Genomic DNA, 57671 nt, shown 5'->3' with positions numbered 1-57671 from the left:
CTGGCCTTAACGGATTCGAGACTCCGTTGTCGCTAGAGACGCTGGAAAAATGAATTTCGGAGCACAACAATGGACGGAAAACTGATCGTCGCCTACGCGAGCGGTGAAATTACACAACGCACCCTGACCAAATGGCCGTCACTGAAAGAGCTTCAGGAAGCCGTTGGTGGTTACATAGAAAAGCTGCCGCTACCAACCAATCGCCATTTCGAGGAATGCGTCGACGAACATGGAAATCCGCAGAAATGCGTCGCGTATTGCAATGAGGAAGGAAGGCTTGTTGGGTTGCCGAGAAACACCTCCCTCATCGGGAAATCGATCTCCTATCCGGTCGTCGGAAACATCGCGATCGTGACAGGCGACAGCGAGTTCATGAGCCAACGGCACTAGTCTCGGGTGAGGGAGAGAGGAACGCGGATTCGCGTTCCCCTCGTTCTCCAAAAAGCATGTCGTCCGGCCTCGCCAATGAATTCAGGTCGCCGGGTCGAGGCATGCGGAGTTTGAAAGGAGCGGCGAGGATTTAACTGGATCTTCCGACAACGAGTGGACGGTCTGACGACAGTTATGCCGTCATACACACTCAGCCTGCCAATGAGATAAGGCAGATTCAATCATTGCTTGGCGGTCGACTAGGTAACTTGGAAGGTAAAGTCATGCTCGAGGCGTTCAGGTTTGGTTCCTGGGCGGAAGGAATTAGTCTGGCGTTTTGTGATTTCGGACGAGCGGCCACTGTGTAAGGCCCGAACTGTACGACGTTTCATTGCTTCGGAGAGTCCAGATTGCAAGCCTTCCAGCAACGCGTCTTTGGCCAGCCGAGTCCCGCCGATCCGAATCACAATTGTTGAGCTTTCTCGCAGCAGCGGCTCGGTGCCGTTCCAAACTTCTGAGAGAAAGCTCCAATAGTCTGTCGGCACAGTATGTCGATCATCCCGATTCAGGCGATGGACGGGCCGTTCCGAGCCACCGAGAAACCAGAGCCGAAGCCATTGGTCTTCGGAATAGTCTGTTGTATCCAGATAGGGTGGGGAGGTGACCACAAGCGCAACCTTGCCGTTATGCTCAACAAACCTTTCAGCTGCCTTTCGGGAGTCTGTGAGCACAACCTTACCGTGGGCCCTGGGGGGCAGTTTTGAATATCGAAAACTAGCTGCTTGACGAAGGATTTTGAAGGCGTCTCGCTCTGGTGGTTCCAAACCGCGCTCTCGCCACCATCGCACGGAGTAATCTGGCTTGGTACTGATTGTCCGGGGCATGCGATTGCTGAGGCACATCGCCGAGCGATGAGACTCGCCATGAAGAACCCCCAAGATAACGGCGGCTATGAATCGATCCGTCGGATCATCTTGCCAAGTCAGCCGCTCGCGTAAAAATGCGATTTGGGCAAACGTCTTGACATGAAAACACGTGGCAAAAAAATCAGAGGGCGGTGTCGCCCGCTCGTCAATCGCCTCGAATAATTCCTCCAACGCGTTCAACCTAGCAAGTACTGCCTGGAGTTCGGGCACCTGGGCTTTGGCTCCCGCAACGCAAGCAGCCACGGGATTAATATCCGAGCCAATAGCCGCGCGGCCATTGAGCAGGCTCTCAAGCACAGTGGTTCCGCGCCCACAGAAGGGATCGAAGACCAAATCCTTCGGTCGTGTGTAGGCTAAGAGTTGCTCGGCAACGAACCTCTCTGGGAACATCGCGAAATAGGGGCAAATCGCATGGAGCGGATGTCTCATGCCGCGACCCTCTTTTCAGCGAGAGATCCCATTACCTCATCAACCCAAGCTGCGACTTCGCTCACTCGATCAGCCCCATCTATGCCTGCCCTAGGGCCCCCAGGGGCGCTTAACGCTCGGGCGGATGAGTTAGCGATACGACCTCGGTCGAATATGATGCCAAACGCGCTTTCTCTGACGACGAAGCGGCGAAGAATGCCATTCTTAAAGGGTAGCTTTTTGCCAGTAGCATCCTTGGGTGGCTCGTCGAGATCGAACCAGAGCGGGAAGGGGATACATATCGCTGGCACAAAGTGTTCGAATACCCCGTCTACGAACCACTGCTTTATTGCCTTCACATCGTTCGCGACTGGCTTGTCCTTCCAGTCTAGCCCAGAGGCCACTTGCACGAACATCAAGAAAGTTGCGGCATTGCCATCGTCGAACGGCCGCCATGCGATGATATCGACGCCGCCATCCTTGAGCTTGGCGTCAAATCCATACGGAATGTCTGATCGGACACAGTAGGAACCATAGCGAAGCCAGGCTGCCTGCAAGGCAGGAAGAAAGCCGTCGCCAGTTGCTCTTGGGAAGCCGAACGACACTACTTGAGCGTCGGTATATCCGCCAACAGCTATACACGAACATATCTGAAATATGTTTCCAATTCTTTGCACAAAGCCACGTTCTGCTTTCGGAACACTTATGAGGTCTTCGCGTATCCCGGAGTCGAGAAGGCAAAAAGTGTAAAAAAGCTCGCCTGTTTTGGCCTCATTCCAAGTCGGCTTCCGGAGTAGAATTTGCGATTCACCGAGCTTGCCGTTGACCATCAGTTGGAATGGGTAGGCCGAACCAATAGTCTCCACCCGAAGTGAGATTTCCTCGACAATGCGTTCCTCAAGATCATCGGCAGCACGGTCGGTCACTTCGGGCTCGCCACTGTCGTCGGCATCGACATCGAGTTCCTTCGCCGATGTGCGGTCGTCCGAAAGGCGACGCAACTGAGATCTAAGCGTTGAAATGGACACCTGCCCGGCGGCACTAGTTAAAGCGAGTAGCTCTAGCCAATCAGCGAATCGCGCACGCCGCGAATTTAGGTCAGGTGGATTGATGTGCACCTTACAGATCCTCGTCTTGGCCGAGGCTCTTCTTCACCATCGCATCGCGCAAATTCCGAACGGTCGTCGCCAGATTCCGGCCCATTGCAAGGAGCGTATCGTCACCTTCAAAGTGCGCTGAAAGCCCAAGCGCGTTCTCGCACTCTCTGGATGCCGCGATAAGCGCCTCTTTGAAGCGCACTGATGGCGGCTCAACTTGCTCGAATGCCTGATCGAGTCGACGGGTGGTAGTCAAGACGGCCAAAGCAGTCTTGTTCTCCATAACGCGCACAAGCTGATTTAAGTTTGGATTCTGGCTTGCGATAAGGGTCGACTCCTTCTTTGACTCCTGACCATAGAGCCACGACATAAGCTGACCGAGCTGTTCGCTGTTTTCGGTTGGAACAGGGGTTTGCGAGTCATCGTCATCGTCTATTCCCAGATAAGTCCGCACGGCGGGTCTGGATACTGCTGTATAGAGATGCGAGAACGCAAACCGCTTCTTGGTCCGATCATTTAGATCGAAGCCTTGCGCTTGCGCTTGCTCCAGAACGCGATAGCCGGCGACTAGACGGCGAACCGTGTTGTGATTGTCGCCCAGCATCTTGCTGACAACCTCCACGTCCTCGCCTTCTTTCAACCAATCGGCTGCGTATTTCGCCTTGGCATACGCGTCCCATTTGAACGGGCCATTGATATGCTTAAAAGCAATAAACCGCCGCGCGGCTGCACGGTTCGGGACGTATCGAACGCGGACAGCCACAGGCAACGGCTGCGGATCCGCTATAACGGGGAGGCGATAATTCATCGCTTCCCGGAGCTTTTCGTCGGCAATAAGACGCAGAGCGGCGAGGCGGCGGTTTCCTTCATAGACAATGTTGGTCTTGTCTTCGACAATTAGCGGTTCGTAATCGATCCACCCCGAAGACAGAATCGACTGTACGAGTTCCTCGACATCATACTCGTCAACAAGGTAACGAACGACTTCGTCGTCAGTTTCGAATGCCTCAGTCGGGACACGGGGATTTAGGAGATCGAGATGCAGATCCGCAAAGGGGACCATGACATCGCTAGCTGCCGGGTTCTCGATACTTTTCGCCACTATCGGCCCCCTTTGCTGGAGACACGCATAACAGGCTCATCAGCGACGGCCTTCTTGAGTGTCTGACTAATCCATTCCTGAAGAGTTGTGTCACGCTCGGCGACGATCAGCCTGAGCGCCCGATGAAGGTCTGCGTCAAGCCGAATGTGGACCATGCGTGCCTTTTCATCACTCACGTGGCCCGATGGATCTTTAGCGCCGATCGTCGCCCCCCTTGTAACACAGTGACTCGTGTAACATGCGCTCCGTTGGCTCGCCAGTGCCATTGGCATGCAATAGCTTCCTATGCCGGCTGATCTGCATTGCCCAACGTTTGCAGGGCCATTCGCAATTCGCCAAGGAGTGTAGCGAGCCGACCCCGGTCCCTCTCATGCATATGCCGGAAGGGCCATGGATCAGCGGCAATTATATCGATCACGCTCGTGACATCGGCGCAGATGCGCGGAAGGCCCGCAAGTTCGATCGACCAGCCTTTCGGTGTGAAATGCACGAAATCATTCCGTAGCGTGTTAAGCTTGCCAAACGAGCGGTGGTGATGAGGTAACAGCGCTAAGAGCGCGCCCGCGCCGCCCTCGACTCGTTTGACATCGTTATGCAGGCGTTCGAAGAGATCAGGCGCACTAGCAAGACGCTCCTCCGGGAAGGCATCCTCCTGTCTCTTTGGTTGGAATATCGGTCCCCACTCGTCCTCGCGGACAAGAACCCTTTCGACTTCGCCTCGCCTGTCCCTTTCGTGCCAATCAAGAATCTTGCGAACGCATCGATCGCTTTGTGCCCCGAGTTGAGCCGTTCCAGAGAGGTGGCAGACCATCGCTCCTTGAAGCGCGCTATGGAGGGAGTGGATGGCCCATTTCCAAAGCCCAGGTTCGTCGCTGGCACGCCGGACACAATGCAGACATTCCGACAGGGACGTGAGCACGTCAGTGTTCTCGTCAACCCTCAGCCACATGCGGATCTCCCCTCCAGTCTCTGGCCCTGTCGTCATCCTCCTCGTACCACAAACGTAGCGCCGGGCGCGCGCCCCATCGACCGCAAATAGGGTCGCTCCGACTGCGTTCGCAAGCCTGGAGAGGCTTTCGAGCACGATCGGCCATCGCTCCGGGATAATGGCTGCCTCGTATATGCGAGAAGTTCGAGAATAGCCCCCGGTTTTACTGTTTCTGAACACCCGTGTTGCTAAATGGACGATAAGACTTGGAAGGAGAAATTGAACAATGGAAACGGGAACACGGACCGACCGACTCGCCGCGAATCTGAAGCAACTTGCCGATCGGGCTGCGAACCTGCAGATGGCTTGGTTCTTTCCCCATCCGGACTCTACTCCCGGCGAGCAGCAGATGTCCGTCGTTGAGCACGGCCAGGAACTCGTCCGGCTCGCTGCCGCCGCCGAAGCGGTAGGTAAGCCGGATGTCGCCAAACAGGCCAGACAATACGCAGAGCAGATGTCGAACTTGAAAGAACGGTGGCAGAGCCGGATTGCGAAGGGATAGTCATCCTCCGAAATGAGCGGGCGAAACCACGATCATCGCTCGGGCTGGCCCGTTCGCTTTCCCTCTACGCTAAGGCAGGCAAACAACCGGAGACAGCAATGGGGAAACTTGCAGCGCCGATCAGAGACTTGCCCGGCACCATCAAGCGCCTCCAGGAGAGGGTCTCTTCCCTTTCCAAGGTGGCCTTGCTCTTCCCCGATCCAGCTTGGACTTTGGAAGAGTTGGAGACGGCCGGGGCGGAGGTCGGTCGTAAGCTGATGGAAGTGATGGCCGCTGCCGAGGGTGCCCGTAGGATGGACATTGCGAAGGAGGCCAGGGATTCCGCCGACCTGATGCAAGCCGTGATCAATCGTTTGGAAGTGCGGCTAGCAGCTCTTCGGCCCTTGTGAATGGGCCACAACACTGGTACACAAGAGGTCTTCAGCGGCGACTGAATCCCTTGGTTTTCAAGGCTTCCAGGTGCAATTTTGAGGAGTTCAATCCTCTCTCGCAGCACCAGTTCCTTCGCCTGTAGCGTCAATAACTTAGCTTTTTCCGTAGCTTCCCACAAGACGGCTGCTACAATGGAGAGCACGATTGGCAACGCGGCGTAGGTGGGTGATGACGGGTCCATGGCCCCATCCGAAAACGGGTATTCTCTATTTTCGCAAGGCAACACCTCCCGATCTCTTCAGGGACAGAGCCCGATTAGCGGAGTTGGGCATCAAGCTTACGGGAGAAATCCACCGCTCTCTTGGCACCAAAGACCGAAAGCTAGCTGAGCGGACCTTTAAGGAAGTCTCGCTTGAGATAGAGGCGATGTGGTCTAGATGTCGCGAGCTGTTAAACGGCGGGCCATTGGAGATAAGCCACAAGAACGCGGTGGCGCTAGCGGGGGCGGATGCCGTCACATTCCTCCAGGAAAACGAAGGTAACCCGGATAAGGTTGCCGCGCCGACCGTTTGGGTGAACAGCATCTTCCGAACGATGCGGAAAGCGCTCGGCTTACAGGGCAGCCAGAGCTTGCGCCTTCATGAACTAGAGGCCGCCCTTGCACCTCTGAAGTTCATTGACCTTAAAAAGCGCGTAGCAGAGTTGTTGCCAAACGAACCACCGGGCCCCTCGAAGGCCGCTCTGCAAACGTTGGAGTATGCGCTCCGGGCGTTTCCCAGCGCAAAAAGTCAGTTCCGCGCGAAGGCCGCGTTGAAGTCAAAGGGCCTCGTCGTCTCGGCTGCCAGCAAGGCGAAGCTAATGGGGCAGTTCGCTAAGTTTCACGGGTTGGCATGGGAAAAACTTGAAGCCTACCTAGTCCCCTGGAACAAAAGTAAGCTTCATTTTGTTTGGCTTCTGTCACAAGAGCAGGAGTTTGATTCATGGCTGGCAGGCAGGCGGACCTTGTCGTTCTAAGCGACGCGGATAGAGGTTTCCTCGAATCTCAGGTGCGCCGGCATAAGGCGCCGCGCTCCTTGTCGGATCGATGCCGGATGGTCTTGCTGTGCGCGCAGGGTTTGCAAAGCAAAGACGTTGCCGAACGCCTGGGTGTTCACGAGCACACGGTTGGCAAGTGGCGCCGTCGGTTCGTACAGGATGGTATTGAAGGGCTGACAGATGAATATCGTACCGGTCGACCGCGAACTGTCTCCGATGCCCAGGTTGCTCAGGTCGTCGAGCGTACGTTGAACACCACTCCCAAGGATGCCACGCACTGGTCCATCCGTTCGATGGCAGCCGACCGCGGCCTTTCTCATACCACCATCCGTCGGATCTGGACCGCGTTTGGCCTGCAGCCGCATCGTACCGAGACATTCAAGCTTTCCTCCGATCCGCTCTTCGTTGATAAGGTGCAGGACATCGTCGGCCTCTATATGTCACCACCGGACCGGGCGATCGTGCTATGCGTGGATGAGAAATCGCAAATCCAGGCATTGGATCGCGAGCAGCCGGTTCTGCCTATGGCACCGGGCGTCGCCGAACGGCGTACTCATACTTATGTTCGCAACGGCACGACTTCTCTGTTCGCCGCGCTCGATGTTGCCACTGGGGCGGTGATAGGTCATTGCTACAAGCGTCACCGGGCCACCGAATTCCTCGACTTCCTGAAGCGGATCGACACCGAAATGCCCAATGGCCCGGACGTGCATCTGGTGATGGACAACTATGCGACCCACAAGACGCCGAGGATCAAGGCTTGGCTCGCGCGCCGTCCACACTGGCATGTTCACTTCACGCCAACGTCGGCATCCTGGATCAATCAGGTCGAGCGGTGGTTCGCAGAGCTGACGCGAAAGCAGTTGCAGCGCGGCGTACACCGTTCCACCGCAGAACTGGAAGCTGATATCGACGCCTTCATCGAAACCCACAACGAGAACCCGACCCCATACAAATGGGTCAAATCCGCCGACCAAATCCTCGCGTCGGTCAAGCGCTTCTGCCAGAAGACAATGAACCGAACTTCAGATTCAGGTGACTAGACGGAAACTACCGGCCTCCGGAATGGTTGGGTGGCATCCCCTCCTTCGAACTGCCGGCCAGCCCTACGATTGACACAGTCCTCTCGCTAGGGCGCCTGTTGGATCACAAAGCCAAGACCACAAACATTCGTCCGAAAACGGTCACGGACAATCGCGCCTACCTCGACAAGTTCTCCGCCTTTCTTGGCCATGACGACGCCCGGCGGGTGACCAAGGATGACGTGCGGCGGTGGCGGGACAGTTTGATGGAAACCGGGCTGTCGCCTAAGACGATAAGTGACAGATACCTCTCAGCAGTCCGGGCCGTCCTCACCCATGGGGTGAAGGAGTTCGACCTCCCGTTCAACGCCGCTTCGGGCATAGTTGATAATCGCGCTTTGCCTGCTCCGATACGGTCGAAAGGATATTCGGAGACAGAGGCGATTGCCATCCTGAAGGCCACTTTTGGCGGATCACAAAAAGCACTCTCCGCGCCGCACAAGCGTGCGCTTTTCTGGGTGCCGTGGATACTAGCCTACACCGGCTTGAGAGTGAGTGAAGTGGCGCAGCTTCAGGGTAAGCGGCTTATTGAGGCGGGCGGAACTCCCTATCTCCTTATCACTCCGGAAGACGGAAGCACCAAGAGCGGCAAGGCTTGGGCAGTAGGCATTCACCAGCATCTTGTTGAACTAGGCTTACTCGGAATGCTCAGAGATGCAGGACCTGGCCCGGTGTTCTATGAGCCGTATCCGAAGGTGACCGATTTGAGCAGCCTTAAAGGTAAGCACAGGGCCCTTGATGCCGGCATGCGGGTGGCGGCGTGGGTGAAGGGGCTCGGCTTGGAGGCTCCTCTGGGCCGACCGAACCACGCGTGGCGGCACCTCTTCACTACCCGAAGCCGAAGCTCTGGGATGGACAAGGAGGCCCGGGACTTCATGCTGGGCAGCGGTCCGATAGATGCACGGGAAGGCTATGGTGATTGGCCCCCTTCGGTGCTTGATGCTGAAATCAACAGGCTGCCACGGTTCGCTGTAGAGGACCCCGGGAAGCGGCCTTACCGATTGGTTGGAGGGGACGATGGTTGAGAATGCTCTTCGACTGGCGCTGCCCGGCGCGGTCCTGCTTGCTGGCCTTTGGCTGAGTCTGACATTTCGCTACGATGCGCAGGTATGGGGCAATTCGGTGTTAGTTCATGACAGGTGGCTCGGAACACTAGAACGTTGCGTCGACAACGCTGGGATAAGCCGCTGCCGTCCAATGCTGAACACCGGAATGTTGCCGATTCAGAGCGCTGTGTCTGACGGTGCTAAGCCAAAGCCAACGATGTCCGACGAACAGTTCAAGCAGTTTTTGGATCGCCTGCCGGCAGCTTCCCCTCAAGTCGCGCAATGAGCCGAAGCACACCGGTAGCATTCCACCGGCTCCCGCGTGGCGTCTTGAAGCCTCGCTCATTGAAGGCGCGAGCCAACCCCTGAGCTGACGTAGTGCCATCGGCGCGAAGGCTGGCAACAGTTTTGAGATAGCGCTGAGCTGCGGCATTGGCTTTGGCCTTGATCCCCGCAACGGCCTCCACATTGCCCAATCCCGCAAGGTGCGCCGCGCCGTTTGGGTTGCCGAGTTTTGTCCCCCTTCGCTTCGCTGCTGCAAGGGCTGCCTTTGTCCGCTGCGAAATCATCTCGCGCTCTCGCTCCGCCACCAGCGCCAGTATGCCCACGGTGAAGCTATCAGCTTGCGGCATATCTGCCGCCACGAAGTCTACGCCAGCATCCCGAAGGCCTATCATGAAGGCCGCGTTACGTGAGAGGCGATCGAGCTTCGCGATTACCAACCGGGCACCAGCGAGCTTGCAGTGCTCAATGGCGGCATGCAACTGGGGACGGTCATTCCGCTTTCCGCTCTCCGTCTCAACATATTCAGTAAGGATGGTGCCACCTGCGCCTGCTCCCCGCACATAGGACTGCACGGCTTCGCGTTGAGCCGCTATTCCCAGCCCCAAGGCCCCTTGCTTCAAGGTTGACACGCGGAGGTAGGAGACAAAGCGAGGCGAGGCGGCAAGGTGGTCCATAGTGAAACGCTCCAACTGGATGTGTCAAATAGCCTAACGAACGTTTGGCAATTTGCAACAAGATTGTTTTTCTTTGCGACACTGACCTCCGCTTCCACCGAAATTGGTCTCCCGACGCCAAGGGTTTGACACCGAGAAGAAACGCTTGTTCATTTCCGCTTCTTGCCAACGACGCATGCCGAGGGGGGAACGATCCAACTCGAATACGATATAGGACGCCTCATATTTTTGACCCCAAAATCCGTGTTCTGATCGGCAAGCCAGCAAGTTGATGGTGGCAATTTAAAATTAGGAAACAAGGCCAGTGAGCATACCTGGCGAGTCAGAATTGGAATCGCAGTCCCAGAGCGTGTTTGCGCTGAATCCAGAAATCGAGGCAGAAGGCGATTCGGATTTCGACGTCATATCGTTTAAGACCGTTGATCAAATTGAAAAATCAATCGTCGAATCGCCATTTCGCGCAATCTACCAAACAAATAATTTCCTTCTCCCCCAGATAGTAGATGTCATTGACGAGAGTAAAACCGTCAACCTAAGACCGGAGTATCAGCGGAGATCGCGCTGGACTACGAAGCAGAAATCTCTTTTGATTGAGTCATTTCTGTTAAACGTGCCGGTTCCGCCAATATTCCTCTTTGAGGGAGATTATGCCCGCTACGAGGTAATGGATGGACAGCAGCGCTTGCTGACCGTGAGAGAATTCTTCTCTAATCAATTTAGGCTTTCATCCCTGACCATTCTCGGGCCACTCAACGGACGGACCTACGCAACGCTTCCTCCCCGGACCAAGCGCACCCTAGACAGAGCATCGCTTTCGGCAATCGTTCTGCTGAAAGAGTCTAGAGCAGCTCTTCGCGATGCTACTAGCAACCGAATTCTGGAACTAAAGAAGTTTGTCTTCGAGAGGCTAAACACCGGTGGAAAGCCGCTGAATGCTCAGGAGATAAGGAATGCCGTATTTTCTGGCTTATTTAATGACACCATCATAAGGATCGCCAGGCTGCCACTTTTTACAAAAATTTGGGGAATACCACCATACGACTCAGACAATCCTGGTATGGATTATGAAAGTCCAGAAAGAAAGAAAAACAACCTTTATAAAACGCTAGGAGACTGCCAGATTGTTCTGCGATTTTTTGCCCTGAGGAAGCAGGATGCCATCAAAGGTTCTATGCGGTCTATCTTGGACAAATGCATGGAGGAGAACCTTAATCTGGACGAAAGGCAGGCAGAGAATTTGGTCCTGCGATATTATGCTGTGTTGAATCTAGCCAACTATATTTTTGATGAGGTCCCGTTCCGCTTGACCCCCGGCTCTGAACGTCCCTCCGAAAGCATGTATGATGCGGTTATGATTGCAACAGATGGCTTCCTAAGTAGGGGGAGCGAGCTAGTTGCTGCCAAGGAAAAAATACAGGCAGCATATTGGAGTGCTTTAGACACTCCTGAGAAAGTTGAGCAGTTCAGCGGTCGGGCGAACACAGCCAATGACATCAAAGCACGCATCTCAAAGATGACTGAACTCTTTGCCGCGGCTCTACAGAATGCCTGATTTCAAAGTCGCATCCGCAGAATTCAAGAGGCAATTGGTCACGCTGGATTTACTTCTGGTCACGGTCGAGGTCACCTCGCAACAAGATGGTTTGACGCCCGTTTTGGTGGGACAAGAGCCGTTGCCAGTTCTTCCAGCAGACGGGAAGAACACCATGGCTGCCGCGGCGATTGTTCTCCTTGCCGCCCATTTTGAAGAATATGTGCGTCAGCAGATTGAGGAATATGCCACTGGTGTAATGGATTACCATGATTATCTCCCCGATAATCTGCGAGAGAAGATAGTTGATAGCTACTGGAGAGCGGGGACTAACGGTTTATCTCGAATACGTCCGTCTGGTTTTCCGGGATGGATTAACAAAGCCGATCTGCTGTTAAGGTCTCTTACTGAATATCCGGTTGAGGCGAATGTTGCGGCGTTTCATAAGAAACTAATTGTTGAGCACGAGAATAACATGCGCTTTGATACCATGGCGGAAGTCTGCGCTAGGGTTGGAATAAAGGGTCTGTCCGATCTAATCTATAGGTCGAAGCCGGTAAGAGATATATTGGGCAGCCCAAAAAAGGATCAGTTTGCGGCAGCGCTGAGGCGCGATGTGAATGAATTCTATGAGATAAGAAATGGTATAGTTCACTCAATTGCTCAGAATGCGGGAATAGGGCGCACTGTTGTCACAAAATGGTCCATCTTTTTCGACTGCCTTACCCTCAGCTCTGGAAGTCGCATTGGAGGAGTCGTTCGCGAAGTTAGCTTCGGACATTGAGAAGGCAAAAGGTAAGCTTGCAAAATCTGCATAAACGAATGCTGCGAGCGGCCCCGTTAGCTAGGTCCGAGTGACCACAACGGGCAAACTCAGTCTCGACGCCTGACGCCCCAATTCCATCATTAAGGTCCGAGCAGCGTCAGATGTCGAATGGGCTGTCATCATCCCATCATGCATCGGTAAGGCTGCAATCCCCATCCTCGCCAACCGCAGCAAGGCGGTGACCAAGATGCAGCTTTCAGTGAACATCAAGTCCAACGCGATGTCCTTGCCGAAGAGAGGCACAAGGGCAGGATGCTTAGACCCAATCGCTTCCGCCAATCTCCTCCCCGTCCAGCCCACCGGTAGCGCATCCTTTACGCTACTCGGCAGGCGGGTCATTTCGTTTGATGACGACAGCATGGCGGCGAAGCCCGCCTTCACGCCGGCACGATGCGCCTCTAAGCCGGGGATGGCATAGAGGTCACCCTCTGGCGGCTCAGCCCCCACCATCGCATAAGCGAGCCTTGGGAACATGCTGGCATAGTCGAGGTCAGCGATGGGCTCTCCATTGATCCGCAATTCAGCCCGCAGGCGCTTGGGGAGGGATTCCCAGAAGCCGCCATAGAGCCTGCCATGAAGGTTGAAGGCTTGCGGATCGGTGGCATTGCGAAGCGTGAAGCGGCGGGTCAGCTTAAAGCCGGCTTGGCGCTGGCCTTGAAGCTCTATGTCCTGAGTGGTGAGGAAGGTGTTGATCTCCTCCATCTCCCTCCGCATTGCGTGGGTCTCAGGGGTGTCCACATATTCCATCAGCACGAAGGGAAGCTTCTGGCCTCTACCATCACGCCCCATCCTTGCAGTCAGCCATATGGTCTCCTCTCCTCTCGCCCTGCCCACCTCCGCCAGTGCCCCCGAGCGCAAGGCATCGAGCAGGCTGCCCGTTGCCTCTATGCCTGTCCTGCGCTTCTTGATGTGGGCTTGGTGCTTAACCACAAGGCCTATGGCGGCCATGGCATCGATGACATGAGGGAGGTGCCCCAAGCCCCTGCGGTCATACCGCGACGCGGACGCACGGCGGTGGTGCATGGGGACGGCTATGCGCCTGTGCTTCGGGTCACCTAGGTGCATGGCCGCTAGGTTGGCCACTAGGCAGGACACGATGTTGGTCACCCTCTCCACCTGCTCCTGCTTGGGTCGCCTGATGCGGGCTTGAGGTCCCTTTGCGGTAGTTTGAAGCACCTGCATGGTGATGATGGCGGTGAGAGAGGCAAGGTGCGGGCCTTGCGAGGTCGCCCAAGGATCGAACCAGTAGTCGGAGGAGGGGAAGGGATCTCCATCAATGCCGCCACTCGCTAAGCGGGGCTCAGTCCTTAGCTCTAAGTTGCATTGATGGAGATGAGGACCGGGAAGGCCTTGTTTCACAAGCACCACCACAGGACCGCGACACGGGTAATTGAGAGAGATAAGGGCTCAACATGCGCGTCCCTGATGTGCCCTATGAGATCACACGATAAAGTGCCCACGAATTTCACTAAGCCGCCGTTCGATGCGATGGATGCGGGCCGAACCTCGCAACTTTCAGCGCGATGATTTCAGGAACTGCCGTGCCGAGAATCGGGTCTACAGCTTTCCCCATGGCTTCTCCGATCTTCCTGAGCACCAGTCCTGCGGATCGCGGGTAGGCATGAATGGCAATCGGCACGTCTTCCCCCCTTGGATTCCACATCATCCAGCGCTTGTGGGTTCCGCTGGCCAAGCGATGAGCGACCTTGGCGGCTTGCACGATCTGAAACTCGCGAGTTCGATGGCTTCCCCAGTCGTCTTCAATGAGGGCCGCCACGGCCAAATAGATGGCCACGAGCCTGCTTGCAGGAACGTCTGCCTCACTTAGCCGAGCGAATGCAATCCGCGCTCTGGTAGCAGCACTGAGGCCGCGCAGGTTCATCGCAGCTAAGGCCCTGCCGGACCCAGCCAGCAAGTAATCCATTTCCCTTACCGCTACGCTTGTCGGGGAGGGTCCGCACTGAGCGTTCTGCCATCGCGAAGCGGAATCTAAGTAGGGCCTCAAGTCGGCAGCCCGAAAAGACGGGTGCCACAAGCTTCCGTGGCGTGAACGCCTTTGACTATGATAGCGGCAAACATAGCGCGACAGGCCGTTTCCCTGCGACAGCATTGAAGGGCGAAAACATCCGGGAACAGCGCAGAGGTTACTTGCCTGCATGGAGTCTCGATATATCCGTTTTGCGGGATGGTTATCCGATCTCATAGTGCATCATCCCCAGCAGGTCGGATGGAGACAGCGGACGAGGATGTGACTGGGGTGGCGCTAAGCCGGCCAAGGTGGTGCCTTTGGTCCAGCACGGCGTATACGTCCAGTAGTGCCGCTCGGTAGTCGTCCAGCGAGGGGAACAGCACGCTTTGTTGCCAAAGCTTTAGGGATGCCTCGATGGCTGCGCCTCGGGTGACTTTCCCTGCCTTAACGTTGGCCCTCTCGTGCTCACGGCCCACCTGCGCCGCGACCCATCGCTCGGACACGGACCTAATGCTCGCTCGGGAGTGGTCGTGATAATCGCTGCCCACCACCTTTCTAGCATCGTGAAACGGTCCAAGGTCTCCGATTAACCGATCAACTGGGATTGGTTTGTCATGTCCTGCGATCTGTATTGCCGGGTAGTAGCGGGAGTTGTGCTTGCTGCCCATGACATACAGTTTCCCACCGCGGACAATATGGGCTTGGAGGAGCCAAACGGTTTCTTGGTCAAACCAATATTCCGTCGATGGCGCTTCGCCCTCCGGATGGCTGGACGGCTTTGGAAGTTTCAAAACGATCTGTGAGTGGTGACCAGCGCGTTGCCATGCGCTTTCCACGCCAATTTCCCACCGCTCCCGGTCAGCTGAGGAGAGCCCGCTAAGGAGTAATGCAGGATCGCCATGCTCCCCGCGCCGGATCTTTTGGAGCCATGTTCGACGGTCGGCCTGTATCGTCACACTGGGGAGATTAATTAGCGTGGAAGTGCCTGCTGCTGTGTTCTTTACCATTTTGCTTGCCTTGTCGGTTGTTCGCCACCTTGCGGCAGCTACAAGTTTCGACTACAAGCGAAGGCAGTGGAAAGCCGAAATAGCTAAAGTTTTCAACGCCCGCGAGGCGATGCGGGAGGCTTCAATCCTCTCTCGCAGCACCAGATTTCTCCCAGGTTTCCTGAATTAACCTGATTTGACGCCCGGCGTGCGTCGCACAAGCGCTGTTCGGCGCCCCGCATGCCCGTCTCCCTCATCGCACCGGCAACCCTGTGGTTTTCGCGCCCCGACGGCTTGTCGCGCGCGCCCGTCGATGGCTAAGTAAACGCTCACAGGGGAAGGGAGCATGGCACTTCACCTTTCGGCGGATGCCCCGGCTTTAGTCGCGGCCGCGCCGCAAAAATATCTGTTTGGCCCGTTCATCGACTTTTTCATGCTTGGCGGAAGCGCGCTTCTGATCCTGCCGGTCCTGTATTTTGTGCCGCTCAGATACGAAGCTGCCGTGACGCTGACGATGTTCTTGCTTTCCCATCTCATAAACCAGCCGCACTTTGGTCATTCATACCAGATCTTCTATCGCAATTTCGCGCGCAAGGTGTGCGGCGACGGCTACAGCCGCAATCTGCAGATCCGCTATATTTTGGCGGGCATCGTCGTCCCGTTGGCGATGATTGCCTTCTTTGCCTATGGCTCATTGACGGGGAACACCCGGCTGCTCGGCTATGCGACCAACGCGATGGGCTTTTTCGTGGGCTGGCACTACGTCAAGCAGGGCTACGGCATGCTGATGGTGGATGCCGTGCTGAAGCGCAAATTCTTCGGCGATCAGGACAAGAAGGTGTTGCTGGTCAACGGCTATGCCGTGTGGCTGTTCGCATGGCTGCAGACAAACGTGGTCATCACCCAGAGGCAGTTCTGGGGTTTGGACTACTACACCTTCGCGGTCCCGCCATGGCTCATCACCGTTGCTATGTCGATCGCCGCCGCCTCCTCGGCGGCAACCGCCGTGATGTTCATCAATCGCTGGCGCAAGCACGGTGGCGCGCTGCCCTATAATGGCGTTGTCGCCTATGTCGTGTCCCTCTATGCCTGGATCCTCTTCGTGACATTGAACCCGCTCTGGCTGCTCGTCGTGCCGGCGATGCATTCCCTGCAGTACCTGGCGGTGGTCTGGCGCTATCAGACCAATGTCGAGCGCGACCGTGCCGATGCCGTCGAGAAGCCGGCATTGAAGCTCCTGTCCATTCTTGGACCGCTGTACAGGCTGCGCGTGCTGGCGTTCATCATCGTGGGCGCAATTCTGGGAGCACTCGGTTTCTGGCTGGTGCCGATGGCGCTGGCCGACCTCATTCCTTACGACAAGGCAGTGCTCGGCTCATCGCTTTTCCTCTTCATCGCCTGGATATTCATCAACGTGCACCACTACTTCCTGGACAATGTGATGTGGCGGCGCGGCAATCCGGAAGTCTCGAAATATCTGTTTCGCTGAAGCAGATCCCATTGCGGGCAACCGCCATTGCGGGACAGCGGTTCCGGGCACGAACACGATTCGTTAACCAAGATGCTGTTCATCGGCGTGTTGTAGAACGGATGGCCCGTCTGCGTGGTCAAGCCTGCTTGTCAGGTCGAGAGCTTCGAAAAGAAGGCTCCGCATCCGGCGACGACGTCAAATCGCCCGAAACAAGAACAATGTGCAAGGCATGAACGTGATTGAAAGCGAACAGAACGGCGCCTCCCCTCGTTGGACATGGCTGCCGGCCATTGCGGTCGCGTTCCTTTGCCTATACGTCAGCACTGCATTCGCCGAGACGCGCGCCCTGAAGATCCAACATCTCCATACGGGCGAGAAGGCCGAGATCGTCTTCAAGCGCAACGGGCGCTATGATCAGGCGGGATTGAAGAAGATCAATTTCATGCTGCGCGACTGGCGCCGCAACGAGCCGACCAGGATGGATCCGCGCCTGCTCGACCTTGTCTGGCAGGCCTATCGGGCCAGCGGCTCGACAGCCTATATCCATGTGGTCAGCGCCTATCGTTCGCCGGCGACCAACGCCATGCTGCGCGGCCGCTCGAAGGGCGTGGCCCGGGAAAGCCAGCACATGGTTGGCCGCGCGATGGACTTCTTCCTGCCGGATGTGCCGCTGAAGAAGCTACGCGACATCGGCCTCAAGATGCAGGGCGGCGGCGTCGGTTATTATCCGACCTCCGGTTCGCCTTTCATCCATATGGATGTCGGCAATGTGCGGCATTGGCCGGGCATCAGCCGCCAGGAACTCGCCAGGGTCTTCCCGAACGGCAACACGCTGCATGTGCCGAGCGACGGCAAGCCGCTGCCCGGCTACGAGCAGGCGTTTGCCGCGTACAAATCGCGCAAGGCAGCCGGCACGCCCAACATCGAACTGGCAAGCGCCGACGGCGGCCAGCGCAGGCCGGCACGTGGCCTGCTGGCGACGCTTCTGGGCAGTCGCAGCTCGGACGAAGCGGATGATGTCGCGGAAGCGATGCCGGCGCCACGCAAGCCGGCCAAATCCGTTGAAACCAAATCCGTTGAACCGAAGTCCGTTGAACCCAGGCCGGCCGGACAGGGCATCGCCATCGTGCCGCCGGAGGCAGCCCAGCGGGCGGATATCCAGATGGCTTCCGCCGCTCCGGCTGAAGAAGCGCCAGCCGAGCAGCAGGCGAAAACGCCTGAAGCGATCGTCATGGCGATGAAGCCAGGCGCGGTGCCTCTGCCGGCCTTCGCACCGCGCGCCGAGGCCACGGCGAGTGTTCCGGTCCCCGAAACGCCGGGCCACGAAACCGTGCCGTTCGCGGCTCGGGCCGAACTGTCGGCTGCCAAGCCGGCGGCAGCCAATGCCAAAATTCCCTTGGGCAACACGAATGCCGCTGCCGCAACCGCCGCGCCCGACGTGGTGGCGCTCAATATCCCCTTGCCGACATGGCGGCCGCGGACAAGCGCCGCGCCTCGGCCGGAAGCCGGATCCGGCGATGCCATAGCTGCCTTGCTGGCAAGGCATCATGCCGACCTCGATGGGCTGGCTGGCCAGCGGGTTGCGGTCCCCGCATCGGAACCCGAAGATCGTGCCAGGACCAACGCCAAGGCCGATCGTGTCCGGCCACGCCTCGATACCAAAGCCCCGCCGGTCATTGTGCCCGCTGCGTCGGCCGGCCGGCCGCTCGGGGCGGGTCGCGGCATGGCGGGGTCGGCGCCCGTCATTGCAGCCAATTTCATCCGCACGGCGCCGCAGCACGTCTATCTCGATGGATTCCAGCCGCGGCGACAGGCGTCCGACCACCGCCGCTTCACCGGCTCCGCAGTGAAGTTTCTGCCCATCGCCAGCTTCAAATAGGACGAACGCACGCGCTGGAAGGGGCATGCATATTGTGCGCGCAAGACCGGTCCGCTTCGATCCAGTCTTCGCCTGCTTCGAGGCGATGGCACAGGCAATCGCCAATGTGCGAATGTGTCGGCATTTGCGCCGGTGGCTCGCCTGTGATCCAAGGCGGCACTGGATGCGGGGCACCCCTGCGGTTGGAGCGCTGAATGACTCTACTCACACGTCGCGGGCTTCTCAAAACCGCCGCCGTCGCTGGCGCGAGCGGTGTCGGGCTTGCCGCGATCGGCAGGCTTGGCAGTCTGGCCGCCGCCAGTCCTGAGCCGGTGGTGCTGCAGACGGCGAAAATCCAGGCCAAGCTGATGGGCATTGGCCCGACCAGGGATGTGCTGACCTATGGCCGCGCCGGCATGCCGCCGGTGCTCAGGATGAAAAAGGGCGAGCCCTTCGCCGCGCGCCTGGTCAACGCCATCGATGATCCGACAACCATCCACTGGCACGGCATCCGCCTGCCGAACAAGATGGATGGCGTGCCGTTCCTGGTCCAGCCCTACGTCTACACCGGCGATCATTTCGACTACGCCTTCACGCCTCCCGACGCCGGCACCTTCTGGTACCACCCGCATTGCAACACGCTGGAGCAGATGGGCCAGGGCCTGACCGGCGTGATCGTGGTCGAGATCCCGAACGATCCGAAATTCGACGCCGAATTTGTCCTCAACCTGCGCGACTGGCGGCTCGGCGACGATGGCCAGTTCATCGACCAGTTCCGGCCGCGCGATGCCGCCAGAACCGGCACCTACGGCACGGTGCGCACCGCCAACTGGCACGACCAGCCGCAATATGACGCGCCGGCCGGCGGGCTGGTGCGGCTGCGCGTCGCCATCACCGATGTCACCCGCATCTACGCCTTCCGAGTCGATGGAGCGGAGGCTGACGTCATGGCACTCGACGGCAACCCGGTGCCTGAGCGTTTTTTGCCCGATGCCCTGCTGCTTGGCCCTGGACAGCGCATGGAACTCGCCATCCGCATGCCGGACGAGGAGGGCGCTGTCGTCAGCCTGCGGGATGTCAGGGGCACCAAGCCCAAAATCCTGACGACCCTGCGCGCGGCGGGCAGCTCGCTCAGGCGAGACATCCGCGATATTGCGCCGCTGGAGGTCAATCCGGTGGCGGATGTCGATCTGACCAGCGCGCAGCATATTTCCCTGGCGCTCAGCGCCACGGCCGAAAACATTCCGAGCAACGGTATCTGCGGTTCGCTCGGCTACGGTTTCTGGGCGATCAACAAGGTGCCGTGGCCAGGCGACACGCCGGACCCGACCGCGCCGCTGGCCGAACTGAAGCTCGGCAAAAGCTATATCATCGACATGGAGAACCTGACGCCGCAATCGCATCCGATGCATCTGCACGGCATGAGCTTCAAGGTGCTGTCGTCGTCGACGCGACCGGTTCAACCGCTGATTTCGGATACCTATCTCATTCAGCCCAACGAGAAGGTGAGCCTGGGCTTCGTCGCCGACAATCTGGGCGACTGGCTGCTGCACTGCCACATCATTGAGCACCAGAAATCGGGCATGACGAGCTACGTCAGGGTGGTTTGAAGCCAAGCCCGTCGCCAGGACCGCGTCGTCGGCGCCCTACTTGCGCAGCTCCGCTTCGATCTCGTCGAGCACCTTGTCCTTGCCGATGCCGGTGAGGAAGGCGAGGCCCTTGATGACCGGCTTGGTCACCGAAGCCGAGATCGGCGTGGTGGCGACGATGAGGTCGACGCCGTCGGCGAGCCCCGTACTTCGGTCGCCTTTGCCTGCTGGGCGTTGAAGGTGAGGCCCTTTGGGCCAATCGACCAGGGGTAAATGCGCTTTTCCCCCGGTCAATTTCGGCGGAATTGACCGCCGAGACTGGTTTTGTTGGCAAACGGAGCCCGTTCCCTGCTAATCCGGCGGCAAATCAAGAAGCTGTGGACATCCCTGCATGACCAATGTCGCCCTTACCGGGCTTGCCCGTGATCTTGCCAGCCGCGCCGCCGAGGGCCGTCCGGTGCGCATCGGTGTCATCGGTTCGGGGGAAATGGGCACTGACCTGGTCACGCAAGGCATGCTGATGCCTGGCATTTCGGTTTGCGCCGTCTCCACCCGTCGTCCGCACACGGCGCGCGACGCAATCCGCATCGCCTATGGCGACGAGGCGATGGCGGTCGAGGCCGACACGGCATCGAAAGTCACCGGCGCCATCGAGAGCGGGATGATCGCCATCACCTCAAACGAGACGCTGGTCACCAATCCCCTGATCGATGTCGTCATCGACGCCACCGGCAAGCCTGGCGTCGCCGCCGATTTCGACCTGATGGCGATGGAGCATGGCAAGCATCTGGTGATGATGAATGTCGAGGCCGACGTCACCATCGGCTGCTATCTCAAGCAGCAGGCCGACCGGCTTGGCGTCGTCTATTCGGTCGGCGCCGGCGACGAGCCGTCGAGCTGCATGGAACTGATCGAGTTCGCTTCGGCCCTTGGCCTGACGATCGTCTCGGCCGGCAAGGGCAAGAACAACCCGCTCAACCGCGACGCCGTGCCCGATGACTATCGCGAGGAAGCGATCCGCCGCAACATGAACCCGCGCATGCTGGTCGAGTTCGTCGACGGCTCCAAGACCATGGTCGAGATGTGCGCCATCGCCAACGCCACCGGCTTGGTGCCCGACGTGCCCGGCATGCATGGCCCCAAGGCCGACCGCGACGACCTAGCCAAAGTCCTGATCCCGCGCGAGGATGGCGGGCTCCTCACCAAAAAGAGCGTCGTCGATTACACCATCGGCAAGGGCGTGGCGCCCGGTGTGTTCGTCATCGTCGAGGCCACGCATCCGCGCATCATCGAGCGCATGGACGATTTGCATATCGGCCATGGCCCCTACTACAGCCTGTTCCGCCCCTATCATTTGACGTCGCTTGAAGTGCCGCTGACCGCCGCCCGCATCGCGCTTTTCGGCAAGCCGGACATGGTGCCGCTGCCAAGGCCCGTCGCCGAAGTCTGCGCGGTCGCCAAGCGGAACCTGGCTCCCGGCGAGATATTCGATGCGATCGGCGAGACCTGCTACCGGTCCTGGACGATGACCGTCGACGAAGCTCGTGCCCGGCGCGCCCTGCCGGTAGGCCTGCTCGAGGGTGGCAAGGTGTTGAAGCCGGTCGGCAAAGGCGAATTGCTGACCACTGACAATGCCGCCCCCGACCAGACGACGAAGCTGTTCGCCTTGCGCCGGCTGCAGGATGAGATGCTTTACGGCGCGGGTTGAGGGTTACTTCCCCAGTTCGATCGACCGCAGCCGCGCCGCCTCGACGGCCTCTATCAGCAGGTTGGTCAGCCGGTCTTCGCCCATCAGCACAGCCAGCGCTGCCGCTGTCGTCCCGTTCGGGCTGGTCACCTGCTGGCGCAGCACGCCCGGTTCCTCGTGGCTTTCGGCGGCGAGCGAGGCGGCGCCATAGACGGTCTGCATGGCGAGCAATCTGGCGGTTGCCGCCGGCAGGCCGGCCTTCTCGGCGGCCACGGTCAGGGATTCGATGAAATGGAAGATATAGGCCGGGCCCGATCCGGAGACTGCAGTCACTGCGTCCATCAGACCTTCATCATCGATAGTGGCGACCTTGCCGCTGGCCGACAGCAGGTCGGCGACGAAACGCTTGGCACCGTCGGATACCAGGGGGTTGGAAAACACCACCATCATGCCCTTGCCGATCGCCGCGGGCGTGTTGGGCATGCAGCGCACGATCGGCGCGCGGTTGCCCAGGATCTCCTCGAAGGTGGCGACCGGCGTGCCGGCGGCGATGCTGACGAAAGTCGTGCGGCCGTCGCCGAAACGCTTGTAGGCGGCGGTGACGTCGCGGATCACCTGCGGCTTCACCGCGACGACGACGAGATCAGGCACGGCATCGGCTGGAATGCCGCCGGCATCCGCTGCCGTGCCGCAGCCGAGTGCGGCGGCGCGGTTGCGCAAATCGGCATTGGGCTCGACCACGAAAACCGTCGACGGCGAAAGCTTGCCGGATTTCAGCCAGCCCGAGAGCATCGCGTAACCCATATTGCCGCAGCCGGCGAGAATGAGCCTGATCGTCATGGAACCCTCCCAAGGAAGGCTCTGCATAGACGTTCGCGCCTCAGCGGGAAAGCCCTGTCAGCACGGACGCGATGATCGCGCATCGCGATCGTTCGTGTGCTGGGAGCGATAGGCGGGAAAGCTTAGCGTGCCATTCCGAGGACCGAATGCACTGCCATTCCAGTGCTTGAGGTTATGAAAAGCTTATGCACTGGCCTGCCAAAGTTAACCTTTTGTTTCCTATGCTTGTTTAGCGTGGCTTAACGAATGGCCGACCGCCGCCGCCAGGCGGCCAAAGAGTGAAGCTCCAAGATAATGGTCGACAGGGAAAACCGTGAAGACTGGAGGCGCGAGCTTTCATTGCTGGCGCTCGGCCAGGCCATACGCGGTGAGGACGGCAAGGACGCGTCCCTGGTCTCGATAGGGGACCGAGCGGATCCGGCATGGCGCGAAGACGCCGCCACGCGCCATCGCCTGGCCCGTTCACGGCGGGAGGCGCGGACGGACCCGACACTGCCGGCCGTCGAAACAGAGCGTCTCCGGCCGGACGGACAGCCGGGAGCGACTGCACAGCACGACGATCTCGTGTCGATGCGCCAACTGGAGCGTGAGGCCGCCGCCAAGCGCTCCGTCTATGAACACTTCCTGCTGCGCGCCGAGGAAACCGGCGAACAGAAGGACATCAACACCGCCAACATGAATGTGATCTCCAAGGGTTTCGCGCCGCTCGAGGCGAAAGGCCCGTTACGGGCCGGGATGGCGCATGCCGGCCGGCTCCTGGGTTTTGCCTCCGGTGTCGGCCGTGCGTTGATGGCGAGGCTGCGCAATGCCCTGTCCCGCAAGCCATCCGACGAGGCTGACGACGGCATTTCCAGCGCGTTAGCCACCTTTGGTGAAAACGCGCGGGGGGCGGATGCCGCCATGCCCTCCGGCCACCCGAATCCGGATTCAGTCTTCATGCCTCGGCCAGTGGTGTCGGACTATCCGCGGCCGTTTTTCCACCCAGGCTTCGATACGACGTATTCCAGGCCGATGGGGCCGCCGTCGCGGTCACCCCTGCTGCCGCTGCAATCAGTCTATCCGGCTCCGCCGCCCTATCCCAATGCACAGCAGGCGGGGTATCCACAGATGCAGCCGTGGCAGGCGCCATCGCCGGCGAGCTACCCCTATACCCAGGCCGTGGCGCCCTATGCCGGGCACATACCGTATCCACCGCAGCCCCCCGCATCGCCGCAACCGTCGGCCTACCCCGTGCAGCCACCGGTAGAACCCTCGCAAGTCGAGGAAGGTGCCGAACAGGCGCCGATCGACGAAATTCGCGCCAGCCTGCGGGAGTTCCGCGAAGCGGTCCGCGAACTCGCCGAGAGCCGCGCCCGCCGCCGCTACTTCTGAGCCACAAGATAGGTTGCCGAGGCCGAACAAAACCATCCCGGTTTCGCGTAAACGGCATGGGACGGCGCTTTGACGGGATTGCGTGCCGGAATTTTCGTGACAATGCCGCGCTGCATGGTGCCGGCGCGCATTGTGTTTTGTGAATGCGCGTTGGGTAAAACGGTGTTGAGGGTGGTTCATGGCTGAAGTGATCGACGGAAAAAGCGTTGCCGAAGACGTGGTGCGGACGGTGAAGACTCTGGCCGCCGAGCTGGTCGCCAAAGGCAACGCCAAGCCAGGTCTCGCCGTGGTCATCGTCGGCGAGGATCCGGCGAGCCAGGTCTATGTCGCCTCAAAATCCCGCACCGCCAAGGAATGCGGCTTTCATTCGCTCCAGCACACGCTGCCGGCCGACACGTCGCAGGAAGCGCTGCTTGAGATCGTCGGGGAGCTCAACGCCGATCCTGAGATCAACGGCATCCTGGTGCAGCTTCCACTGCCTGCCCATATCGACGCCGGCAAGATCATCCAGGCCATCGCGCCGGAAAAGGATGTTGACGGCTTCCATTTCATCAATGTCGGCAAGCTCGGCACCGGCGAACTCGACACGGCTTTTGTTCCCTGCACGCCCGCCGGCTCGATGCTCCTGATCGAGCGCGTGCGCGGCAAGGATCTGTCCGGCCTCAACGCCGTCGTCGTCGGCCGCTCCAATATCGTCGGCAAGCCGATGGCCAATCTGCTGCTCGCCGCCAACTGCACCGTCACCATCGCCCATAGCCGCACCAAGGACCTGCCGGCGCTTGCCCGCACGGCCGACATCCTTGTCGCCGCCGTCGGTCGCCCCGAGATGATCAGGGGCGATTGGGTCAAGCCCGGTGCCACCGTCATCGATGTCGGCATCAACCGCATTCCCGCGCCGGAAAAGGGCGAGGGCAAGTCGCGCCTCGTCGGCGATGTCGCCTATGCCGAAGCGGTCAAGATGGCAGGCGCCATCACGCCGGTGCCAGGTGGAGTCGGGCCGATGACCATTGCCATGCTGATGGCCAATACGTTAGCTTCGGCCTACCTTGCGGCCGGGTTGAAACGGCCCTCCTTCTGAGCCGGGTTGACCCTGAAAGCCGCAGCTTTGCCTAACCCCACCATTTCCCCGGAACGGCCGGTCACGACTGATCCCGTTCAGGGCGGCCGGCAGTTCGCCTTTCTGCTGGTCGACAAGTTTTCCATGTTCTCGCTGGCGGCCGCGATCGACACGTTCCGCTCGGCGAACCGTCTGCTTGGCCGCGATTTCTATGGCTGGACCACGGTGTCGGCCGACGGCGATCCGGTGATGGCGTCCAACGGCCTGCCGCTGAAGATCGACTACAGCGTCGCCGACCTGCCGCCCGTCGACATCCTCTTCGTCTCGGTCGGCCTGACGACGGAATTCCCCGGCAAGAGCAAGGTTCTGGCGGCGTTGCGCAGTTGGGGCCGGCGTGGCAATGCGCTTGGCGCGCTGTCGGTTGGTTCCTACCTGCTGGCCGAGGCCGGCCAGCTCGACGGTTACCGCTGCACCATCCATTGGGAAAACCGTGCCGGCTTCATGGAGCGCTTCCCCGATATCAATTGCACCGGCAATGTCTTTGAGATCGACCGCAAGCGCTACACTTGCGCCGGCGGCACCACCTCGATCGACCTGATGCTGGAGATCGTGCGCGGCGATTTCGGCTCGAACCTCGCCAATGGCGTCGCCAACCAATTCCAGCATGAGCGCATCCGCTCGGCTGGCGACCGGCAGCGCGTCGGGCCGGAGCGCGACCTGACCGGCAAGTCGGAGAAGCTGCGGCGCATCGTCGAACTGATGGCCGATCACCTCGACGAGCCGCTCTCGGCGGTGCAGCTTGCCAAATCGGCCGGCCTTTCCGTACGCCAGGTGGAGCGCCTGTTCCTGCGCCACCTCAATGTAACCCCCGGCCGCTACTACATGCAGTTGCGGCTGGAGCGGGCACGCGAATTGCTGCGCCAGACCAACATGCCGATCCTTGATGTGGCGATCGCGACCGGCTTCACCTCGCATTCCTATTTTGCCCAGAGCTACCGGCTGCAGTTTGGCCGGCCGCCTTCCGAAGAGCGCCGCACCACCTACTGAGCCGCTTCGGGGCGATGCCCCATCCGGCGCCGGGCGCATGGGCGGCTTGGCGCATGCCGGGCTTGTGTCCGGACGCGGCGTCCAATAGCTTCCCGGTGCGGACGAGGGGGCTAACTCAGGAGATTTCGATGGCGGTATTTGCGCGAGGCGTCGCTGCGGCGATCCTCCTGTTTGTCATGACGACGGCCGGCTTCACCGCCAACCGCGTCATCATCATCCTCGATGCTTCCGGCTCGATGTGGGCGCAGATCGGCGGCAAGCCCAAGCTCGAAATCGCCCGTGAATCGCTGAGGACCGTGCTTCAATCGGTTCCCCCCGACGAAGAAATCGGCTTCATGGCCTATGGCCATCGCGAGAAGGGCAGCTGCGAGGACATCCAGCTGATCGTGCCGCCTCAGGCAGGCTCGGCAAGCGCCATCACCGACGCTGCCGACAGTCTGAAATTTCTCGGCAAGACGCCGTTGACGGCTGCCGTCAAGCAAGCGGCCGAAGCCCTGAAATACACCGAGGACAAGGCGACCGTCGTCCTCATCACCGATGGGCTCGAGACTTGCGGCGGCGATCCCTGCGCGCTCGGCAAGGAGCTGAAGGCATCCGGTGTCGATTTCACCGCCGACGTCGTCGGCTTCGGCCTGACCGTCGACGAAGGCAAGCAGATCGCTTGCCTCGCCGACAATACCGGCGGCAAGTACATCCAGGCCTCCGACGAGAAAGCGCTGCAGGAGGCCTTGGTCCAAACCGTCGCCGCACCCGCGCCTGAGCCAGCTCCCGCCCCGGCACCCGCTCCGGCATCCGCGAAATCCGAGTTCAATTTTCAGCCGAGCGTGGTGATGGCCGAAGGTGGCGAGCCGATCACCGACGGCAATGCCTGGGAGATCTACAAGGCGAAGTCGGACGGTTCACGCGGCGATTCCGTCACCACCGAATATGGCGCCTACAACGGCAATCTCGACCCCGGTGACTATGTTGTCGTGGCGCGTGATGACGAAGCCAAGGTGGAGCAGAAGATCAAGATCGAGGCCGGCCAGGTCTACAAGCCGCTCTTCACCTTGAACGCGGGCACCGTGCTCATTCATCCCAAGGCCTATCAAGGCGCCGATATCAGCAGCGAAGCCCGTCTGGATTTTGCCTATCCGGGCGGCAGCACCACCCACTATGGCGACTCAAAGGTCGTTGTCCCGGCGGGTGAACAGAAGCTCACGGTTCAGATCGGCAGCGGCTCGGTTACTGACACCATTCAGTTGACCGCCGGACAGACAATTGAAAAGGATGTCGTGGTCGGCGTCGGCCATGCCCTCCTCAATGCCTACTACACCTCAGGCGGTGACAAGGCCGACAATTCAGGCGTCGGCTTCGAGATCGTCAAGGCGAAGAAGAAGATCGATGGCAGCCGAGACAGCGTCGAACATTCCTATGGCCCCGACAGCAAGTTCTGGCTGCCGCCCGATGACTATGTGGCGGTCGCCACGCTTGATCTTACCGTCGTCGAGCAGCCCTTCAGCATTAAGGCCGGCGACAATCAGGACGTGAAGGTGACGCTCGATGCGGGCGTTCTGGCCATGTCCGCCCCCGGTGCCTATTCGATCGAGGTGCTGTCGTCGAAAAAGGATATCGAGGGCAAGCGCAAGTCACTCGGCCTGAGTTATGGCGACACCTGGCAGCAGACCATGCCGGCCGGCGACTATGTGGTTGTCCGTCACCTGTCTGACGAAGGCCACGACAAGGAAATGCCGGTGGCAGTGAAAGCCGGCGAACGCGCCGAGATCACGGTCCAGCCGTGATGCCGTTTTCCGCTGGTCGTAAGAGGGGCGGCTTGAAGCCGCCCTTTTGCGTATGGCTTGGAGAGAACTCAGGCGGTCCCGAACGCGCTGGCGCCGTGATCGGCGCGGCCCACCAGCTGCCGCAAGCCGGCGAAAAGCTCGCGCCCGAAGCCGAACTCGTTGCCGATGAGGTCGGCTTCGGCGGTGCGGCGCAGCGCGAATTCCGTCCCCGGTATCAGCACCTCCAGCGTTCCGGCATCGGCATCGAGGCGGATGATGTCGCCCTCATGGATCCTGGCGATCGGCCCGTCCTCGACCGCTTCCGGCGTCACATGGATCGCCGCCGGCACCTTGCCGGAAGCGCCTGACATCCGCCCGTCGGTCACCAGCGCGACGCGCTGGCCGCGATCCTGCAGGATGCCGAGCACGGTGGTCAGCTTGTGCAGTTCCGGCATGCCGTTGGCCTTCGGCCCCTGGAAGCGGATGACGGCAATAAAGTCGCCGGTCAGCGTGCCCGCCTTGAACGCTTCGTTCAGGCCCTGCTGGCTGTCGAACACCTTGGCCGGCGCCTCGATGATGCGCCGTTCCGGCTTGACCGCGGAGGTCTTGATCACGGCGTGGCCGAGATTGCCCGAAAGCACCTTCAGGCCACCCGTCGGCTGGAATGCCTTCTTGAACGGCGCCAGCACTTTTTCGTCGCCGCTGGCACGGGGTGCGGCTTCACGCACCACGCTGCCGTCGGCGCCGAGTTTCGCCTCGATCGCATAGGGCCGCAGGCCCTCGCCCCACACGGTCTGCACATCCTCATGCAGGATGCCCTCGTCGAGCAGTTCGCGGATCAGGAAGCCGAGCCCGCCGGCGGCATGGAAATGGTTCACGTCGGCAAGGCCGTTCGGATAGACGCGTGCCAAAAGCGGCACTGCTTCCGAGAGGTCTGAAATATCCTGCCAGGTCAGCGCAATGCCGGCTGCAGCCGCCATCGCGATCAGGTGGATCGTGTGATTGGTCGAGCCGCCGGTGGCGTGCAGGCCGACGACGCCGTTGACGACAGAACGCTCGTCGATCATGCGCCCGACCGGCGTATAGGCATTGCCGAGCGCGGTGATCGCCAGCGCCCGCTTCGTCGCCTCACGGGTCAACGCCTCGCGCAGCGGCGTGCCGGGATTGACGAAGGAGGCGCCGGGCGTGTGCAGGCCCATGATCTCCATCAGCATCTGGTTGGAATTCGCCGTGCCGTAGAAAGTGCAGGTGCCCGGCCCATGATAGGACTTGGACTCCGCCTCAAGCAGTTCGGGCCGTCCGACCTTGCCTTCGGCATAGAGTTGGCGGACCTTGGCTTTCTCGTCATTGGGCAACCCGGTCGTCATCGGCCCCGCCGGAATGAAAACCGCCGGCAGATGGCCGAAGGTCAGTGCTGCGATCACCAGCCCGGGCACGATCTTGTCGCAGACCCCGAGATAGACGGCGGCGTCGAACATGTTGTGCGACAGGCCGATCGCGGCGGCCATGGCAATCACGTCGCGCGAAAACAGCGACAACTCCATGCCGGGCTGGCCTTGTGTGACACCATCGCACATTGCCGGCACGCCGCCGGCCACCTGGGCGATGCCGCCGGCCTCGCGCGCGGCCTCCTTGATCAGGGCAGGGTAGGTCTCGAACGGCTGATGCGCCGACAGCATGTCGTTGTAGGAGGTAATGATACCGAGATTAGGCACCTTGTCGGCGCCGAGCGCCAGCTTTTCCGAAGGGCTGCAGACCGCAAAGCCATGGGCAAGATTGCCGCAGGATAGCACCGACCGGTTGGCGGTCTGGTTCGATGCGCCGGCGATGCGGCCGAGATAGGCCTCGCGGCCTGCTTTCGAACGTTGGCGGATGCGCTCGGTGATGGCTTCGATGTCGCGTCTTGCGGTCATGGCATCAGGTCCTTTCAGGCGAGGTCCCGGAAACATCCTCCCGCCGTTTGCCGGGACCACTTCAAACGTGAAATCAGGGCGTCCAGAAAACCTCTACGGGTCTGGGAGCGGCATCGAGTACGGCGCGTATCGGCTTGCGCGGTTCGGTCGCGACTGCGTCGTCGAAAGCGGTGCGCTTGTCCTCGCCCTCTATATGCAGCGCGATGAAGCCGGCATCGATGATGCGTGCCAGCGAGAGCGTCAGCCGTGGCTCGCCGGCACTTGCCGCGTGAACCGGCAGGATGATCCTGTCGGTAGCCGGGTCGAGCAACTTCGGCAGATCGTCGGCATCGGGAAAGAACGAGGCGGTGTGGCCGTCCGGCCCCATGCCAAGCACCACGACATCGAGCGGCCAGGGCAGGGACCGCAATGCCGCATCGTCGGATGCCGCCGCAGCCTCGATGCCGGCGGCCTCATGATAGAGCGGCACGAAACGCGCCGCTTTGGCCGCGTTCTGCAACAGATTGGCGGCCACCAGCCCGGCATTGGAGCGGGGCGAGGAGGCCGGCACGAAACGCTCGTCGACCAGCGTCACGATCACCTTGTCCCAGGCGATCGGCGCCGCCGAGAGCGCGGCAAAGAATTTTGCCGGCGTCGTGCCGCCGGAGACAGCCAGCAACGCAGCGCCGCGCTCGGCGATCGCCTTGATCAGGCGGTCGGCAACGCGCCCAGCCAGTGCCGCCGCCAGCGCCGGGCGATCGGGAAAGGCATTCCAGTTGTAGCTGGTGCTGTTCAATTGCTCTCGTGCCATGTCCGCCCGTCACGTTCGATCAGCGCTATCGAGGCCGACGGGCCCCAGGTGCCTGCCGTATAGCCTTGCGCCTCCTGCCTGGCGCTTTCCCAGGCATTCTGGATCGGGTCGATCCACTTCCAGGCGGCCTCCACTTCGTCGCGGCGCATGAACAGCGTCTGGTTGCCACGGATGACATCCATGATCAGCCGCTCATAGGCGTCGGGCGCGCGGCCGTCGAAGGATTGCGCAAAGCTCATGTCGAGCGAGATCTGGCGCAGCCGCATGCCGCCCGGACCCGGATCCTTGATCATGATGAACTGCTTGACGCCTTCGTCCGGCTGCAGCCGGATGACCAGCTGGTTGGCGAAGATGGGGCCGGCACTGTCGCCGAAGATCGAATAGGGGATCGGCTTGAATTCGATGACGATTTCCGAGACGCGGGTCGCCAGCCGCTTGCCGGTCCTGAGATAGAAGGGAACGCCGGCCCATCGCCAGTTGCCGATTTCGGCCCTGATGGCGACGAAGGTCTCGGTGGTGCTGTCCTTGCCGAGTTCCTCGACATATCCCTTGACCGGACCGCCGGCGGACGCACCGGCGCGATACTGGCCGCGTACCGTGTGCTTCGGCGCTTCGTTGCCGTTGATGCGTTTGAGCGCCCTCAGCACCTTCAGCTTCTCGTCGCGCACGGCGTCCGCGTCCATCGAGGACGGCGTTTCCATGGCAACCAGGCACAGGAGCTGCAGCATGTGGTTCTGCACCATGTCGCGCAGCGCGCCGGCCTTGTCGTAGTAGGTGACGCGGTCCTCCAGTCCCACGGTCTCGGCGACGGTGATCTGCACATGGTCGATCTGAGCGGAATTCCACAAAGGCTCGTACAGAGCATTGGCAAAGCGCAGCGCCATCAGGTTCTGCACCGTCTCCTTGCCGAGATAGTGATCGATGCGGAAGATCTGGCTTTCGTGGAAATCGTCGCCCACGGCGTCGTTGAGCGCGCGCGCCGAGGCAAGGTCGCGGCCGATCGGCTTCTCCAGCACGATGCGCGAGTTCGGCGTGATCAGCTTGTGCTCCTTGAGCTGGTGCGAGATATCGCCGAACAGCGCCGGCGCCACCGCCAGATAGAAGGCCCGGATGCGATCGCTGTCGCCGATCGCCTTTTTCAACTTGTCGAAGCCGGCGCCGTTGGTCGCGTCCGCTGCGACGTAGGTTAGCCTGGCCAGGAATGTTGCCAGTTCCTTCGGGTCGATGTCTGCTGGCTTCACATGGTCCGAGATCGCCTGCTTGGCAAAGGCCCGGAATTCCTCGTCGCTCATCTTCGAGCGCGACGTGCCGATGATGCGCGTCGGCTCCGAGAATTGATGGTCGCGCTGGCGATAGTAGAGCGACGGCAGAAGCTTGCGCTCCGACAGGTCGCCGGTACCGCCGAAGATGATGAAGTCGAAAGGATCGACGGGGATGATCTGGCTGGTCATGGTCTGTCCGCTTTGACGCCGCTCGCGAGTACGCGGCTGGTATATTCTAATCGATTTAAATTTTCCAGTGCCATGGTGTCACATCAGGACCAATCGCAGGATAATGCGTGGGTCCACATGTGCGCTTGACACTGGCGACAGCCGGAGTCTTGTCGGTGAACGAAGACTCCAGAAGCTTTCGCAGTTGCAGCATAGAACGTGAATGTGACGAAAGCTAAGGGAGAAATCTCGCGGTGTGGACCGCATCGGCCGTCAGCCTATTGTGCAAGCTGGGGAATGATCTCGAGGACATCAATGAGCGGGAAAAGCATGCGTCTGGAAAACAAGGTTGCCGTCATCACCGGCGCGGCCTCGGGCTTTGGCGAAGGCATGGCCAGGCGCTTTGCCGAGGAGGGCGCCAGGGTCGTTGTCGCCGATCTCAACGCCAAGGGCGCGGAGCGCGTCGCCGGCGAGATCGGCGAGGCGGCGATCTGGACGCAGACCGACGTTTCGCTGCGCTCTGAATTCGACGAGATGGTCTATGCCGCCAGAAGCGCCTTCGGCCGCATCGACATCATGGTCAACAATGCCGGATTCACGCATCGCAACGGCGACATGCTCAAGGTCGACGAGGAAACCTTCGACCTGATCACGGCCGTCAACATGAAGGCGATCTACCATGCCGCCCTTGCGGTCGTGCCGATCATGGAACGGCAAGGTGGCGGCGTCATCCTGACCACGGCCTCCACCGCGGGGCTGCGGCCACGGCCTGGTCTCACCTGGTACAATGCCTCGAAGGGCTGGGCGATCACCGCCACCAAGTCTATGGCGGTGGAACTGGCGCCGAAGAACATCCGCGTCAACTGCCTCTGCCCGGTCGCCGGCGAGACGGGCATGCTGGAGAAGTTCATGGGCGTCGATACGCCCGAAATCCGCGAGACATTCCGCGCCTCGATTCCGCTCGGCCGGCTGTCGACGCCGCTCGATATCGCCAATGCGGCACTGTGGTTGGCATCGGACGAAGCCGCTTTCATCACCGGCGTGGCGCTGGAGGTCGATGGCGGCCGCTGCATCTGAAGCGCGTCTTCGACAAGCCAGGCAATGGCATCGTCGATTCGACCGCAACCGGCTTCGATTTGACTTGAGGTTCCCACCGCTTAGAGTTCTTTCGGAGGCTAGGGGCCGATGCGATGAACGCGAGATTGCGGAAAGTTCGCGAAAACCTGCGGCAGCGCGTCAGGACCTACAGGGCAAGGCGCGCCCGCGCGAAAAGCAAGGCGACCTTCATCGGCGTCACCGGCAGTTCGGGAAAATCGACCGTCACGGCGCTGCTTGGGCATATATTGGCCGCCCATGGACCGACCTATGCGCGAGTTCTCGCCAACACCATCAAGTCGCTGGTCAGCACGCTCTACAAACGCATGAAGCGAGCGGGCGAGGTCGACTATGTCGTTTTCGAAGCCGGGGCCTTTGGCATCGATACGATCCGGCCAATGGCGGAAATGCTGCAGCCGCATGTGGCTATCGTCACCATGGTTCGCCTTGAGCATTTTGCCAGTTTCAGGACCGTGGAAAACATTGCCGTCGAAAAACGTGCATTGGTCGAGGCGTTGCGGCCGGACGGCCTTGCCGTCCTCAATGCCGACGACCCCCTGGTGGCCGGCATGGCTGAAGGCGCCAGATGCCGCGTCGTCACCTTCGGCACGTCGCAACTGGCCGATTATCGTGTGACAGATATCCACGCCGCCTACCCGGATCGGCTGACGCTTTCGATCCATTGGCGGGGAGGCATACTTGAACTTCAAACGCCATTTCCAGCCGAACACTTCTGGTTGCCGACCGCTGCTGCCGTGGCGACGGCGCTCGAACTCGGCGTTCCGCCGGACAAGGTTGCCGCCCAGGTGGCGACTTTCCAGCCATTGGCAAATCGCTGTGCCGTGCTTGTCACCGAAGGCGGTCCGCAATTCGTTGTCGATGCCGCCAAGGCACCCTGGCACTCGATCAATCTTGCCTTGGATTTGATCGCCAAGGCGAGTGCTGGCCGAGAACGCATCGTGCTTGGCCAAATTTCGGATTACTCCGGCTCGACCAAGAAATACGCCTACGCCTACCAAACCGCGCGGGAAATCGCCGATCAGGTGATCTATAGCGGTGACAATGCCCATCGCTCGGGGGCGGGGCAGGCTGACCGCGACAGCGGCCGATTTGTCGAGCTTCGCACGGCGAAGGAAGTCTCTGACCACATCAAGCGCACGGCGGTGCCGGGTGAGCTTATACTCCTCAAAAGCTCTTCAAACCTTCACCTGGAGCGCGTCGCGCTCGCCTGGACGTATGATGTCAAATGCTGGATTCCCGTCTGCGGCAAGCGGGAGGGCTGCGACACTTGCGGCCTGTACGAAGTTCCTTTTGAGCAGCATGGCGACTATGTCAGGCAACGTAGGCGCGCCAAAAGATGGCAGCGCTTGCGACGCATGTTCGGCGGCAGGGTGCGATAGGGCCTGTCTCCGCGGGCCGGCCGTGGTCACCGGACGCTCCGGCACGTCAGGCGCCAGTCTTGATATAGCTCTTGTAGACCCAGCCGGTCTTGCCGTTATAGACGATCTGGCACCACTTCTTGCAGCTCATCACCTGCACCGAGGTCTTGGCGGGCACCGTGACGATAGCGGCTGCATTCTTCTTCGGACTGCTGCGCATGGTCACCGGCCGGAGAATTCGTCCGGTGCCGGCCGCAGCTGCCTTGTGCGGCTTGGCCTTGTCCTTGCCGCCATTGTCCTCGGCGGCCGCCGGCTGCTGTTCCGGTATTTGCGGCTGAACCTCCGGAATGGCGGCAGTCTGTGCGCCATCGGGATTGCTGGCTGCTGCCGGTGCCGGCGCGGCAACCTTGGCCAGCTCGGTTGCGGCATCGTTATCGGCCGACGGTTGAGCAAACGCCGCCACGGCGGCGGGTTTGTCCGTCGGCTGTTCGGTCTTGCCTGCGGTCGGACCGGCTGAAGCCGGGGCGGGAGCCGATACGGTTTTTGCCTGCGAGCCGGTCCAGCGAGGGTCATTGGCCGCGAGCGCGGGAATGGCGGCCTCGGCGACAGCCACGGCCCGCGAAACCTGATCGGCCTTGTGCGTCACCTGCGGCACCGCTGCCGCGGCCACCGTCGTTCCCGACGGGGCGATCTTCGTCGTTTTCACCGGGTTGGCCGGAATCGTCTGTTCAGTGCTGGCGACCGCTTGCCGCTCGCTGGCCGGCAATGCCAGCCAGAGCGCGACCGCAGCCACGCCAAGCAGCGCGGCGGTGCCGATCGCGGCAATCACCAGATGCGAATTCGAACGGACTTCCTGCCAGAAGGACGGACGCATGTCATAGCCGAACTGCATGGCAAAGCGCCGACGTTCCGGAGCACCGAAACTGAAGGGCTCTTTCACTCTTGCCACCTCCATAAGCGGGCCGGTGTTCTTTCGATCAAATCCCGCAAATCATGCATTTGATCAGCATCGGTCCCAAAAACGCGGGAAGGCCCGCAACAATCCCCGAACATTCGCCCAGATGCGGACCTTTCGCCCGCGATTGTGGCATCAGTGCGCCACTGTGAGAGATTCTGCGCTTTTGCCGGCAATTCCGCAATGTCCCGCCCGGGCAACAAATATTACATGGATATTACAATATTATACGAGATCGTGATCGCATGGGGCCGTGGCGATCCCAAGCGCACAGCGTCGAAAAGGGTCCAGTCGACGCCCCTTGGCCCCTATTTTCGTGAGTGTCGTTCCTCCCAAAGCGGGCCGCGTTCAGGCGATTTGCATCAGATTCTGTCGCGCAGCGCAAACCAGTTGAGCGCCAGGAAAAGCAGCGGCGCGCGCAGACGGCGACCGCCGGGAAATGGCGGAATTTTCAGGTCCTCGATCAGTTTCAGCCGGTCGCGATTGCCGGCGACGGTCTCGGCGTAGAGCTTGCCGAAGAAGTTCGACAGCATGACGCCATGGCCGGAATAGCCGCCAGCCGAGATCACATTCGGCATCACTTCGCGCACGAATGGTTTTCTCGGCATCGTGATGCCGACATAGCCGCCCCAGCCATGGGTAATCTCGACATCGCTCAGCGCCGGATAGAGTTCGGCGATCTGACGGCGGATATGGATGTGGATATCCTTTGGGTCGTTGACGCCATAAATCTCGCGTCCGCCGAACAGCAGCCGGCCGTCCGCCGACTTGCGGAAATAGCGCACGACGAAGCGCGAATCATCGACCGACTCGCCGCCCGGCAGAACTTCTGAATCCGCTCCCAAGGGCACGGTCGCGCCGATGAACGACCCGATCGGCATGATGTGTGCGGCGCTTACCGGCTCGAGCGTACCACCATAGGCGTTAACGGCGATCAGGCATTTCTGAGCGCTCACCGTACCTCTCGGCGTCGAAACCTTGACCTGGCCACCAGCGGAAATGATGCCGGTCGAAGGTGTCCTTTCGAAGAGCCGCGCGCCGGCCTTTGCCGCCACCCTGGCCGTGCCGATCACCAGCTTCATGGGATGGATATGGCCGGTGCCGGTATCGCGCGTGCCGCCGAAATAGGCGGTCGAGCCCAGCCGCTCCGCCGTTTCCTTGGCATCCATGAACGAGATGTGCGGGTAGGAGAAACGTTTGGCCATGATCTCGGCATGCGCCTTGTAGTCGTCGACATAGCGCGGCTTGTGCGCCACCGAAAGCTGGCCCGGCACGTAGTCGATCTCGATCTGGTTGGCGGCGGCGAATTCAAGCAGATGCGCCTTCGCCTCCTCGGCAAGATCGAACAGCGCCTTGGCGCGGGACAAGCCGTATTCGGCCTCGAGATCCTCGGCCCAGGCGCGCTGTCCGGTGCCAAGCTGGCCGCCATTGCGTCCGGACGCGCCGTCGCCGAAGCGGTGAGCTTCGATCAGGACGACATTGGTTCCTGCCTTGGCCAGATGCGTCGCCGCCGACAGGCCGGTAAACCCGCCGCCGATGATGACCACGTCGCAGCTCCGGTCACCGTCCAGCGCCGGATATTCAGGCCGTGGCCCGGCCGTATCCTCATACCAGGAACGGCCGGGGGAAATCGGGGATTGGTAAGGCATGATGCTCACGGTAGGGCAGTAGGGCAGTAGGGCAGTAGGGCAGTAGGGCAGTAGGGCAGTAGGGCAGTAGGGCAGTAGGGCAGTAGGGCAGTAGGTAGAGCTATTCTGGCGACAATTTGCGGATCAGAAGCCGCAAGAGCGTTCCCACGCTCTCACTCCGAGTCATCAACGGTTCGGTTGCCTAGTGGGAGGTGATCCCGACGCGCCGTGCGATCAGCAAATGGGTCTCCAATTCTTTGAGCGATCCCTGCGCAATCCTGAGAAATTGCTGATAGGAAGCTCGGCTTTCTCGCCCATAACCCTCCGCGATATTGGCAGGCACGGAAGTGGCTGCCCTGCGCAGCTGAGGCGTCAATCCATAGAGCTCTTCTTTCGGCCAGGCTTTTGTCGTTTCGTAGATTGAGACGACAAGATCCATGGCTTGCTGCCAGACGACCAAATCTCTGTAAGATTCGATCTTCGCCATAGTCTTCCCCTACTGCCCTACTGACTTACTCCCCTATTCCCTAAACGTTCAGCAGCAGATATTCCCTCTCCCACGGACTGATCACCTCCATGAAAGTCTCGAATTCCGCCCGCTTGATCGCTGCGTAGGTAGCGGCGAAGGACTTACCCAGGATCGCGCCGAGTTCTTCGTCGCCTTCGAACAGGTCGACGGCTTCGAGCAGGCTGCGCGGCAGGTCGATCTCGTCGGCATTGGCGGTGGTCAGCACCGGCGGTTCGGCCTTGATCTTCCTGGTGATGCCGATCAGCCCGCAGGCAAGCGAAGCCGCCAAGGCCAGGTAAGGATTTGCGTCGGAGGACGGGATGCGGTTTTCGACGCGTCGCGCCGCCGGGTCGGAACGCGGTACGCGGAACGCCGTGGTGCGGTTGTCATAGCCCCATTTGTTGTTGACCGGAGCCGAGGCCGCCTGTGTCAGCCGGCGATAGGAATTGACATAGGGCGCGAACATCACCAGCGCGTTCGGCACATGCTTCTGCATGCCGCCGATGAAATGGAAGAAGTCCTCGGTTTCCGAGCCGTCCTCGGCCGAAAAGATGTTCCGGCCCGTCTTCTTGTCGATGATCGACTGGTGGATATGCATGGCCGAGCCCGGCTGGCCCTGGATCGGCTTGGCCATGAAGGTCGCATAGATCTCATGTTTCAGCGCCGCCTCGCGAATGGTGCGCTTGAACATGAACACTTGGTCGGCAAGCTCGACGGGATCGCCGTGGCGCAGGTTGATCTCGAGTTGGCCCGCACCCTCTTCATGGATGAGCGTATCGATCTCCAGGCCTTGTCCTTCGGAGAAATGGTAGATGTCGTCGATCAGTTCGTCGAATTCGTTGACGCCGGCGATCGAATAGCCGGCGCCGCCGCCGATCGCGCGCCCCGAACGGCCGACAGGTGGGGTCAGCGGATAATCCGGATCCGGATTCTTGCGCACGAGATAGAATTCGATCTCGGGCGCTACCACTGGCTTCAGCCCGAGCTTGTCATAGGCGGCAATGACGCGCTTCAGCACGTTGCGCGGCGTGAACTCCACCGAGCGGCCATCCTGATGCACGAGGTCACAGATGACGGCGGCCGTCGGATCCTCCTCCCAAGGCACCACCGTCAGCGTCGACAGGTCGGGCATCAGTTTGAGGTCGCCGTCATCCTCGGGATAGTGGAAGCCGTTGCCGTCCTCGGGATAACCGCCGGAAATCGTCGTCATGAAAACGGCAGAAGGCAGGGCCAGCGAGGTGTTGGAGGTGAATTTCTTCGACGGCATCATCTTGCCGCGTGCGACCCCAGCCTGGTCAGGCGTGATGCATTCGATGTCCTCGATGCCGCGCCATTCAAGCCAGGCGCTGACTTCCTTCCAGTTCTTGACGCCACGTTGGCTCTTCACGAAGGCAGGCGTGCGGACACGTCCTCCGCGGCTCGACGGACGGACTTCCTTTTTTGCAGGCGGCATCATTCACCAGATTGAGTTGCGGATTTCGGAGTATAGCCGTGCGGCACGACGGAAGGGAAGGGGAGCCGGTGAAAGGACCTGGGTGTGGAAGGTCGCCGTCATGCGGGCTTGCCGGGCAGGATCTCCAGCCAGCGGCGCAAGGCCGCTGCGTAGAGCCTGCGCCAGCCGCGCTGCGGCGTGGTTAGAAACCAGGATTGACGCAGATCCAGTTTTCGCCGCATAAGTCTCTGAGCCTGGTGTTGATTATGCCCTTGCCGGACAGCGGATAGACGGAGAATTCGGAAAAGAAGATGTCGCCGTTCTTCTCATAGAAATCACAGCGCATATGATCGAATGTCGCGGTCAGCGTTTCGGCGATCGCGCGCATGCGCACAAACAAGGCCGGCAGGTCGATAAGCACCCACTGCTTGCCGCTGCCGTCAGGTGGTGGAGCATAGATGCCGTCACGATCGAAATGACACTTCTGTTCGTTGCCATGTTCATCCCGGCGCGCGGCATAGACATATGCCGTCGTGCCGTTCGAAACATGGAATTTGTATTCCAGACGGATCGGCTGGCCGTCCTCCAGCAGCATTTCCTCTACGAACACTTTTCGCTCGGCGCCTTTGTAGCCCCACTCGCCGAACTTCCTGCCATAGCGGCGGCGCATCCAGCGCGATGTTCTTCGCGTCAGCTTGGCTTTGTCCACGCGACCGTTGCGGATCATGATGTTCCAGCGGCAGCCGTGATTGGCCTTGACCACCACGTCACCGGCCAGCAGCTCAGACGGAATCTCTCTCGCATCGCGCCCGGACCACAGGACCTTGGCGCTGCGAAGTTCAGGGCATGTGGACAGGGCATATGCCTTCGAAGCGAGCTTGTCGCACGCCGTGGCGAAGAAGGGATTGTGGTCGAAGATCTTGCGCCACAGGAATTTATCGACGTAGGTAGAAGGCCTCGCCGGATTGGGCAACATGCCGCTATGATTGAATGTGCGCATGCAGATCGCTGGATGGCGCAGAAAGCACCATGCTCTCGCCAGGTGCAATATCGCTTGGTCGCTCATCCGCAACGATGGCATGCTTACCTCTGAGGTTCGTGCGTGACCGCTGCGCGTCGTCTCACGAACACGTCCCTGGTCATGTTGCGCGAGATACTGGTGCGACCGATGACTTCGAGGCGGGGATCGAGCTCTCGTTAGGCGCTTTCCGACCAGAGCCGAGCGAGGGAACAGGGCTCCCACAGAATGATTTGCACACCATCCGGCGCGGTGTCCGCAATGCGCGACACAACGGCGGCCTTTGGTGAAACCATGCTGGCGACATAGACGATCTGCGCCGCGCCATAATCATAGTGGCAACCGTTGCAAAGCTCCGCACGCAAGCGCGTATAGTTCAGCTTCGCCGCGAGCCTGTTCGCGGTCTCCACCGCCTCGGGGACGATGTCGAGACCGACAATTTCAGGAACCGTTGTCTGGTCGTGAATGCGGAACATGGTAAATGGCCGTCCGCCGCAGCCGACCATGACAGCGCGGTGGCAGTCATCGAAATTGGCATGATCGAACACTTCATCGAGGCGTTTGTAGGCATCTTTCGAAGACAGCACGCCAATGTCGGTCTTCTCTGCCGCGATCTGTCCGAAAGACTCTCCGCTCTGCAGGTCCTGCTGCAACATCTGCGCGATTTCTGCGACGTCCTGCGCATGGACCATGTCGGCGAAAATCTGGGTCAGGGCCGGCCGGTAGGCGAAGAATTCCGGATGGCTGTCGAGCAGCGCCTCGCTCGCATCGGGGCCCATGGCGACGCCGAGGTCGCGAATGCTGTTGATCACTTCGGTGGGCGTGCGGTCCCACAAGCTCTGCAAAAGCCGCTCGAGGTCAACCTTCCGGGACTTGAATTTCTGCATGTGCCACACGCTTTATGTTCCTCTTGCTAGCAGCGCCTGATAACGACGTCCATATCGCCACCTTCATCACGCTGGAACCATCACGATCATGCAGTCCTTGACCACGATAGGCTTCGATGCCGATGATACGCTTTGGCAGAACGAGCAATTCTTCCGCATGACGGAAAAGCGCTTCGCGGCCATGCTTGCCGATCATGGCGAGGAGAAGCAGATTTCAGCCCGATTGCTCGAGGCCGAACGGCGCAACCTTGCCGTTTATGGTTTCGGCATCAAGGGATTTACTCTGTCGATGATCGAGACGGCGATCGAGGTCACCGATGGGCGCGTGCCGGCTGCGGTCATATCGGAAATTCTCGATGCCGGCCGTGAGATGCTGAACCATCCGATCGAGCCTTTGCCGCACGCGCGTGAGACGGTGGAGAAGCTCGCCGGCACATTCAGCCTCGTGCTGATCACCAAGGGCGACCTTTTTGACCAGGAGCGCAAGCTGGCCGGGTCCGGCCTTGGCGATCTGTTCGACGCGGTCGAGATCGTCAGCGACAAGAGTGCCGCGACCTATGCGCGCCTCTTCAGCCGCCACGGTGACGGTCCCGCAAAGAGCATGATGGTCGGCAATTCGCTGAAGTCGGACGTGGTGCCGGCCATCGAGGCCGGCGGCTGGGGTGTCCATGTGCCGCACGAACTGACCTGGGTGCTCGAGCATGTCGAGGCGCCCGTCGCCGAGCCGCGGTTCCGTCAGATAGCCGATCTTGGACTGTTGCCCGCACTGGTCGAAAGCATCGGGAAATCGGGCTGATCGCCGCCTCAACTCTTTGTTTTTGCGCAATTCCGTACGGAAAAACGTTGCGCACTTTCCCAGGAATTGCTCTACCGGCTGATCAGGCGATCGATCACCGGCTGCAGCCGCTCAGGCGTGATCGGCTTGGCGACCACGACGTCGACGATGCTCGACAGGCCCAGGCTCTCGGGCGTGCCATTCTTGGTTGAAAGCAGGATCACGGGAGGAAGCGAGTTCCCCGAAGTCCGCCGCAACGTTTCGATGCCGGACATCAGATTGTCGCAGTCCTTGTTGTCGGAGCCGCCGTCCAGCACAATCACGCCGGGTACGAGCGACCGCAAGATCCTCGCCGCCGTATCGGGCGATTCCGAGATTGGTCTGAGCCCGGAACGCTCGACGATCTTCGATACCACCACACGGTTGATAGGCGATTTCCCGACGACGAGCACTTGCGAGCGATCGCGGATCGTTTCGGCGCTGGAATGCCGGCTAATCTGATTCGGATGTCTTGTGGTCTCGCCCTCACGATTCACTGGGCACCCAAGTCGGCCAAGTTCGCCCCCATTTCAATGCAGAGTTGAAATCTGAGGACAATTGGCGTGAGATCGTGGCTCATGTCAAGTTGAAATAAAAGGCCTCTGGTTTGCCCCTGAAAACAATGGATTCAAGCAACAGTACTGTACTGAACTGTCCAGAATCTGATTGCGTAAAAATAAAATTCACCTGCGCACACTTTGCGCAGGTGAAGGGTCGGTTCGAACGATTTCCGATCAGCCATGGCTCTGCTGTGTGACGATCACCGGGATCAGCAGATCGCCCCAATTGCCGTCGCCGCCATGGTGCCTTGCCGAGCGCACCAGCTCCACCGAGACGCCCGCCTCGACCGCCTTCATCACCGACTGGTTGAGCCTGTGCAGATCGTTGGCGAGCATGCGGATCGTCGCCTGCTGGTCGACGCTCATCGTGGTCGATTGCTCTTCCGCCCGTTCCTTGACGCGGCTTATCGATGCCATTGCTCTTCTCCTGTGCTTGAAGCCCTGTTGGGCGTTTCCTCGGTGTTTTCTGATCCGCTATTCCGCGGCCGGTTTGAACTGTGCGTGCTCGGTCGATTCATGCATGGCGGTGGTCGACGACTTGCCGCTGGTGATCGCCATCGACACCGCATCGAAATAGCCGGTGCCGACCTCGCGCTGGTGCTTGGTCGCGGTGTAGCCATTGGCCTCCGCGGCGAACTCGGCTTCCTGCAGTTCGGAATAGGCCGCCATCTGCCTCGCCTTGTAGCCGCGCGCCAGTTCGAACATGCCGTAGTTGAGCTGGTGGAAGCCGGCCAGCGTGATGAACTGGAACTTGTAACCCATGGCGCCGAGCTCCCTCTGGAACTTGGCGATCGTGGCGTCGTCGAGATTCTTCTTCCAGTTGAACGATGGCGAGCAATTATAGGCCAGCAACTTGCCCGGATGGTGCTTGCGGACGCCCTCGGCGAACTTTTTGGCCTGTGCCAGGTCGGGCTTCGAGGTCTCGCACCAGATCAGGTCCGCATGGGGCGCATAGGCGACGGCCCGCGCGATACAAGGTTCGATGCCGTTCCTGACCTGGTAGAAACCTTCGACGGTGCGCCCGGCGTCGTAGTCGACGAAGGGCTGGTCGCGCTCGTCGATGTCGGAAGTCAGAAGCTTCGCGGCTTCCGCATCGGTGCGCGCCACGACCAGCGTCGGCGTGCCCATCACGTCGGCTGCCAGCCGCGCGGCGTTGAGGTTGCGGATATGCGCTGCCGTCGGGATCAGCACCTTGCCGCCGAGATGGCCGCACTTCTTTTCCGATGCCAGCTGGTCCTCATAGTGGACGCCGGCGGCACCCGCCTCGATGAACGCCTTCATGATCTCGAAGGCGTTGAGCGGCCCGCCGAAGCCGGCTTCCGCGTCGGCGACGATAGGCGCGAACCAGGTCTCGACCGAAAGGCCATTGCCTTCGGAGGTTTCGATCTGGTCGGCGCGCTGCAGCGTGCGGTTGATGCGCTTGACGAGTTCCGGCGCGGCGTTGGCCGGATAAAGCGACTGGTCGGGATACATCGCCGAGGCGGTGTTGGCGTCGGCCGCGACCTGCCAACCTGACAGGTAGATTGCCTTCAGCCCGGCGCGCACCTGCTGCATGGCCTGGTTGCCCGACACGGCGCCGAGGGCGTTGACGAAGTCTTCCTCGTGGATGAGCTTCCACAGCCGGTTGGCCCCCATTTCGGCGAGGCTCTGGCGGATCTGCACCGAACCGCGCAGCCGCTTCACGTCCTCCGGCGAATAGGGACGTTCGATGCCGTCGAAGCGACCTTCCGGCGCCGATGGAACGAGGTTGTAAAAATCAGTCATGGATCACTCCGGAGGATTGCTGCACGATGTCGGAACGCCATTTTCTGGGGCGCTGCTATGCGACTGAATTTACATTGCAGCGCAAAATGAGCCAGAAAAATCAGGAAGTTCAGCCAAACATAAGGGAAAATCTGTATTGCGTTTGACAGAAAGGCACTGTAAATTTGTCAATATTGTAAAAACAGGAAGGTGAGATCGTTGCGAGTATCGTGTAAAATCCTGTCAAGGACGGATGATGGCTGACCAGAAGATTTTCGCCGGACCGCGCATCCGCCGCATCCGCAATGCCAAGAGCCTGACCCAGACGGCGATGGCCGAGGGGCTCGGCATCTCGCCCTCCTATCTCAACCTGATCGAGCGCAACCAGCGGCCGCTGACGGTGCAGCTTATCCTTAAGCTGGCATCCGTCTACAAGGTCGACCCGCATGAGCTGCAGGGCGAGGCTAGGGGGTCGGTCGCGGCCTTGAAGGAGGTGTTCACCGATCCGCTGCTGGTCGGCGAATTGCCTGGAGACCAGGAGCTGATCGAGCTTGCGGAGGCGGCGCCCAATGCCTCGGCTGCGGTCATAAAACTGTTCCGCGCCTATCGCGAGCAGGCCGAGCGGCTCTCCGACCTCAACGAGCTTCTGGCGCGGGAGGGGCGGGCGACGGCGCTTTCCGGCGCTCGCCTGCCGATCGACGAGGTGCACGAGACCTTCGAGCGGCGGCCGAACCATTTCGCCGCGCTCGAGGAGGAGGCCGAGGCGTTCACTGCGGTGCTCGATCCCGGTGACGATCTGTTCGGTGCGCTCAAGGCCTGGCTGAAGCGCGAATACGGCATCGTGGTCAAGGTGCTGCCGGTCGCCACCATGCCCAATTGGCGCCGCCGCTATGATCGCCATTCGCAGCGCCTGTTCCTGTCCGAGCGGCTGTCGCCGTTCGACCAGTTGCGCGAAGTGGCGATGGAGGCCTGCCTGATCCGCATGACGGTCGCGGTCGCCAGCGAGATCCAGGCGCTCAAATTGAGCACGGACGAAGCCCGCAGGCTCGCCCGTTTCGAGCTCGGCCGTTATGCCGCGCATGCACTGATGATGCCCTATCAGGCCTTTCACGCTGCCGCCATTCGCGCTCGCTATGACATCGACGTCCTGCGCTCCCGTTTTGGCGTCTCCTTCGAGCAGGCGGCGAACCGGCTCACCATGCTGCAGCGGCCAGGTGCCCCGGGCGTGCCGTTCTTCATGCTTGAGGTCGACAATGCCGGGAACCGCTTTCGCAGAGCCGGCAGCCAGGGCTTTCCGCACAGCCGCTTCGGCGGCGGCTGCCCCAAGCTGCCCGTGCATGCCGCCTTCACCCAGCCGGGCCAGATCTTCGTCGAGGCGGTGGAAATGCCCGACGGCGCCGAGTTTCTGTGCATTGCCCGCACGCTGGAAGGCCCGCAGGGTGCGTTCTCCGAGCGTCCGCGCCGCACCACTCTGCTGCTCGGTTGCGACATCGGCTTTCGCGACGACATCGTCTATGGCGCGGCACTGCCCGGCGCGGCTGCCGGGAAGTCGGGACCAGGCACTGTCGTGGCGACGCCTGTCGGGCCCGCCTGCCGGCTCTGCGAACGCGTCGGCTGTCTGGCGCGTGCCGAACCGCCGGTGACACGTCCGCTCGGCCTCGACGAGATGGTGACCGGCCTGAGTGCCTTCGACTTCCAGTAACGCGGTGGATTCCGATAGAGCGGTCGTGAGGTGCCACAATCGTCGCCGGGCTCTGGATCACGCCCGGCCCGCGCCTTTGCGTTACGCGAACGGAGTATATTTTGTTGTCCCTTGCGCATCGTCCCGTCCACAAAAGCTCGACAGTCGCGCCCATGACAGACGCAGCATCATCACGGAGCCTTGTTGCATCGACCGCCTCGCAGCGCGAGGAGCGCATCGGCTTCCTGCTGGTGTTCCTGTCGGCGCTGATGTGGAGTTTCGGCGGCACAATCGCCCGCTTCATCACTGCCGGCGACACCTGGACGGTGGTGTTCTGGCGCTCCATGTGGGCCGCCGCCTTCCTGCTCTGCTTCATGGTCTGGCGTGACGGTCGGCGCGGCATGCTGAAATCATTCCGCGACATGGGCCTGCCCGGTCTTGCGGTCGGGTTCTGCTTCGCCATCGCGTCGACCGCCTTCGTCGTGGCTCTCGCCTACACCACCGTCGCCAACATCCTTTTGATGCAGGCCGGCGTGCCGCTTCTGGCGGCGCTGTTTGCCTGGGCTTTGTTTCGCGAACGGGTTGGTGTCGTGACCTGGGTGGCGATCGCCGCCGTCATTGCCGGCGTCGCCATCATGGTGTCGGAATCGCTCGATGGCGCCGTGTCGCCCATAGGCGACGGGCTGGCGTTGCTGATCGCATTCATGTTCTCGATCGCCACCGTGATCACCCGGCGCTTCGCCAGCGTGCGCATGACGCCGGCGACCTGTCTCGGCACGATCCTGGCCGCGGGCTTTGCCGCGTCACAGGCCTCGACCTTCTCGGTCTCGGCCGGCGATATGGGTTTTCTCTTCCTTTTCGGCGTGGTCAATCTCGGCATCGGCCTCGCCTTCTTCGCCACCGGCGCGCGCCTGATCCCGGCGGCAATCGCGGCGCTGCTCGGCACATTCGAGCCTATTCTTGGGCCGATATGGGTCTGGCTCATCCATTCCGAAGTGCCGTCCGGGCGTACCATCATTGGCGGCGCGGTGGTGGTCACGGCACTGCTTGTCCATATCGGGCTTGAATTCAAGCGCCAGGCACGGCCGCGGCGGGCAGGGGTTACCGGGGTGCCGTCGCCTAATTGATGCCGCCACCGATGCTTTGCCATTGACAACGTTGCTGCCGCCCGGGCAGGCTGTGAACACGGCAACAACAAGACAGGCCTATCTTGCCAAGTCTCCCCGGCAACCCGATCGAGACCGGACCACATTTCTGTATTTCTGTCCGCGCGGCGGCGAAAGCTTCTGACGGCACCGTCATTCCCTCCAGTCCGGGACGATTGCCGGGCCGCGTCGGGCGCGCCGATTGGCGCTTGTTGTCCCCTGGAAAGCTCAATAGTCTGAAGCAAATGCCCGGCCGCGCGCACGCCGCGACGAGTCGGCGATGGAACACTCACCAAAGGAGAATAGCATGATCCGCAAAGCGCTATGGCTTTCGGCGACCTCGGTATTTCTGGCGCTTCTGACGCCTGCAGGACATGCGGAGGACCGCGTCGTCAATGTCTTCAACTGGTCTGACTATATCGACCCGACGATCATCGACGACTTCACCAAGAAGACCGGCATCAAGGTCGTTTACGACACCTTCGATTCCAATGAGATCCTGGAAACCAAACTGCTTGCCGGCGGCAGCGGTTATGACGTCGTCGTGCCGAGCGGCAATTTCCTTGCCCGCCAGATCCAGGCCGGCGTGTTCCAGAAGCTCGACAAGTCGAAACTGCCGAATATTTCCAACATGTGGAACACCATTCTGGAACGAACCGCCAAATACGACCCCGGCAACGAGTATTCGATCAACTACATGTGGGGCACGGTCGGTATTGGCTACAACGTCAAAAAGGTGCAGGCGGCGCTCGGCACCGACAAAATCGACAGCTGGGACGTCTTTTTCAATCCTGACAGCCTGAAGAAGCTCAGCGATTGCGGCGTCCACGTGCTCGATTCTCCGGCCGACATCATACCAGCCGCGTTGGAATATCTTGGCCTCGATCCAAACAGCACGTCCGCCGACGACATCGCAAAGGCCGAAGAGACCCTGCTGAAGATCCGGCCCTATATCCGCAAGTTCCATTCTTCCGAATACATCAATGCCTTGGCCAATGGCGATATCTGCCTAGCCATTGGTTTCTCGGGTGACGTGTTCCAGGCTCGCAGCCGCGCGGAAGAAGCCAAGCAGGGTGTCGAAATCGGCTATTCGGTGCCGAAGGAAGGCGCCCAGATTTGGTTCGACCAGATGGCGATACCGGCCGATGCGCCGCATGTCGCCGAGGCGCATGAATTCATCAACTACATGATGACGCCGGACGTGATCGCCAAATCATCGAACGCCGTGCTCTACGCCAACGGCAACAAGGCGTCGCAGCAATTCGTCGACAAGGCGCTGCTTAGCGACCCGGCCGTCTATCCGGACGATGCGACCTTGCAGAAACTCTACACGGTCTCACCATACGATCCCAAGACCCAGCGCGTCATCACGCGCACCTGGACCAAGATCGTCACCGGCCAGTAAGTCATGGGATGCCGCCCCGGCAGCCAACTGCCGGGGCCGCCTTTCCTTGGGAATTTTGAAGCACGGAGTTGGAAATGAAATCGCTTGGCAGCATCCGCAGGGATTTCGCGCCATGGAACGACCCGAACGCCAAGCCATACATCCAGTTCGACAACGTCACCAAGAAGTTCGGTGATTTCACCGCCGTCAACAATTTGTCGCTGACCATTTTCGAGCGCGAATTCTTTGCACTGCTCGGCGCGTCGGGTTGCGGAAAGTCGACGCTGCTCAGGATGCTTGCCGGTTTCGAGGAACCGTCGGCCGGGCGCATCCTGCTCGATGGTCAGGATCTGCGCGGCATTCCGCCCTATCGCCGGCCGGTCAACATGATGTTCCAGTCCTATGCCCTGTTCCCGCATATGACGGTGGAGAACAACATTGCCTTTGGCCTGAAGCAAGAAGGCATGGCCAAGCCCGATGTCGAAAAGCGCGTCGCCGAGATGCTGAAGCTGGTCAAGCTCGAGCAGTTCGCCAAGCGCAAGCCGCACCAGCTCTCCGGAGGCCAGCGCCAGCGCGTCGCGCTTGCCCGCTCGGTCGCCAAGCGGCCGAAGGTGCTGCTGCTCGACGAGCCGCTCGGCGCGCTCGACAAGAAGCTGCGCGAGGAAACCCAGTTCGAACTGATGGACCTGCAGCAGGAGCTTGGTCTGACCTTCGTCGTCGTCACCCACGACCAGGAAGAAGCGATGACCATGGCCGACCGCATCGCCATCATGGACAAAGGCGAAGTGATGCAGGTCGCGACGCCGGCGGAGGTTTACGAGGCCCCGACGTCGCGCTTCGTGGCGCATTTCGTTGGCAACGTGAACATGTTCGAAGGCAAGGTTGCCGAGCGGACCGACAAGACAACACGCATCACCGGCGCGACCGGAGCTCAGATCGTCGTCGAGAATGGCACCGCCGCCGCGACAGGCGCGGACATCATCTTCGCCATCAGGCCGGAGAAGATCAGGGTGTCGTCGAAGAAGCCGGCCGATGCCGTCAACGCATTGGAGGGCGAAGTCTACGACATCGCCTATCTCGGCGACATGACCGTCTATCACGTCAGGCTGGACGACGGGCAGCTCGTGCGGGCAAGCGCCCTGAACGCGGCGCGCGTGAGCGAGGATCCGCTGACGTGGAACGACCGCGCCTGGGTGTCCTTCCGGCCCGACGCCGGCGTCGTGCTGACACGGTAAGGGGGCTGATATGTCCAACATCGCTGTCACCGATGCCGCCGTGCCATCCACCGGCGGCCAGCCGTTTGGGGCACGGCTGGCCGCCGGTTTCGTCAACCGGCTCGTCATCATCGTCCCCTATTTGTGGCTGCTGTTCTTCTTCCTCATCCCCTTCGTCATCGTTTTCAAGATTTCGCTGTCGCAGACGGCGATCGCCATGCCGCCCTATACGCCGGTGCTCGACTTCAGCGACGGCGTCTCCGGCTTCTTCGTCGGGTTCCGTGACCTGAACTTCGACAATTATGTCTGGCTGACGCAGGACGCTCTCTATTTCAAGGCCTATGTCACCAGCCTGATCATCGCCGCCATTTCGACCGTGCTGACGCTGCTGGTTGGCTACCCGATCGCCTATGGCATGGCGCGTGCGCCGGCCACCATCCGCCCGACATTGCTGATGCTGGTCATCCTGCCGTTCTGGACGTCGTTCCTGATCCGCGTTTATGCCTGGATCGGCATCCTGAAGCCCGAAGGCCTGCTCAACCAGCTGCTCTTGTCGCTGCACATCATCAACCAGCCGCTGGTGATCCTCAACACCTATACGGCGATATTCATCGGCATCGTCTATTCCTATCTGCCGTTCATGGTGCTGCCGCTCTATTCGTCGCTGGAAAAGATGGACTATTCGCTGATCGAGGCGGCCAAGGATCTCGGCTGCCCGCCGACATCAGCCTTCTGGAAGATAACCTTCCCGCTGTCGCTTCCCGGCGTTATTGCCGGCTGCCTGCTGGTCTTCATCCCGGCCGTCGGCGAGTTCGTCATCCCCGATCTGCTCGGCGGGTCGCAGACGCTGATGATCGGCAAGACCTTGTGGAACGAGTTCTTCGCCAACCGTGACTGGCCGGTATCTTCGGCCGTGGCCGTCATCCTGCTGTTGCTGCTGACCGTGCCGATCATGCTTTTTCAACGAGCGCAGGCGCGTGCCCAGGAGCAGGATAAATGAACGCCACCTGGAGCCGCTTCAACGTCAGCTCGATCGTGCTTGGGTTTGCTTTCCTGTACCTGCCGATCGTGCTGCTCATCGTCTTCTCCTTCAACGAATCCAAGCTCGTCACCGTCTGGGGCGGCTTCTCGACCAAATGGTACGTGTCGCTGTTCCACAATCAGGGCCTGATGGACGCCACTTGGGTGACGGCGCGCGTCGGTGTCATTTCGGCGACGGTGGCGACCGTGCTCGGCACGCTGGCGGCACTTACCCTGACGCGCTACACGCGGTTCAGGGGCAGGGTGCTGTTTTCCGGAATGGTCTTTGCGCCGCTCGTCATGCCGGAGGTGATCACCGGCCTGTCTCTGCTGCTGCTCTTCGTTGCTATCGGCCTCGACCGTGGCTTCTTCACCGTGACGCTGGCTCACATCACGCTCACAATGTGCTTCGTGGCGGTCGTTGTGCAATCGCGCCTGGTTTCTTTCGACCGTTCGCTGGAGGAGGCGGCGATGGATCTCGGCGCCACGCCGGCGAAGACCTTCTTCCAGATCACGCTGCCGGTCATCATGCCGGCGATCGTCTCCGGCTGGATGCTGGCCTTCACGCTGTCGCTCGATGATCTGGTTATCGCCAGCTTCACCTCCGGGCCGGGCGCCACCACGCTGCCGATGAAGATCTACAGCCAGGTCCGCCTCGGCGTGACGCCGGAGATCAATGCCGCCTGCACCATCCTGATCGCGGTTGTCGCGGTCGGCGTCATCGTCGCTTCGATCGCCAACAAGCGGCGTGAAGTGCAGCGCCAGCTCGACGAGCGGGCCGCGCAGCGCGGGTGAGGGAGACGGAAGCCGAGGCTGGAGCCGTTCACCGTTTCATGGAAACAAGCGAACCGCTCCGACTTTTTGTTTTGTTTTGACGCAATTCCAGGAAACCCGCTTCACACGTTTCCTGAAATTGCCCTATTCGCCAGAGACGCCGCGGCTTATCGGTGAAATGAACGGCGTGCTCCACGTTCCGCCGACGAAGAAGGACGACTGGTTCGGCCCCTGCTGGCCGTTCTTCTGCGCTGCCTGGTCAGGCTGAATGACGCCGCCGGACAGCGCCAGCCCGCGCCCCGCATAGGAGGCGATTCCGGAAAGCCAGATCTTGTATTTCGCCGAATTGGCCTCGGCCTTGTCCAGCCTCGCCACGCCTCTCGAAATGGTTGCCTTCACTTCGGCGCCGTCGATCGGCAGCGTTCCGTCCGAGACATCGTCCAGCGCGAAGAAGCCGCCCTGTTCGGTATGCTTGAGAAAGGCCGGCAGGTTGAATTTGCTGAGCGCGCCGGGGCCGAAGGTCGCCGTCACCGAGCCGTCGGCGTTTTCGAAGATGGAATCCCAGGTCCTGCCTGGTCCCTTGAGGATGACCGAAACGGTGCCCGTGCCGACCGGCACCAGCCGGGTCATCCCGGCCGCCGTGCCGAACGCGCCGCCATCGACATCGGAAGCAAGCAGCCGGATCTCGACCTGGGTGCCTTCGGGCTTGCGGTCGAAACGAAGGCTGCTCTGGATGTTGCCGCCAAAGGCCGAGGCATCGGAGATGTCGAAGACGGAAAGACCATCCTTGACCTGGGCGGTTGCGGCCACGTCGGCGAGTTGGATACTGCCCGCCGTGGCATGCGCGGCCGACAGCCTGAGATCGAGGTTGACCCGGTCGGCAAAACTCGTGTCGGCATCACTAGGTCCAGCTCCGCTCGCCGGCCCCAGCGGCGTGAAGGCGGACAGGAATGATCTGAGATCGAGCGTGTCGAAGGCGAGCGTGCCGGAGATCACCGGCTGTGCATCGCCAAGTGACAGGTCCAGCGCGCCCATACCGGGGTTGTTGTCCAGCGCCAGCGCGGTGTTTTCGAATTTGACGCGTCCGGCCGACGCAGTGACCTTGCTCGAAATGCTGACGGAGCCGATCGCCGCGCTTGGCGCGATGCCGGTCTGCGACCATTCCAGTACGCGGCGGAGCGAGGGTGCTGCGAACTTCACCTGGCCGTCGAAATAGCCATTCTCTGACGTGCTGGCCATGCCGTCGAAGGAGAAGGTGGCGGGCGCGGCCTTGAAAGACAAGGTGAGCGGCGCCGTGCCGCCGGCAAACAGCACCAGCGGCTTCGGGGAAGCGGCATCCACGGTCACGCTTTCGCCGCGCCAGATCCCGGTTGCCGACAGTGTCGCATTGCTGTTCATCGCCGCCCAACTGGCCTGGCCATTAAGGCTGCTCAGGATTTCCACGTCCTTGCCGTTGACCGAAGCCACCATACGCCCATCCCTGAACTCGACCGTGCCGAAGGCATCGGCCGGCAGCTTATCGAGGTCAGGCTTGGCGGGGTTGGCATTGACGACGCCGCGGGCGGTGTCGATGGAGCGTGCGATGCGGCCGCCGGTCGGTGCTGTGGGCAGGAACAGGCCGTTTTCCGTGCGCTGGACCCGGATCGTCGGCCGCACCAGCCGCGCCGTGGAGAACGCCACATCGCCCTGCAACGCCGCCATGGCCGAGAGGTCGACCTCGACCCGTTCGGCCTCGACGACCGGCGGCGCGTCGGTGTCCGTCCACTTTGACAGCGTCACATCGGTCAGGATCGCGCGGAATTTCGGCCAGACCTCGATGCGTGGTGAGCCGTCAATGGCAACCCGGAATCCACTCCAGGCGCTCATCTCCCAGGCGATGCGGTCGCGCACGATGCGCGTCGAGGCGATCAGGGGCAGGGCGGCGACCACCAGAGCGATGACGATCACGGCAGCGCCGATCGCCCATACTCCGCAGCGTATCAAGGATGATGGCATATCGCCCCGTATGCTTCCATTCCGATAAAATCATCCGACGGGTATAACCGCTGTCGTTACCACGACTCCCTGTCGCTACCACGACTCGCTGTCGGCACTACGACTTCCAGCCGTCACTACGACTTAGGGCTGACGCATTTCAAGTCTTTATGGCCCGGCGATGGCATTTGCGCACACCCTGGCGGTATCAGCCGAACAAAATCTTGCTCTGCTGCGCTGCGATATGCATAAGCGATGACGACCCTGGGAGGATCGATCATGGCTGCCGAAGTACCACTCTGGACCCCGACGCAAGACCAGATTGACGCTTCGCCGTTGACTGCTTTCATGAAGGCCGCGGAGGCGAAAGCCGGCACTGCATTCGCCTCCTATGCCGACCTTCATGCCTGGTCGATCGAGCATCGCGAGGCATTCTGGAGCCTGGTCTGGGACTTCTGCGACGTCACAGGCGACAAGGGCGCCGGTGGGGGCGAGCGCGTGCTCGTCGATGGCGACAGGATGCCCGGCGCCGCCTTCTTCCCCGATGCGTCGCTGAATTTCGCCGAGAACCTTTTGAAGAAGACCGGCGCGGCCGAGGCGATCGTCTTTCGCGGCGAGGACAAGGTCGAGCGGCGGCTGTCATGGAACGAACTGCATGGCCTGGTCTCGCGCCTGCAGCAGCTTTTCGTCTCGCTCAAGGTCAAGAAGGGCGACCGCATCGCCGCGATGATGCCCAACATGCCTGAAACTGTCGCCGCCATGCTGGCCGCGGCCTCGATCGGCGCGGTGTGGTCATCCTGCTCCCCCGATTTTGGCGAGCAGGGCGTGCTCGACCGCTTCGGCCAGATCGAACCTGTGATCTTCATCGCGCCCGACGGCTACTGGTACAATGGCAAGGCGATCGAGGTTGCCGACAAGGTCGCGGCGGTCGCGGCCAAGCTTGGCAGTGTCCGCAAGGTTCTGCTCGTCGACTATCTCGGCACCTCGGCCGATGTGGCTGATACAATCGACAAGGCCGTGGCGATGGAAGAGGCGCTGTCGCCCTTCGCCGCGAATGCCGTCACCTTCGAGCGGCTGCCATTCGCGCATCCGCTCTACATCCTGTTTTCATCGGGAACCACCGGCATTCCCAAATGCATCGTCCATTCGGCCGGCGGCACGCTGATCCAGCATGTCAAGGAACACCGCCTGCATGCCGGTCTCTTGGATGGCGACCGCTTCTTCTATTTCACCACCTGCGGCTGGATGATGTGGAACTGGCTGGTGTCGGGGCTGGCCTCCGGTGCCGCACTGCTGCTTTACGACGGTTCGCCCTTCTATCCCGACGGCAACGTTCTGTTCGACTTCGCCGATGCCGAGAAGATGACCTTTTTCGGCACCTCGGCCAAATTCATCGATTCCGTGCGCAAGGCCGGCCTCAAGCCGATCCGCAGCCACGACCTGTCGAGCGCGCGCAGCATCTCCTCCACCGGTTCGCCGCTGTCGCCCGAGGATTTCCGCTTCGTCTACGACGGCATCAAGAAGGACGTGCATCTGGCTTCGGTTTCCGGCGGCACCGACATCGTCTCCTGCTTCGTGCTCGGCGTGCCGACCCAGCCGGTCTGGACCGGCGAGATCCAGGGCCCCGGCCTTGGCCTTGCCGTCGACGTCTGGAATGATGATGGCAAGCCGGTCAGGCAGGAGAAGGGCGAACTGGTCTGCACCAAGGCGTTCCCGTCCATGCCGATCGGCTTCTGGAACGATCCCGACGGCAAGAAGTACCAGGCGGCCTATTTCGAGCGCTTCGACAATGTCTGGTGCCATGGCGATTTCGCCGAATGGACTGTTCATGGTGGCATGATCATCCATGGCCGCTCCGACGCCACGCTCAATCCGGGCGGCGTGCGCATCGGCACGGCCGAGATCTACAACCAGGTCGAGCAGATGCCGGAGATCCTGGAAGCGCTGTGCATCGGCCAGGATTTCGACAATGACGTGCGCGTCGTGCTGTTCGTGCGGCTGGCCGCCGGCGTCCAGCTGGACGAGGACCTGGAAAAACGCATCCGCGCCAAGATCCGCGGCGGCGCGAGCCCTCGCCATGTCCCGGCCAGGATTGTCGCCGTAACAGACATTCCGCGCACCAAGTCGGGCAAGATCACCGAACTTGCCGTGCGCGACGTGGTGCATGGCCGCGCCATCAAGAACAAGGAAGCGCTCGCCAACCCGGAAGCGCTGGAACTGTTCAGGAACCTGCCACAGCTTGCCGAATGAGCCCAACCGGCATGGTTAATGAAATATGGCGCGCGAATTTACCTAGATTTCACGAGTGGTACACATTCGTAAATTTTCCGCGGCGCCGGTAAGGACTTGTTAAGGCCCGACGCCGATAGTCGCACCTAACTTGAGGGAGAAATCCCGTTCCTCGGCCCCAGAGGATCTGAATTCGCTCAAGCCCCCGTTGTGACAGCAATCCAATCCTTAAGGCGTCCTCCAGGGCGCCTTTTCTTTTGGATTTGCTACTCCGCCAGCACCCGGGTCGACGGGAAAGCGACCTCCACCAGCGTGCCTTCGCCAGGCGTCGAATTGATGGTGAAGCGGGCGCGGTTCGCTTCCACCATCGCCTTGGTCAGCGGCAGGCCAAGGCCGGTGCCGTCGCCGCGGCCACGCTTCAGGGCGTTGATCTGCTTGAACGGTTTCAGCGCCTGCTCGATCTCGGCCGGGCTCATGCCGATGCCGGTGTCGCGCACCCGCATCACGACGTCGCCCGAGGTCTCGTAGGCGGTCGAGACGATCACCTGGCCGCCAGCCTGAGTGTAGCGGATGGCGTTCGACAGGATGTTGAGCGCGATCTGGCGCACGCTGCGCAGGTCCGCCACCACTTCCGGCAGCCGAGAGGCGAAGCTGGAGCGGATGATGACGCGTTCGCGGTTGGCCTGCGGCTGCATCATAGCCACCGTCTCGGCCAGCGTGTCGTTGAGCGAAACGGCCTCGTAGGCCATCTCCTGCTGGCCGGCCTCGATCTTGGAGATATCCAGGAGGTCGTTAACCAGATCAAGCACATGATTGCCCGAGCGGTTGATGTCGCGCAGATAGTCGCGGTAGCGGTCATTGGCGACCGGCCCGAACTTCTCGTCGACCATCAGTTCTGAAAAGCCGATGATGGCGTTGAGCGGCGTGCGAATCTCGTGGCTGATGCGGGCGAGGAAGTCGGTCTTCTGCGAGGAGGCGCGCTCGGCCACCGCACGCGCCTGGGTGAGATCCTCTTCGGCCCGCTTCCACTGCGTGATGTCGCGCACGACGGCACAGAAGCCGCTGTCGTTGGGCAACCGGCCGATGGTCATGAACAGCGGGATGAAGCGGCCCTGCGCCTCGCGCCCGATCACCTCGCGGCCGTCGTTCAGGACGCTCGCCACGCCGGGCTCGGACAGTCCGCTGAGATAGTCGCGCGCCGCGCGCTGGCTTTCGATGGCAAACAGCGAGGCGAACGGTTTGCCGGTCACCTCGTCGCTATCAAAGCCGAACAGCGCCTCGGCCGGGCGGCTGATCGAGCGGATGGTGCCGTCGCTGCCGATCAGCACGACGCCGTCGGTGGCGGTGTCGATGATGGTGCGCATCTCGGCGATGCGTGCCTTGAGCTCGGAAATGTCGGGCTGCGTCTGTTGCTCGCCGACCACGTGCAGGGCCGCCGGCGCCTCGTCCTCGCCGGAACGGCGTACGACCAGCATCAGTGCCTTGCCGTCGCACCAGGGAACCGAGCGCAGGATGGCGTCGATCGGGAATTCGTGTCCGTCGCGCGTCCTAAGCCGCAGCGCATGGTCACTGCCGTCGGAGGCGCCGTCATCCGCATAGGGATCGGCAAACAGCGCCCCCAGGCCGCCGGCATCCTCAAGGTCCTCGAGCGCGGCGTAACCGGTCAGGTTCAGGAACTCCTCGTTGGCATAGTGCAACTGGTCACCCGAATGGATGAGCAGGGGCACCGGCAGCTTGCCGAGCAACAAGGTATCAGGAGCCTTGCTTTCGTCTCCGACGGAAAAGGCGGACGGCAAGAACCCACTGGCTTTGAGCGGCGGCACCTGCAGGCGTGGCCGTTCAGCCGGGCTCTCGGCGGCGCCGCTTGCGCTTTCGGTTGCATCGGCGGGCGCAACGGCCCGCTCATCGGCCATGGCGGCTTCCTCGCCGTCGGCCCAATCCTCATTGTCTTCGGCGTCGCGAAAATCGGCCGCCGTCATGCTGTCATCGTCGACAGCATCGGCTTTGGCAATGATCGGTTCGCCGCCGGTCGCGAGAATCTCGGCGGTCCTTGGTTCCGCCGCTGGGTCGGAAACCCGTGGCTGGTCGCTATTGTCCGCGACAGGGCCGGCTTCGTGACCCCGGCCGGCATAGTCAAGCAGCGAGCCTGCTTGATTGGACAAGCTGCTGGCGGGCTCCCTATGCGCTGCCTCGTCTGGTTGCGCACCGTCAAGCCGTGTC

47 protein-coding genes and 3 pseudogenes (1 of these 50 cut by a window edge) are annotated in these 57671 nt (G+C 60.9%); 27 read left to right on the top strand and 23 right to left on the bottom strand.

From position 1 onward, the window contains the following. Positions 1 to 69: 69 nt before the first annotated feature. Positions 70 to 390, top strand: a complete 321-nt coding sequence (locus tag FJW03_RS16420; protein WP_140763679.1) for a DUF3846 domain-containing protein — start codon at positions 70 to 72, stop codon at positions 388 to 390. Positions 391 to 629: 239 nt separating this feature from the next. On the opposite strand, the gene FJW03_RS16415 is transcribed toward FJW03_RS16420, so the two are convergent. The 4 genes from FJW03_RS16415 to FJW03_RS16400 all read right to left on the bottom strand — a co-directional run bounded on the left by FJW03_RS16415 (position 630) and on the right by FJW03_RS16400 (position 4851). Then, positions 630 to 1724 carry a DNA methyltransferase gene (locus FJW03_RS16415; protein WP_140763682.1) on the bottom strand — a complete coding sequence of 365 codons (1095 nt, stop codon included), beginning with the start codon at positions 1722 to 1724 and terminating at the stop codon, positions 630 to 632. Further along, positions 1721 to 2821, bottom strand: a complete 1101-nt coding sequence (locus tag FJW03_RS16410) for a hypothetical protein (RefSeq protein WP_140763685.1) — start codon at positions 2819 to 2821, stop codon at positions 1721 to 1723. Before FJW03_RS16410 ends, FJW03_RS16415 begins: the two co-directional genes overlap by 4 nt. A gap of 1 nt (position 2822) precedes the next feature. Continuing rightward, entirely contained in the window at positions 2823 to 3902 is a 1080-nt protein-coding gene (locus FJW03_RS16405; RefSeq protein ID WP_210240591.1) for a hypothetical protein, read from the bottom strand. Positions 3903 to 4185: 283 nt separating this feature from the next. Further along, complete coding sequence (locus FJW03_RS16400) at positions 4186 to 4851, bottom strand: hypothetical protein (protein ID WP_140763688.1); 666 nt, start codon at positions 4849 to 4851, stop codon at positions 4186 to 4188. 265 nt (positions 4852 to 5116) lie between these two features. Between FJW03_RS16400 and FJW03_RS16395 the strand changes: the two genes are divergently transcribed. The 5 genes from FJW03_RS16395 (at position 5117) to FJW03_RS16375 (ending at position 8906) form a co-directional block, all read left to right on the top strand. Continuing rightward, complete coding sequence (locus FJW03_RS16395) at positions 5117 to 5392, top strand: hypothetical protein (RefSeq protein WP_140763691.1); 276 nt, start codon at positions 5117 to 5119, stop codon at positions 5390 to 5392. A 98-nt stretch (positions 5393 to 5490) separates the two neighbouring features. Continuing rightward, a complete protein-coding gene (locus tag FJW03_RS16390; protein ID WP_140763694.1) occupies positions 5491 to 5781 on the top strand; it encodes a hypothetical protein in 291 nt (96 codons plus the stop codon). Positions 5782 to 5992: 211 nt separating this feature from the next. Next, positions 5993 to 6778, top strand: a complete 786-nt coding sequence (locus FJW03_RS16385; RefSeq protein ID WP_319022919.1) for a DUF6538 domain-containing protein — start codon at positions 5993 to 5995, stop codon at positions 6776 to 6778. After that, positions 6745 to 7842 (top strand): IS630 family transposase, encoded by a 1098-nt coding sequence (locus FJW03_RS16380; RefSeq protein ID WP_140767530.1) that lies wholly within the window; start codon positions 6745 to 6747, stop codon positions 7840 to 7842. Before FJW03_RS16385 ends, FJW03_RS16380 begins: the two co-directional genes overlap by 34 nt. Positions 7843 to 7940: 98 nt before the next feature. Next, positions 7941 to 8906, top strand: a complete 966-nt coding sequence (locus tag FJW03_RS16375) for a tyrosine-type recombinase/integrase (RefSeq protein WP_181173331.1) — start codon at positions 7941 to 7943, stop codon at positions 8904 to 8906. A 254-nt stretch (positions 8907 to 9160) separates the two neighbouring features. Here the strand turns inward: FJW03_RS16375 and FJW03_RS16370 are convergent, their stop codons facing one another. Next, entirely contained in the window at positions 9161 to 9886 is a 726-nt protein-coding gene (locus FJW03_RS16370) for a recombinase family protein (RefSeq protein ID WP_140766469.1), read from the bottom strand. 304 nt (positions 9887 to 10190) lie between these two features. Here FJW03_RS16370 and FJW03_RS16365 point away from each other — a divergent pair, with 304 nt between their 5' ends. Both FJW03_RS16365 and FJW03_RS16360 read left to right on the top strand, forming a co-directional pair. After that, positions 10191 to 11438, top strand: a complete 1248-nt coding sequence (locus tag FJW03_RS16365) for a DUF262 domain-containing protein (RefSeq protein WP_140766468.1) — start codon at positions 10191 to 10193, stop codon at positions 11436 to 11438. Then, positions 11431 to 12201, top strand: a complete 771-nt coding sequence (locus tag FJW03_RS16360) for a HEPN domain-containing protein (RefSeq protein ID WP_140766467.1) — start codon at positions 11431 to 11433, stop codon at positions 12199 to 12201. Before FJW03_RS16365 ends, FJW03_RS16360 begins: the two co-directional genes overlap by 8 nt. A 60-nt stretch (positions 12202 to 12261) precedes the next feature. Here the strand turns inward: FJW03_RS16360 and FJW03_RS16355 are convergent, their stop codons facing one another. Together FJW03_RS16355 and FJW03_RS16350 are read right to left on the bottom strand one after the other, a co-directional pair. Beyond that, complete coding sequence (locus FJW03_RS16355; protein WP_140766466.1) at positions 12262 to 12945, bottom strand: hypothetical protein; 684 nt, start codon at positions 12943 to 12945, stop codon at positions 12262 to 12264. A 766-nt stretch (positions 12946 to 13711) separates the two neighbouring features. Then, complete coding sequence (locus FJW03_RS16350; protein ID WP_226890376.1) at positions 13712 to 14038, bottom strand: hypothetical protein; 327 nt, start codon at positions 14036 to 14038, stop codon at positions 13712 to 13714. Between the two features lie 1149 nt (positions 14039 to 15187). On the opposite strand from FJW03_RS16350, the gene FJW03_RS16345 reads away from it, so the two are divergent. The 4 genes from FJW03_RS16345 to FJW03_RS16330 all read left to right on the top strand — a co-directional run bounded on the left by FJW03_RS16345 (position 15188) and on the right by FJW03_RS16330 (position 20137). Then, positions 15188 to 15388, top strand: coding sequence for a hypothetical protein (locus FJW03_RS16345; RefSeq protein ID WP_140766464.1), 201 nt, complete (start codon positions 15188 to 15190; stop codon positions 15386 to 15388). Positions 15389 to 15544: 156 nt separating this feature from the next. Further along, the gene (locus FJW03_RS16340) at positions 15545 to 16687 is read left to right on the top strand and encodes a hypothetical protein (RefSeq protein ID WP_140766463.1); all 1143 of its coding nucleotides are present in this window, start codon (positions 15545 to 15547) and stop codon (positions 16685 to 16687) included. Between the two features lie 211 nt (positions 16688 to 16898). Continuing rightward, positions 16899 to 18548, top strand: coding sequence for a DUF882 domain-containing protein (locus FJW03_RS16335; RefSeq protein ID WP_140766462.1), 1650 nt, complete (start codon positions 16899 to 16901; stop codon positions 18546 to 18548). Between the two features lie 194 nt (positions 18549 to 18742). Beyond that, positions 18743 to 20137: a multicopper oxidase family protein gene (locus FJW03_RS16330; RefSeq protein ID WP_140766461.1), complete on the top strand. Its 1395-nt coding sequence runs from the start codon at positions 18743 to 18745 to the stop codon at positions 20135 to 20137. A gap of 36 nt (positions 20138 to 20173) precedes the next feature. On the opposite strand, the pseudogene FJW03_RS16325 reads toward FJW03_RS16330, so the two are convergent. Beyond that, positions 20174 to 20367 (bottom strand): annotated as a pseudogene (locus FJW03_RS16325) (PTS galactitol transporter subunit IIB); the annotation flags it as partial. Positions 20368 to 20507: 140 nt separating this feature from the next. On the opposite strand from FJW03_RS16325, the gene FJW03_RS16320 reads away from it, so the two are divergent. Beyond that, positions 20508 to 21824 (top strand): NAD(P)H-dependent oxidoreductase, encoded by a 1317-nt coding sequence (locus tag FJW03_RS16320; RefSeq protein ID WP_140766460.1) that lies wholly within the window; start codon positions 20508 to 20510, stop codon positions 21822 to 21824. Positions 21825 to 21827: 3 nt separating this feature from the next. Here FJW03_RS16320 and proC read toward each other — a convergent pair whose 3' ends face one another. Beyond that, positions 21828 to 22643: a pyrroline-5-carboxylate reductase gene (gene proC, locus FJW03_RS16315; RefSeq protein WP_140766459.1), complete on the bottom strand. Its 816-nt coding sequence runs from the start codon at positions 22641 to 22643 to the stop codon at positions 21828 to 21830. Between the two features lie 552 nt (positions 22644 to 23195). On the opposite strand from proC, the pseudogene FJW03_RS16310 reads away from it, so the two are divergent. The 4 genes and pseudogenes from FJW03_RS16310 to FJW03_RS16295 form a co-directional block, all read left to right on the top strand. After that, a pseudogene (locus tag FJW03_RS16310) lies at positions 23196 to 24014 on the top strand (succinoglycan biosynthesis protein exop); the annotation flags it as partial. A gap of 178 nt (positions 24015 to 24192) precedes the next feature. Next, the gene (gene folD, locus FJW03_RS16305; RefSeq protein WP_140766458.1) at positions 24193 to 25092 is read left to right on the top strand and encodes a bifunctional methylenetetrahydrofolate dehydrogenase/methenyltetrahydrofolate cyclohydrolase FolD; all 900 of its coding nucleotides are present in this window, start codon (positions 24193 to 24195) and stop codon (positions 25090 to 25092) included. Positions 25093 to 25119: 27 nt separating this feature from the next. Beyond that, complete coding sequence (locus FJW03_RS16300) at positions 25120 to 26118, top strand: GlxA family transcriptional regulator (RefSeq protein ID WP_140766474.1); 999 nt, start codon at positions 25120 to 25122, stop codon at positions 26116 to 26118. Between the two features lie 128 nt (positions 26119 to 26246). Next, positions 26247 to 27899, top strand: coding sequence for a vWA domain-containing protein (locus FJW03_RS16295; RefSeq protein WP_140766457.1), 1653 nt, complete (start codon positions 26247 to 26249; stop codon positions 27897 to 27899). A gap of 68 nt (positions 27900 to 27967) precedes the next feature. Here the strand turns inward: FJW03_RS16295 and edd are convergent, their stop codons facing one another. From edd to zwf, 3 genes are all read right to left on the bottom strand, one after another. After that, the gene (gene edd / locus FJW03_RS16290) at positions 27968 to 29791 is read right to left on the bottom strand and encodes a phosphogluconate dehydratase (protein WP_140766456.1); all 1824 of its coding nucleotides are present in this window, start codon (positions 29789 to 29791) and stop codon (positions 27968 to 27970) included. A gap of 73 nt (positions 29792 to 29864) precedes the next feature. Continuing rightward, positions 29865 to 30581, bottom strand: a complete 717-nt coding sequence (pgl, locus tag FJW03_RS16285; protein ID WP_140696680.1) for a 6-phosphogluconolactonase — start codon at positions 30579 to 30581, stop codon at positions 29865 to 29867. After that, a complete protein-coding gene (zwf, locus tag FJW03_RS16280) occupies positions 30563 to 32032 on the bottom strand; it encodes a glucose-6-phosphate dehydrogenase (protein ID WP_140610307.1) in 1470 nt (489 codons plus the stop codon). The genes pgl and zwf overlap by 19 nt, the downstream gene beginning before the upstream one ends. 309 nt (positions 32033 to 32341) lie before the next feature. On the opposite strand from zwf, the gene FJW03_RS16275 reads away from it, so the two are divergent. Together FJW03_RS16275 and FJW03_RS16270 are read left to right on the top strand one after the other, a co-directional pair. After that, a complete protein-coding gene (locus tag FJW03_RS16275; protein WP_140610355.1) occupies positions 32342 to 33088 on the top strand; it encodes an SDR family oxidoreductase in 747 nt (248 codons plus the stop codon). A 113-nt stretch (positions 33089 to 33201) separates the two neighbouring features. Next, on the top strand, positions 33202 to 34506 hold the full coding sequence (locus FJW03_RS16270) for a Mur ligase family protein (protein WP_140766455.1): 1305 nt from the start codon (positions 33202 to 33204) through the stop codon (positions 34504 to 34506). A 46-nt stretch (positions 34507 to 34552) separates the two neighbouring features. On the opposite strand, the gene FJW03_RS16265 is transcribed toward FJW03_RS16270, so the two are convergent. The 6 genes and pseudogenes from FJW03_RS16265 to FJW03_RS16240 all read right to left on the bottom strand — a co-directional run bounded on the left by FJW03_RS16265 (position 34553) and on the right by FJW03_RS16240 (position 40922). Beyond that, entirely contained in the window at positions 34553 to 35425 is an 873-nt protein-coding gene (locus tag FJW03_RS16265) for an SH3 domain-containing protein (RefSeq protein WP_181168825.1), read from the bottom strand. Positions 35426 to 35802: 377 nt separating this feature from the next. After that, on the bottom strand, positions 35803 to 37089 hold the full coding sequence (locus tag FJW03_RS16260) for an NAD(P)/FAD-dependent oxidoreductase (protein WP_140766473.1): 1287 nt from the start codon (positions 37087 to 37089) through the stop codon (positions 35803 to 35805). A gap of 100 nt (positions 37090 to 37189) precedes the next feature. Further along, positions 37190 to 37555 (bottom strand): annotated as a pseudogene (locus FJW03_RS16255) (four helix bundle protein). Between the two features lie 40 nt (positions 37556 to 37595). Next, complete coding sequence (locus FJW03_RS16250; RefSeq protein ID WP_181173329.1) at positions 37596 to 39032, bottom strand: glutamine synthetase family protein; 1437 nt, start codon at positions 39030 to 39032, stop codon at positions 37596 to 37598. Between the two features lie 178 nt (positions 39033 to 39210). Then, positions 39211 to 40251 (bottom strand): ATP-grasp fold amidoligase family protein, encoded by a 1041-nt coding sequence (locus tag FJW03_RS16245; RefSeq protein ID WP_140766453.1) that lies wholly within the window; start codon positions 40249 to 40251, stop codon positions 39211 to 39213. After that, a complete protein-coding gene (locus FJW03_RS16240; protein ID WP_140766452.1) occupies positions 40206 to 40922 on the bottom strand; it encodes a hypothetical protein in 717 nt (238 codons plus the stop codon). Before FJW03_RS16240 ends, FJW03_RS16245 begins: the two co-directional genes overlap by 46 nt. A gap of 79 nt (positions 40923 to 41001) precedes the next feature. On the opposite strand from FJW03_RS16240, the gene FJW03_RS16235 reads away from it, so the two are divergent. Beyond that, entirely contained in the window at positions 41002 to 41709 is a 708-nt protein-coding gene (locus FJW03_RS16235; protein ID WP_140766451.1) for an HAD family hydrolase, read from the top strand. Positions 41710 to 41780: 71 nt separating this feature from the next. Here the strand turns inward: FJW03_RS16235 and FJW03_RS16230 are convergent, their stop codons facing one another. The 3 genes from FJW03_RS16230 to aceA form a co-directional block, all read right to left on the bottom strand. After that, a complete protein-coding gene (locus tag FJW03_RS16230) occupies positions 41781 to 42224 on the bottom strand; it encodes a response regulator (protein WP_140766450.1) in 444 nt (147 codons plus the stop codon). Between the two features lie 237 nt (positions 42225 to 42461). Then, positions 42462 to 42704, bottom strand: coding sequence for a hypothetical protein (locus FJW03_RS16225; protein ID WP_006202762.1), 243 nt, complete (start codon positions 42702 to 42704; stop codon positions 42462 to 42464). Between the two features lie 57 nt (positions 42705 to 42761). Continuing rightward, positions 42762 to 44051: an isocitrate lyase gene (gene aceA, locus FJW03_RS16220; protein WP_140766449.1), complete on the bottom strand. Its 1290-nt coding sequence runs from the start codon at positions 44049 to 44051 to the stop codon at positions 42762 to 42764. Between the two features lie 235 nt (positions 44052 to 44286). On the opposite strand from aceA, the gene FJW03_RS16215 reads away from it, so the two are divergent. The 6 genes from FJW03_RS16215 to FJW03_RS16190 all read left to right on the top strand — a co-directional run bounded on the left by FJW03_RS16215 (position 44287) and on the right by FJW03_RS16190 (position 51269). After that, positions 44287 to 45732, top strand: coding sequence for a helix-turn-helix domain-containing protein (locus FJW03_RS16215; RefSeq protein ID WP_140766448.1), 1446 nt, complete (start codon positions 44287 to 44289; stop codon positions 45730 to 45732). A gap of 152 nt (positions 45733 to 45884) precedes the next feature. Next, positions 45885 to 46838: a DMT family transporter gene (locus FJW03_RS16210; protein ID WP_140766447.1), complete on the top strand. Its 954-nt coding sequence runs from the start codon at positions 45885 to 45887 to the stop codon at positions 46836 to 46838. Between the two features lie 325 nt (positions 46839 to 47163). Then, positions 47164 to 48261, top strand: a complete 1098-nt coding sequence (locus FJW03_RS16205; protein ID WP_140766446.1) for a polyamine ABC transporter substrate-binding protein — start codon at positions 47164 to 47166, stop codon at positions 48259 to 48261. 74 nt (positions 48262 to 48335) lie between these two features. Continuing rightward, complete coding sequence (locus tag FJW03_RS16200; protein ID WP_140766445.1) at positions 48336 to 49475, top strand: ABC transporter ATP-binding protein; 1140 nt, start codon at positions 48336 to 48338, stop codon at positions 49473 to 49475. 10 nt (positions 49476 to 49485) lie between these two features. Further along, complete coding sequence (locus FJW03_RS16195; RefSeq protein WP_140610291.1) at positions 49486 to 50454, top strand: ABC transporter permease subunit; 969 nt, start codon at positions 49486 to 49488, stop codon at positions 50452 to 50454. Continuing rightward, positions 50451 to 51269: an ABC transporter permease gene (locus tag FJW03_RS16190; RefSeq protein WP_140696637.1), complete on the top strand. Its 819-nt coding sequence runs from the start codon at positions 50451 to 50453 to the stop codon at positions 51267 to 51269. The genes FJW03_RS16195 and FJW03_RS16190 overlap by 4 nt, the downstream gene beginning before the upstream one ends. 123 nt (positions 51270 to 51392) lie before the next feature. On the opposite strand, the gene FJW03_RS16185 is transcribed toward FJW03_RS16190, so the two are convergent. Then, on the bottom strand, positions 51393 to 53243 hold the full coding sequence (locus tag FJW03_RS16185) for an AsmA-like C-terminal region-containing protein (protein WP_140766444.1): 1851 nt from the start codon (positions 53241 to 53243) through the stop codon (positions 51393 to 51395). Between the two features lie 258 nt (positions 53244 to 53501). On the opposite strand from FJW03_RS16185, the gene FJW03_RS16180 reads away from it, so the two are divergent. Beyond that, a complete protein-coding gene (locus FJW03_RS16180; protein WP_140766443.1) occupies positions 53502 to 55472 on the top strand; it encodes an acetoacetate--CoA ligase in 1971 nt (656 codons plus the stop codon). Between the two features lie 245 nt (positions 55473 to 55717). On the opposite strand, the gene FJW03_RS16175 is transcribed toward FJW03_RS16180, so the two are convergent. Beyond that, a protein-coding gene (locus FJW03_RS16175; protein ID WP_140766442.1) for a PAS domain S-box protein crosses the window boundary here: on the bottom strand, positions 55718 to 57671 show its 3' portion. 1931 nt of this gene lie beyond the right edge of the window; the window shows 1954 of its 3885 coding nt (coding positions 1932-3885); its start codon lies beyond the right edge, outside the window; the stop codon is at positions 55718 to 55720.

It is taken from the genome of Mesorhizobium sp. B4-1-4 (assembly GCF_006439395.2).
In the GTDB taxonomy this organism is placed as follows: domain Bacteria; phylum Pseudomonadota; class Alphaproteobacteria; order Rhizobiales; family Rhizobiaceae; genus Mesorhizobium.
The sequence above is the reverse complement of the archived record's forward strand: the minus strand, read 5'-3'. Positions and strand labels throughout refer to the sequence as shown.

What these genes read in the sequence shown, in the direction of transcription:
- aceA (WP_140766449.1), bottom strand. Translation starts at nt 44,051, where the DNA reads ATGACTGATTTTTACAACCTCGTTCCATCGGCGCCGGAAGGTCGCTTC.
- folD (WP_140766458.1), top strand. Translation starts at nt 24,193, where the DNA reads ATGGCTGAAGTGATCGACGGAAAAAGCGTTGCCGAAGACGTGGTGCGG.
- zwf (WP_140610307.1), bottom strand. Translation starts at nt 32,032, where the DNA reads ATGACCAGCCAGATCATCCCCGTCGATCCTTTCGACTTCATCATCTTC.
- proC (WP_140766459.1), bottom strand. Translation starts at nt 22,643, where the DNA reads ATGACGATCAGGCTCATTCTCGCCGGCTGCGGCAATATGGGTTACGCG.
- pgl (WP_140696680.1), bottom strand. Translation starts at nt 30,581, where the DNA reads ATGGCACGAGAGCAATTGAACAGCACCAGCTACAACTGGAATGCCTTT.
- edd (WP_140766456.1), bottom strand. Translation starts at nt 29,791, where the DNA reads ATGACCGCAAGACGCGACATCGAAGCCATCACCGAGCGCATCCGCCAA.
- FJW03_RS16355 (WP_140766466.1), bottom strand. Translation starts at nt 12,945, where the DNA reads ATGGAGGAGATCAACACCTTCCTCACCACTCAGGACATAGAGCTTCAA.
- FJW03_RS16275 (WP_140610355.1), top strand. Translation starts at nt 32,342, where the DNA reads ATGCGTCTGGAAAACAAGGTTGCCGTCATCACCGGCGCGGCCTCGGGC.
- FJW03_RS16260 (WP_140766473.1), bottom strand. Translation starts at nt 37,089, where the DNA reads ATGCCTTACCAATCCCCGATTTCCCCCGGCCGTTCCTGGTATGAGGAT.
- FJW03_RS16320 (WP_140766460.1), top strand. Translation starts at nt 20,508, where the DNA reads ATGACCAATGTCGCCCTTACCGGGCTTGCCCGTGATCTTGCCAGCCGC.
- FJW03_RS16380 (WP_140767530.1), top strand. Translation starts at nt 6,745, where the DNA reads ATGGCTGGCAGGCAGGCGGACCTTGTCGTTCTAAGCGACGCGGATAGA.
- FJW03_RS16210 (WP_140766447.1), top strand. Translation starts at nt 45,885, where the DNA reads ATGACAGACGCAGCATCATCACGGAGCCTTGTTGCATCGACCGCCTCG.
- FJW03_RS16370 (WP_140766469.1), bottom strand. Translation starts at nt 9,886, where the DNA reads ATGGACCACCTTGCCGCCTCGCCTCGCTTTGTCTCCTACCTCCGCGTG.
- FJW03_RS16330 (WP_140766461.1), top strand. Translation starts at nt 18,743, where the DNA reads ATGACTCTACTCACACGTCGCGGGCTTCTCAAAACCGCCGCCGTCGCT.
- FJW03_RS16195 (WP_140610291.1), top strand. Translation starts at nt 49,486, where the DNA reads ATGTCCAACATCGCTGTCACCGATGCCGCCGTGCCATCCACCGGCGGC.
- FJW03_RS16335 (WP_140766462.1), top strand. Translation starts at nt 16,899, where the DNA reads ATGAACGTGATTGAAAGCGAACAGAACGGCGCCTCCCCTCGTTGGACA.
- FJW03_RS16225 (WP_006202762.1), bottom strand. Translation starts at nt 42,704, where the DNA reads ATGGCATCGATAAGCCGCGTCAAGGAACGGGCGGAAGAGCAATCGACC.
- FJW03_RS16185 (WP_140766444.1), bottom strand. Translation starts at nt 53,243, where the DNA reads ATGCCATCATCCTTGATACGCTGCGGAGTATGGGCGATCGGCGCTGCC.
- FJW03_RS16235 (WP_140766451.1), top strand. Translation starts at nt 41,002, where the DNA reads ATGCAGTCCTTGACCACGATAGGCTTCGATGCCGATGATACGCTTTGG.
- FJW03_RS16390 (WP_140763694.1), top strand. Translation starts at nt 5,491, where the DNA reads ATGGGGAAACTTGCAGCGCCGATCAGAGACTTGCCCGGCACCATCAAG.
- FJW03_RS16215 (WP_140766448.1), top strand. Translation starts at nt 44,287, where the DNA reads ATGGCTGACCAGAAGATTTTCGCCGGACCGCGCATCCGCCGCATCCGC.
- FJW03_RS16205 (WP_140766446.1), top strand. Translation starts at nt 47,164, where the DNA reads ATGATCCGCAAAGCGCTATGGCTTTCGGCGACCTCGGTATTTCTGGCG.
- FJW03_RS16200 (WP_140766445.1), top strand. Translation starts at nt 48,336, where the DNA reads ATGAAATCGCTTGGCAGCATCCGCAGGGATTTCGCGCCATGGAACGAC.
- FJW03_RS16420 (WP_140763679.1), top strand. Translation starts at nt 70, where the DNA reads ATGGACGGAAAACTGATCGTCGCCTACGCGAGCGGTGAAATTACACAA.
- FJW03_RS16340 (WP_140766463.1), top strand. Translation starts at nt 15,545, where the DNA reads ATGGCACTTCACCTTTCGGCGGATGCCCCGGCTTTAGTCGCGGCCGCG.
- FJW03_RS16360 (WP_140766467.1), top strand. Translation starts at nt 11,431, where the DNA reads ATGCCTGATTTCAAAGTCGCATCCGCAGAATTCAAGAGGCAATTGGTC.
- FJW03_RS16180 (WP_140766443.1), top strand. Translation starts at nt 53,502, where the DNA reads ATGGCTGCCGAAGTACCACTCTGGACCCCGACGCAAGACCAGATTGAC.
- FJW03_RS16250 (WP_181173329.1), bottom strand. Translation starts at nt 39,032, where the DNA reads ATGATGCCGCCTGCAAAAAAGGAAGTCCGTCCGTCGAGCCGCGGAGGA.
- FJW03_RS16295 (WP_140766457.1), top strand. Translation starts at nt 26,247, where the DNA reads ATGGCGGTATTTGCGCGAGGCGTCGCTGCGGCGATCCTCCTGTTTGTC.
- FJW03_RS16400 (WP_140763688.1), bottom strand. Translation starts at nt 4,851, where the DNA reads ATGTGGCTGAGGGTTGACGAGAACACTGACGTGCTCACGTCCCTGTCG.
- FJW03_RS16415 (WP_140763682.1), bottom strand. Translation starts at nt 1,724, where the DNA reads ATGAGACATCCGCTCCATGCGATTTGCCCCTATTTCGCGATGTTCCCA.
- FJW03_RS16385 (WP_319022919.1), top strand. Translation starts at nt 5,993, where the DNA reads ATGACGGGTCCATGGCCCCATCCGAAAACGGGTATTCTCTATTTTCGC.
- FJW03_RS16270 (WP_140766455.1), top strand. Translation starts at nt 33,202, where the DNA reads ATGAACGCGAGATTGCGGAAAGTTCGCGAAAACCTGCGGCAGCGCGTC.
- FJW03_RS16395 (WP_140763691.1), top strand. Translation starts at nt 5,117, where the DNA reads ATGGAAACGGGAACACGGACCGACCGACTCGCCGCGAATCTGAAGCAA.
- FJW03_RS16190 (WP_140696637.1), top strand. Translation starts at nt 50,451, where the DNA reads ATGAACGCCACCTGGAGCCGCTTCAACGTCAGCTCGATCGTGCTTGGG.